Annotated in this window: 53 protein-coding genes, 3 tRNA genes and 1 pseudogene; 39 read left to right on the forward strand and 18 right to left on the reverse strand. The window is 67.6% G+C overall.

The genetic code is table 11. The annotated features are described in order from the left end of the window. Positions 1 to 1,028, reverse strand: a 1,028-nt coding sequence (mgrA, locus tag VHB92_RS08595) for an L-glyceraldehyde 3-phosphate reductase (RefSeq protein WP_325453333.1), incomplete at its 3' end; no start/stop codon positions are given. A gap of 118 nt (positions 1,029 to 1,146) precedes the next feature. Beyond that, positions 1,147 to 1,722: an HhH-GPD-type base excision DNA repair protein gene (locus tag VHB92_RS08600; protein ID WP_325453335.1), complete on the reverse strand. Its 576-nt coding sequence runs from the start codon at positions 1,720 to 1,722 to the stop codon at positions 1,147 to 1,149. Positions 1,723 to 1,985: 263 nt separating this feature from the next. On the opposite strand from VHB92_RS08600, the gene VHB92_RS08605 reads away from it, so the two are divergent. From VHB92_RS08605 to VHB92_RS08640, 8 genes are all read left to right on the forward strand, one after another. Then, complete coding sequence (locus VHB92_RS08605) at positions 1,986 to 2,654, forward strand: VOC family protein (protein ID WP_325453337.1); 669 nt, start codon at positions 1,986 to 1,988, stop codon at positions 2,652 to 2,654. 66 nt (positions 2,655 to 2,720) lie between these two features. Beyond that, on the forward strand, positions 2,721 to 3,173 hold the full coding sequence (locus VHB92_RS08610; RefSeq protein ID WP_325453339.1) for a universal stress protein: 453 nt from the start codon (positions 2,721 to 2,723) through the stop codon (positions 3,171 to 3,173). Between the two features lie 83 nt (positions 3,174 to 3,256). Further along, complete coding sequence (locus VHB92_RS08615) at positions 3,257 to 4,318, forward strand: LacI family DNA-binding transcriptional regulator (protein WP_325453341.1); 1,062 nt, start codon at positions 3,257 to 3,259, stop codon at positions 4,316 to 4,318. Positions 4,319 to 4,536: 218 nt separating this feature from the next. Continuing rightward, positions 4,537 to 5,859 (forward strand): ABC transporter substrate-binding protein, encoded by a 1,323-nt coding sequence (locus VHB92_RS08620; protein WP_325453342.1) that lies wholly within the window; start codon positions 4,537 to 4,539, stop codon positions 5,857 to 5,859. Between the two features lie 18 nt (positions 5,860 to 5,877). Next, positions 5,878 to 7,908 carry a GMC oxidoreductase gene (locus VHB92_RS08625; RefSeq protein WP_325453343.1) on the forward strand — a complete coding sequence of 677 codons (2,031 nt, stop codon included), beginning with the start codon at positions 5,878 to 5,880 and terminating at the stop codon, positions 7,906 to 7,908. Between the two features lie 40 nt (positions 7,909 to 7,948). Then, positions 7,949 to 8,725, forward strand: coding sequence for an MSMEG_4193 family putative phosphomutase (locus VHB92_RS08630; RefSeq protein ID WP_325453344.1), 777 nt, complete (start codon positions 7,949 to 7,951; stop codon positions 8,723 to 8,725). A 10-nt stretch (positions 8,726 to 8,735) separates the two neighbouring features. Continuing rightward, complete coding sequence (locus VHB92_RS08635) at positions 8,736 to 9,275, forward strand: DUF3090 domain-containing protein (protein ID WP_325453345.1); 540 nt, start codon at positions 8,736 to 8,738, stop codon at positions 9,273 to 9,275. A gap of 7 nt (positions 9,276 to 9,282) precedes the next feature. Next, a complete protein-coding gene (locus VHB92_RS08640) occupies positions 9,283 to 10,044 on the forward strand; it encodes an SCO1664 family protein (protein WP_325453346.1) in 762 nt (253 codons plus the stop codon). Between the two features lie 189 nt (positions 10,045 to 10,233). Here VHB92_RS08640 and VHB92_RS08645 read toward each other — a convergent pair whose 3' ends face one another. From VHB92_RS08645 to VHB92_RS08655, 3 genes are read right to left on the reverse strand one after another with little or no spacing between them, the layout of a single operon-like run. Continuing rightward, positions 10,234 to 11,532, reverse strand: a complete 1,299-nt coding sequence (locus VHB92_RS08645) for an MFS transporter (protein WP_325453347.1) — start codon at positions 11,530 to 11,532, stop codon at positions 10,234 to 10,236. Next, positions 11,529 to 12,695: a MalY/PatB family protein gene (locus VHB92_RS08650; protein WP_325453348.1), complete on the reverse strand. Its 1,167-nt coding sequence runs from the start codon at positions 12,693 to 12,695 to the stop codon at positions 11,529 to 11,531. The genes VHB92_RS08645 and VHB92_RS08650 overlap by 4 nt, the downstream gene beginning before the upstream one ends. Next, a complete protein-coding gene (locus VHB92_RS08655; protein ID WP_325453349.1) occupies positions 12,695 to 13,483 on the reverse strand; it encodes a helix-turn-helix transcriptional regulator in 789 nt (262 codons plus the stop codon). Before VHB92_RS08655 ends, VHB92_RS08650 begins: the two co-directional genes overlap by 1 nt. 233 nt (positions 13,484 to 13,716) lie before the next feature. On the opposite strand from VHB92_RS08655, the gene VHB92_RS08660 reads away from it, so the two are divergent. The 3 genes from VHB92_RS08660 (at position 13,717) to VHB92_RS08670 (ending at position 16,351) form a co-directional block, all read left to right on the forward strand. Then, positions 13,717 to 15,303 carry an APC family permease gene (locus VHB92_RS08660; protein WP_325453350.1) on the forward strand — a complete coding sequence of 529 codons (1,587 nt, stop codon included), beginning with the start codon at positions 13,717 to 13,719 and terminating at the stop codon, positions 15,301 to 15,303. A 1-nt stretch (position 15,304) separates the two neighbouring features. Then, a complete protein-coding gene (locus tag VHB92_RS08665) occupies positions 15,305 to 15,664 on the forward strand; it encodes a carboxymuconolactone decarboxylase family protein (RefSeq protein WP_325453351.1) in 360 nt (119 codons plus the stop codon). Between the two features lie 237 nt (positions 15,665 to 15,901). After that, positions 15,902 to 16,351 (forward strand): GNAT family N-acetyltransferase, encoded by a 450-nt coding sequence (locus VHB92_RS08670; protein WP_325453352.1) that lies wholly within the window; start codon positions 15,902 to 15,904, stop codon positions 16,349 to 16,351. A gap of 41 nt (positions 16,352 to 16,392) precedes the next feature. Here VHB92_RS08670 and VHB92_RS08675 read toward each other — a convergent pair whose 3' ends face one another. Then, a complete protein-coding gene (locus VHB92_RS08675; RefSeq protein ID WP_325453353.1) occupies positions 16,393 to 17,433 on the reverse strand; it encodes an NAD-dependent epimerase/dehydratase family protein in 1,041 nt (346 codons plus the stop codon). A gap of 500 nt (positions 17,434 to 17,933) precedes the next feature. Between VHB92_RS08675 and VHB92_RS08680 the strand changes: the two genes are divergently transcribed. Further along, entirely contained in the window at positions 17,934 to 18,653 is a 720-nt protein-coding gene (locus VHB92_RS08680; RefSeq protein ID WP_325453354.1) for a hypothetical protein, read from the forward strand. A 658-nt stretch (positions 18,654 to 19,311) separates the two neighbouring features. Beyond that, positions 19,312 to 19,725: a hypothetical protein gene (locus VHB92_RS08685; protein ID WP_325453355.1), complete on the forward strand. Its 414-nt coding sequence runs from the start codon at positions 19,312 to 19,314 to the stop codon at positions 19,723 to 19,725. A gap of 194 nt (positions 19,726 to 19,919) precedes the next feature. On the opposite strand, the gene VHB92_RS08690 is transcribed toward VHB92_RS08685, so the two are convergent. The 3 genes from VHB92_RS08690 to VHB92_RS08700 all read right to left on the reverse strand — a co-directional run bounded on the left by VHB92_RS08690 (position 19,920) and on the right by VHB92_RS08700 (position 22,574). After that, on the reverse strand, positions 19,920 to 20,657 hold the full coding sequence (locus VHB92_RS08690; protein WP_325453356.1) for an SDR family NAD(P)-dependent oxidoreductase: 738 nt from the start codon (positions 20,655 to 20,657) through the stop codon (positions 19,920 to 19,922). 121 nt (positions 20,658 to 20,778) lie between these two features. After that, positions 20,779 to 21,501 (reverse strand): SDR family oxidoreductase, encoded by a 723-nt coding sequence (locus tag VHB92_RS08695; RefSeq protein WP_325453357.1) that lies wholly within the window; start codon positions 21,499 to 21,501, stop codon positions 20,779 to 20,781. Beyond that, a complete protein-coding gene (locus VHB92_RS08700) occupies positions 21,498 to 22,574 on the reverse strand; it encodes a LacI family DNA-binding transcriptional regulator (protein WP_325453358.1) in 1,077 nt (358 codons plus the stop codon). The genes VHB92_RS08695 and VHB92_RS08700 overlap by 4 nt, the downstream gene beginning before the upstream one ends. A gap of 67 nt (positions 22,575 to 22,641) precedes the next feature. Between VHB92_RS08700 and VHB92_RS08705 the strand changes: the two genes are divergently transcribed. The 8 genes from VHB92_RS08705 to VHB92_RS08740 all read left to right on the forward strand — a co-directional run bounded on the left by VHB92_RS08705 (position 22,642) and on the right by VHB92_RS08740 (position 30,860). Continuing rightward, positions 22,642 to 23,475, forward strand: coding sequence for a sugar phosphate isomerase/epimerase family protein (locus VHB92_RS08705; RefSeq protein WP_325453359.1), 834 nt, complete (start codon positions 22,642 to 22,644; stop codon positions 23,473 to 23,475). Further along, the gene (locus VHB92_RS08710; RefSeq protein WP_325453360.1) at positions 23,472 to 24,449 is read left to right on the forward strand and encodes a Gfo/Idh/MocA family oxidoreductase; all 978 of its coding nucleotides are present in this window, start codon (positions 23,472 to 23,474) and stop codon (positions 24,447 to 24,449) included. Before VHB92_RS08705 ends, VHB92_RS08710 begins: the two co-directional genes overlap by 4 nt. 102 nt (positions 24,450 to 24,551) lie before the next feature. Then, positions 24,552 to 25,826 carry an ABC transporter substrate-binding protein gene (locus VHB92_RS08715; RefSeq protein WP_325453361.1) on the forward strand — a complete coding sequence of 425 codons (1,275 nt, stop codon included), beginning with the start codon at positions 24,552 to 24,554 and terminating at the stop codon, positions 25,824 to 25,826. 143 nt (positions 25,827 to 25,969) lie between these two features. Beyond that, positions 25,970 to 26,806, forward strand: a complete 837-nt coding sequence (locus VHB92_RS08720; protein WP_325453362.1) for a sugar ABC transporter permease — start codon at positions 25,970 to 25,972, stop codon at positions 26,804 to 26,806. After that, positions 26,799 to 27,668 (forward strand): carbohydrate ABC transporter permease, encoded by an 870-nt coding sequence (locus tag VHB92_RS08725; RefSeq protein WP_325453363.1) that lies wholly within the window; start codon positions 26,799 to 26,801, stop codon positions 27,666 to 27,668. The genes VHB92_RS08720 and VHB92_RS08725 overlap by 8 nt, the downstream gene beginning before the upstream one ends. A 21-nt stretch (positions 27,669 to 27,689) precedes the next feature. Then, the gene (locus VHB92_RS08730) at positions 27,690 to 29,240 is read left to right on the forward strand and encodes an alpha-L-fucosidase (protein WP_325453364.1); all 1,551 of its coding nucleotides are present in this window, start codon (positions 27,690 to 27,692) and stop codon (positions 29,238 to 29,240) included. A 133-nt stretch (positions 29,241 to 29,373) separates the two neighbouring features. Next, positions 29,374 to 30,450 carry an aldo/keto reductase gene (locus VHB92_RS08735; RefSeq protein WP_325453365.1) on the forward strand — a complete coding sequence of 359 codons (1,077 nt, stop codon included), beginning with the start codon at positions 29,374 to 29,376 and terminating at the stop codon, positions 30,448 to 30,450. Continuing rightward, positions 30,447 to 30,860, forward strand: a complete 414-nt coding sequence (locus VHB92_RS08740) for an RbsD/FucU family protein (RefSeq protein ID WP_325453366.1) — start codon at positions 30,447 to 30,449, stop codon at positions 30,858 to 30,860. The genes VHB92_RS08735 and VHB92_RS08740 overlap by 4 nt, the downstream gene beginning before the upstream one ends. Positions 30,861 to 30,902: 42 nt before the next feature. Here VHB92_RS08740 and VHB92_RS08745 read toward each other — a convergent pair whose 3' ends face one another. Beyond that, positions 30,903 to 31,898, reverse strand: a complete 996-nt coding sequence (locus VHB92_RS08745) for a LacI family DNA-binding transcriptional regulator (RefSeq protein WP_325453367.1) — start codon at positions 31,896 to 31,898, stop codon at positions 30,903 to 30,905. 126 nt (positions 31,899 to 32,024) lie between these two features. Beyond that, positions 32,025 to 32,804, reverse strand: a complete 780-nt coding sequence (locus tag VHB92_RS08750; protein ID WP_325453368.1) for an enoyl-CoA hydratase-related protein — start codon at positions 32,802 to 32,804, stop codon at positions 32,025 to 32,027. 240 nt (positions 32,805 to 33,044) lie between these two features. Between VHB92_RS08750 and VHB92_RS08755 the strand changes: the two genes are divergently transcribed. Beyond that, positions 33,045 to 34,355, forward strand: coding sequence for a cytochrome P450 (locus VHB92_RS08755; protein WP_325453388.1), 1,311 nt, complete (start codon positions 33,045 to 33,047; stop codon positions 34,353 to 34,355). Between the two features lie 16 nt (positions 34,356 to 34,371). On the opposite strand, the gene VHB92_RS08760 is transcribed toward VHB92_RS08755, so the two are convergent. After that, positions 34,372 to 35,547, reverse strand: a complete 1,176-nt coding sequence (locus VHB92_RS08760; RefSeq protein ID WP_325453369.1) for a low temperature requirement protein A — start codon at positions 35,545 to 35,547, stop codon at positions 34,372 to 34,374. Positions 35,548 to 35,673: 126 nt separating this feature from the next. On the opposite strand from VHB92_RS08760, the pseudogene VHB92_RS08765 reads away from it, so the two are divergent. Beyond that, positions 35,674 to 35,976: pseudogene (locus VHB92_RS08765) on the forward strand (tyrosine-type recombinase/integrase); the annotation flags it as partial. A 66-nt stretch (positions 35,977 to 36,042) separates the two neighbouring features. On the opposite strand, the gene VHB92_RS08770 reads toward VHB92_RS08765, so the two are convergent. From VHB92_RS08770 to VHB92_RS08785, 4 genes are all read right to left on the reverse strand, one after another. Beyond that, positions 36,043 to 36,115, reverse strand: a tRNA-Phe gene (locus VHB92_RS08770). Between the two features lie 69 nt (positions 36,116 to 36,184). Further along, positions 36,185 to 36,258: transfer RNA gene (locus tag VHB92_RS08775), tRNA-Asp, on the reverse strand. Positions 36,259 to 36,363: 105 nt separating this feature from the next. After that, a tRNA-Glu gene (locus VHB92_RS08780) sits at positions 36,364 to 36,436 on the reverse strand. Between the two features lie 279 nt (positions 36,437 to 36,715). Then, positions 36,716 to 37,663, reverse strand: a complete 948-nt coding sequence (locus VHB92_RS08785) for a helix-turn-helix domain-containing protein (RefSeq protein ID WP_325453370.1) — start codon at positions 37,661 to 37,663, stop codon at positions 36,716 to 36,718. Positions 37,664 to 37,752: 89 nt separating this feature from the next. On the opposite strand from VHB92_RS08785, the gene VHB92_RS08790 reads away from it, so the two are divergent. The 6 genes from VHB92_RS08790 (at position 37,753) to VHB92_RS08815 (ending at position 45,481) form a co-directional block, all read left to right on the forward strand. Further along, positions 37,753 to 39,168, forward strand: coding sequence for an alpha-glucosidase/alpha-galactosidase (locus tag VHB92_RS08790; RefSeq protein ID WP_325453371.1), 1,416 nt, complete (start codon positions 37,753 to 37,755; stop codon positions 39,166 to 39,168). A gap of 95 nt (positions 39,169 to 39,263) precedes the next feature. Continuing rightward, positions 39,264 to 40,613 carry a sugar ABC transporter substrate-binding protein gene (locus tag VHB92_RS08795; protein WP_325453372.1) on the forward strand — a complete coding sequence of 450 codons (1,350 nt, stop codon included), beginning with the start codon at positions 39,264 to 39,266 and terminating at the stop codon, positions 40,611 to 40,613. Continuing rightward, complete coding sequence (locus VHB92_RS08800) at positions 40,613 to 41,563, forward strand: sugar ABC transporter permease (RefSeq protein WP_325453373.1); 951 nt, start codon at positions 40,613 to 40,615, stop codon at positions 41,561 to 41,563. The genes VHB92_RS08795 and VHB92_RS08800 overlap by 1 nt, the downstream gene beginning before the upstream one ends. Next, complete coding sequence (locus tag VHB92_RS08805; RefSeq protein ID WP_325453374.1) at positions 41,563 to 42,450, forward strand: carbohydrate ABC transporter permease; 888 nt, start codon at positions 41,563 to 41,565, stop codon at positions 42,448 to 42,450. The genes VHB92_RS08800 and VHB92_RS08805 overlap by 1 nt, the downstream gene beginning before the upstream one ends. A gap of 254 nt (positions 42,451 to 42,704) precedes the next feature. Continuing rightward, complete coding sequence (locus VHB92_RS08810) at positions 42,705 to 43,979, forward strand: M23 family metallopeptidase (RefSeq protein WP_325453375.1); 1,275 nt, start codon at positions 42,705 to 42,707, stop codon at positions 43,977 to 43,979. 17 nt (positions 43,980 to 43,996) lie between these two features. After that, on the forward strand, positions 43,997 to 45,481 hold the full coding sequence (locus VHB92_RS08815; protein ID WP_325453376.1) for a C40 family peptidase: 1,485 nt from the start codon (positions 43,997 to 43,999) through the stop codon (positions 45,479 to 45,481). A gap of 330 nt (positions 45,482 to 45,811) precedes the next feature. On the opposite strand, the gene bla is transcribed toward VHB92_RS08815, so the two are convergent. Together bla and ppa are read right to left on the reverse strand one after the other, a co-directional pair. Beyond that, positions 45,812 to 46,735, reverse strand: a complete 924-nt coding sequence (gene bla / locus VHB92_RS08820; RefSeq protein WP_325453377.1) for a class A beta-lactamase — start codon at positions 46,733 to 46,735, stop codon at positions 45,812 to 45,814. Between the two features lie 122 nt (positions 46,736 to 46,857). After that, positions 46,858 to 47,349 (reverse strand): inorganic diphosphatase, encoded by a 492-nt coding sequence (ppa, locus tag VHB92_RS08825; protein WP_325453378.1) that lies wholly within the window; start codon positions 47,347 to 47,349, stop codon positions 46,858 to 46,860. Positions 47,350 to 47,546: 197 nt separating this feature from the next. Here ppa and tilS point away from each other — a divergent pair, with 197 nt between their 5' ends. The 10 genes from tilS to VHB92_RS08875 all read left to right on the forward strand — a co-directional run bounded on the left by tilS (position 47,547) and on the right by VHB92_RS08875 (position 55,324). After that, entirely contained in the window at positions 47,547 to 48,584 is a 1,038-nt protein-coding gene (gene tilS, locus VHB92_RS08830) for a tRNA lysidine(34) synthetase TilS (protein ID WP_325453379.1), read from the forward strand. 184 nt (positions 48,585 to 48,768) lie between these two features. Then, positions 48,769 to 49,320, forward strand: a complete 552-nt coding sequence (gene hpt, locus VHB92_RS08835) for a hypoxanthine phosphoribosyltransferase (RefSeq protein WP_325453380.1) — start codon at positions 48,769 to 48,771, stop codon at positions 49,318 to 49,320. An 86-nt stretch (positions 49,321 to 49,406) separates the two neighbouring features. Then, complete coding sequence (ftsH, locus tag VHB92_RS08840) at positions 49,407 to 51,419, forward strand: ATP-dependent zinc metalloprotease FtsH (protein ID WP_325453381.1); 2,013 nt, start codon at positions 49,407 to 49,409, stop codon at positions 51,417 to 51,419. A 135-nt stretch (positions 51,420 to 51,554) separates the two neighbouring features. Next, positions 51,555 to 52,127 carry a GTP cyclohydrolase I FolE gene (gene folE, locus VHB92_RS08845; RefSeq protein WP_325453382.1) on the forward strand — a complete coding sequence of 191 codons (573 nt, stop codon included), beginning with the start codon at positions 51,555 to 51,557 and terminating at the stop codon, positions 52,125 to 52,127. Next, complete coding sequence (folP, locus tag VHB92_RS08850; protein WP_325453383.1) at positions 52,124 to 52,942, forward strand: dihydropteroate synthase; 819 nt, start codon at positions 52,124 to 52,126, stop codon at positions 52,940 to 52,942. Before folE ends, folP begins: the two co-directional genes overlap by 4 nt. Next, on the forward strand, positions 52,939 to 53,322 hold the full coding sequence (gene folB, locus VHB92_RS08855; RefSeq protein ID WP_325453384.1) for a dihydroneopterin aldolase: 384 nt from the start codon (positions 52,939 to 52,941) through the stop codon (positions 53,320 to 53,322). The genes folP and folB overlap by 4 nt, the downstream gene beginning before the upstream one ends. 26 nt (positions 53,323 to 53,348) lie before the next feature. Continuing rightward, complete coding sequence (gene folK / locus VHB92_RS08860) at positions 53,349 to 53,855, forward strand: 2-amino-4-hydroxy-6-hydroxymethyldihydropteridine diphosphokinase (RefSeq protein WP_325453389.1); 507 nt, start codon at positions 53,349 to 53,351, stop codon at positions 53,853 to 53,855. Continuing rightward, complete coding sequence (locus tag VHB92_RS08865) at positions 53,852 to 54,331, forward strand: DUF3180 domain-containing protein (protein ID WP_325453385.1); 480 nt, start codon at positions 53,852 to 53,854, stop codon at positions 54,329 to 54,331. The genes folK and VHB92_RS08865 overlap by 4 nt, the downstream gene beginning before the upstream one ends. Before the next feature lie 39 nt (positions 54,332 to 54,370). Next, complete coding sequence (locus VHB92_RS08870; RefSeq protein ID WP_325453386.1) at positions 54,371 to 54,814, forward strand: helix-turn-helix transcriptional regulator; 444 nt, start codon at positions 54,371 to 54,373, stop codon at positions 54,812 to 54,814. 105 nt (positions 54,815 to 54,919) lie between these two features. After that, positions 54,920 to 55,324 (forward strand): VOC family protein, encoded by a 405-nt coding sequence (locus tag VHB92_RS08875; RefSeq protein ID WP_325453387.1) that lies wholly within the window; start codon positions 54,920 to 54,922, stop codon positions 55,322 to 55,324. The last annotated feature ends 386 nt before the right edge of the window (positions 55,325 to 55,710 follow it).

Below are 55,710 nucleotides of genomic sequence, written 5' to 3' on the forward strand. Positions count from 1 at the left end.
CCGAGCCGGGCGCCGGCCCAGAGGTCCACGCCCGAGTCCACGGCGTGCTCGTCGATGGCGGCGAGCTCGTCGTCGGTGAAGTCGAGGTGGTCCAGCGCCGCGAGGTTCTGCTCGAGCTGGTCCAGGCTGCTCGCGCCGATCACGAGCGAGGTCACCCGTGGGTCGCGGAGCGCCCAGGCGAGCGCGAGCTGCGCCAGGGTCTGGCCCCGGTCCTCTGCGATGGCCGCGAGCGAACGGATGCGGTTCAGCGCCGCCTCGGACAGCAACTCGTCGGACAGCGACGACCCTTCGGCCGCGCGTGAGCCGGCCGGGATGCCGTTGAGATACTTGCCGGTCAGCATGCCCTGTGCCAGCGCCGTGAAGCCGATGACGCCGACGCCGAGCTCCTCGGTGGCCTCGAGCAGGCCCTCGGTCTCGATCCAGCGGTTGAGCATCGAGTACGACGGCTGGTGGATGAGAAGCGGGGTGCCGAGGTCGGCGAGGATCGCGGCCGCCTTGCGCGTGTCATCCGCGCTGTACGACGAGATGCCGACATAGAGCGCTTTGCCGCTGCGCACGGCGGTGTCCAGCGCGCCCATGGTCTCTTCGAGCGGCGTCGAGGGGTCGGGACGGTGGGAGTAGAAGATGTCGACGTAGTCGACGCCCATGCGCTTCAGCGACTGGTCGAGGCTCGCGAGCATGTACTTGCGGCTGCCGCCTCCCTGGCCGTACGGTCCCGGCCACATGTCCCAGCCGGCCTTCGTGGACAGCACGAGCTCGTCGCGGTACGGGAGCAGGTCTTCGCGCAGGATCCGGCCGAAGTTCGTCTCGGCAGATCCGTAGGGCGGGCCATAGTTGTTCGCCAGATCGAAGTGCGTGATGCCGAGGTCGAACGCGCGGCGCACTATCGCCCGTTGCGTCTCGAGCGGCCGGTCATCGCCGAAGTTGTGCCACAGGCCGAGGGACAGCGCCGGCAGGTCGAGGCCGCTGTTCCCCGTGCGGCGGTACAGCATCCGGTCGTATCGGTCGTCGCGTGCGACGTAGGTCATGAGGGTGTCTCCCGTCCTCCGCCTCGGTGTGGCAGCCAGCCTGGTGCTGCGGGCCGGGGCATGGTGCTCATCGGCTGTTCGTGTGTCTGTTCTCGTGTCGGCGCCGCACGGCGCGTGCTCAGCGGGTCTTCGCGGCGGCCTTCACGGCCTTCTTGGTCTCGCGCACCCGGGCCAGCGACTCGGCGTCGACGATGTCGGCCACGGAGCAGTGCGAGCCCGGCTCGCCGTACTCGCCTGCAGCCTCTCTCCAGCCTGCGCCGTCGTATCCGTACTGCTTGCCGAGCAGCGCCAAGAAGATGCGCGCCTTCTGATCGCCGAAGCCGGGAAGCGTTCTGAGCCGCTTCAGCACCTCCGGCCCGTCGGGGTCGCCCTCCGTCCAGATCGCGGCGGCGTCGCCACCCCAGTCCGAGACGATCGCGCGGCACACGGCCTGGATGCGAGTGGCCATCGAGCCCGGGAACCGGTGCACGGCAGGCGGCGTCGAACACAGGGCGGCGAAGGCGTCGGGATCCACCTCGGCGATCGCCTCGGCATCCAGCCCGCCCATGCGATCGCGGATCTTGGCGGGACCGCTGAACGCGGTCTCCATGGCGACCTGCTGGTCGAGCAGCATGCCGAGGAGCAGAGCGAGCGGGGTCGTTGAGAGCAGTTCATCGGCGCCATCATCGCCGGTGATGTGCAGCGTGCCGGTCATGCCGCCATCATTCCACGACGGGTCGCTGCTCTTCCTCGTCGAGCCCGCTTCCGTTCGCTGCTCTTCCCTGCGCCTCCGCCCTGCGCGCCTGCTGCCTCGCTCACCAGGCTTCGCCGCTCCCCAGACTCCGCGGCGCGATACTCCAGCCCTGCGGCCCGCGCCGTGCACGAACTGTTGACGGCCGCGCCGGCGCCGGATTGCATGGAAGCTACCGTCGCCGGGCAATGCGGCCCGCGACGCCTCTTCGATCCCAGGAGGTACGGATGGTCGAGCGCATCACCGTGACGGAGTTCCACGAGGCAGTCCCCGGCACCACCTGGCACCTTGTCTACGGCGGGGCCACGGCCTGCTTCGCCACCGGCTCGTTCGCGAACGGGGTTGAGCTCGTGCGCGCGATCGGCGAGCTGGCGGATGCCGCCGGCCACCATCCCGACGTCGACCTGCGTGAGGCGGCCGTCACGGTCCGACTCCAGACTCGCGAGGTGGCGGGGCTCAGCAACCTGGATGCCGCGCTCGCCGTGCAGATCGAGGATGCCGCGCGGCGGCTCGGCATCCTGCCCGATCCGACCAGCGTGCACGCGGTGCAGGTGGCGATCGATGCCATGGACATCCCGGCCGTTCTGCCGTTCTGGCAGGCCGTGCTCGGCTACGACCGGCGGGACGACGTCGTGCTCGTCGATCCCCGCCGCATCGGTCCGACCGTGTGGTTCCAGCAGATGGATGCGCCGCGACCGCAGCGCAATCGCATCCACATCGACCTCGCCCTGCCTCGTGATCAGGCCGAGGCGCGCATCGCGGCAGCGGTGGCGGCGGGCGGTCGGATCGCGAACGACGACAACGCGCCGCACTGGTGGACGCTCGCCGACGCCGAAGGCAACGAGATCGACGTGGCCCCGTGGGTCGACGACACGGTGTGGGACGACGAGGACTAGCACGTTTTTCGCATATCACCCGTCCGGGTGGTGGTGCGTTCGGCCTCGGCGACACATGCTGGAGTCATGAGCGAGACAGGCGAGAACACGTCGCAGACCGAGTCGAGCGGCCCGAAGGTCGTCGTCGGCGTCGACGGATCCGAGCAGTCCATCGCCGCTCTGCGGCAGGGCGATCGGCTGGCGCGGCTGCTCGGTGCGCGCATCGAAGCCGTGACGACGTGGAGCTACCCGGTCTCGCTGTCCCCGTACGCCATGTCCGCCGAGCCGTCGTTCGAGGAGATCGCCAGACAGACGCTGGACGAGGCGGTGAAGGATGCCTATGGCACCGACATCCCGCCGCTCCTGACCACCGTCGTGCAGTACGGGCATCCTGCGCAGGTGCTGGTGGAGCGGAGCACGGGGGCGGAGATGCTCGTGCTCGGATCGCGCGGACGCGGCGGTTTCGCCGGCCTGCTGCTCGGCTCGGTGAGCGCGGAGTGCGCGGCGCACGCGAACAGGCCTGTGCTCATCGTGCGGTGAGGGCCGGCGTGTGGCGCTAGGCGGCGTGCGCGTCGACGGCGTTCCCTGCGAACCGCGCCGCGCCGCCCGATAGAGTTCGGCACATGCCGGGTCGTATCACCATCAGCGACGTGGCGCGAGCCGCCGGCGTGAGCAAGGGTGCGGCATCCAACGCGCTGAACGACCAGCCCGGGGTGTCGGAAGCGACTCGGCAGCGCGTCAAGGAAGCGGCGGTCCGACTCGGCTGGTCACCGAATCGGGTGGCGCGCGCGCTCTCCGGATCGCGGAGCGATTCGATCGGCTGGGCGATCGTCCGCAGTGCCAAGACCCCGGCGATCGACCCGTACTTCACCCAGTTGTTCTCGGGCATCGAGCTCGAGCTCGAAGAGACCGACCTCTCGCTGGTCGCGAAACTGGTGAGCGACCGAGAAGCGGAGGCCGATCTCTACCGGCGGTGGGCAGCCGAACGTCGAGTGGGCGGTGTTCTCGTGACCGACGTGGATGCGACCGAGACGCGCTTCGACGAGTTGCGTGCACTCGAGCTGCCGTTCGCGGCGTTCCGCAGCACGGTCGCGGGCGAGGATGCCATGCGAGCCGAGTTGCGGACCGCAACGCTCCCCGTCGGCCCTCCGACGGCGAGCGTCTGGTTCCGGGAGACCGAGACGGTCTCCGCGCTCCTGGATCACGCGCTCGAGCACGGTCACCGTCGGATCGGCTGGATCAGCGGCGACCCCGGGAAGGCCGCTGTGGTGCTCCGGGAGCGAGCCGTCGAGTCCTGGGCCCGCCGAAATCAGGCCAAGGTGGTCACCCTCTACACGGACTACGGCCCCGGCGCCGGTGCGGAAGCCGCGCTGCGAACGATCGAAGCGGCATCCCCACCGACCTTCATAGTCTTCGACAGCGACATCATGGCCCTCGCCGGCCTGTCGGCCCTCGCGGGTGCCGGGCGCCGCGTTCCCCAGGACATCTCGATCGCGTCGTTCATCGATTCCGAGCTGTGCGAGGCGGCACTGCCCGCGATCACGGCGCTGGCGCATCCGGTCGTGGAGTACGGGCGGGCGCTGACCCGTCGCTTGATCGAGGCCGTCGGCTCGGCGGGAGCGGATGTCTGGCTTCCGGTGCCCACGCTGGTCGAGCGCGCGAGCGTGGGTCCCGCCGCGGCGTAGTGCGCGAGCGCGAACCGCGCGCGGCTGGGCCGCACGCGACGGAGCGAAGCGCTCGGGTGCGGCCTGCGACCGCGGTCGGGTGCGAGCGAACTTCAGAAAAAGAACCGGTTTAGCGATTGACTACTAAACCGGTTCTGTACTACCGTCGCCGTGACCCACCGTGACATCCGCGCCGATGAGGCGCTCACCCGCGAAAGCACCGAACGAAGGAGTTCAAGATGCAGGTGCACGAACCCGGCCGCGTGAGCAGACGCGGATTCCTGACCATGAGCGGTGCGGCCGCCATCACGTTCGGCCTGGCCGCCTGCTCGTCGGCGCCATCCGGTTCCGGTTCCACGACCGGCACGCTGAAGTTCTGGGACATGGTGTGGGGAACGGGCAACACCTACACGTCGGAGGCGAAGAAGATCGCGGGCTCGTATCGACCCTCCGGGTCGAATCTGGGCGTGAAGTATCAGTCGGTACCATGGGCCAACTGGAACCAGGTGTTCACGTCCGCAGCGGCATCCAAGACCACGCCGGCGGTCGCCTCAGGAGCAGCTTTCCTGCCGTTCTACCTTCTCGACCAGGGTTCCGTCGTGCCGGCGGATGGGCTGGTGAAGCGGCTCGACCGCAACGGCACGAACGACTTCCTCCCCGGCGTGCTCGACCAGATGAAGACGTCGAAGGGATACGCCGCCGTTCCGTGGTCGATGGACCTGCGCGTGCTGTGGGTACGCAAGTCGCTGCTGGAGAAGGCCGGCGCAGAGATCCCCACCGACTGGGACTCGTTCATCAAGGCGGGACAGGCGCTGCAGAAGATCGGTGTGGTCGGTCTCGGCCTCGCCGCGGGCAGCACGACGACGGATGCGCAGCACACCGTCTCCGCTCTCATGATCAACAACGGCGGTGGCATGTTCGACGCCGACGGCAACCTGGACTGCGTGACGGACCGCAACATCGAGACGCTGGACTTCCTCGGTGAGTGTGTCGCCAAGGGGATCATCGACCCGCATGCCATCAGCTACACCAACACGAACCTGGCGAACGACTGGACGAACGGGCACGTGGGAATGGGGTTCAACCAGACCGGGCTCGACAAGACGTTCCGCCCCGACGAGCAGTCCGATGTCGAGGTCATCAGCCCGATCAAGGCCGCTCACGGCGACACCGGAACGGTCTACTACATCAACCCGCTGATGATGTTCTCGACCACGCCGTCGCAGGAGTCGTCAGAGGCGTTCCTCGCCTGGTACCTGGACCAGATCCACCAGTACTGGACGAGCGGCGTCGAAACGGATCTACCCGTGAAGAAGAGCATCACCGACCTGCCGATCATCCAGAACAACAAGAACCTGGTCAAGTCGGTGAGCGAGTGGCAGCCGATCGGCAAGACGATCGGCGCGCGGACCGACCACGCGTTCGCTGCGCTGAACACGGTCGACGGCGGCTCGGCGACCGCGACGTTCGTGCAGGAGATCATCCAGGGCGGCCGTTCGTCGAAGCAGCTTCTCGAGACGTTGCAGACGTCGCTCGAGAGCGTCATCAAGAAGAAGAAGTAGTCGGGGCGCGAACGAGTGATGGATGCCGAAACCTTCGTCGCGCGGCGCGCGGCGCGGATCGCCGAGCTCGCCGACCTCGTGCTGCCGGCCGACGACTGGCCTTCGGCATCGCAGGCGGGCGCTGCGCGGTTCCTGGCCGGGATGCTCGCGGACCGGCCGGACTGGATTCCACGACTCGAAGCGCTGATCGAGGCGCAGACGCCGACGTCGCATCCGGAGTGGCCGTGGTTCGCGGATCTGGTGAGCGGCGGCTATTACGCAGAACCCCGCAACGGAGGCAACACGGGCGCCGCCTCGTGGCGGATGATCGGGTGGCGTCCCGAGCCCGTCGGAGGATGGCCGTCCGCCGTGTCGGTGAGCGATCGGCGGGCAGGGCTCATCTCTCCCGGCGAGCTCGCCGATCGATACGACGTGATCGTCGTCGGCTCCGGTGCGGGAGGCGGCATCGCGGCGGCCGAGCTGTCGGCCGCGGGGCGCCGTGTGCTCGTCGTCGAGGGCGGATCGTGGCCGGATACGGCTGAACTCGCCTCTGACCACATCAGGAACCCACGATCGGACTGGGGCGTCGCTCCCCTGAGCGGGCCGGATGCTCACGGGCATCCGCGCGTTCTGCGGAACGCAACCGGCGACCACGTCGTGCAGCCGACGGATGCCGGATGGGGCAACAACGCGTTCACCGTGGGCGGTGGAACCCGGGTGTACGGCGCGCAGGCCTGGCGGTTCTCGCCGACCGACTTCCGGATGGCCAGCACGTACGGCGTTCCGGAGGGCAGCGCGCTCGCCGACTGGCCGTTCGGCTATGACGAGCTGGAGCCGTACTACCTCAGAGCCGAATGGGACGTGGGGGTGAGTGGATCAGACGTGCCGATGCCGAACGCCGGCCCTCGATCCGGCCCGTACCCGATGCCGCCGTTGCCGGGAGGCGTCTCGAACACGGTGCTCGCCCGCGGCGCCGCCGCGCTCGGTCTTCCCACCGTCGCGCCGCCGCTGCTCATCAATTCCCAGCCGTATCTCGGTCGTGCCGCGTGCGTGCAGTGCGCCATGTGCGTCGGATTCGCCTGTCCCGTCGACGCCAAGAACGGGAGTCAGAACACCACACTGGCCCGTGCGGTCGGCACCGGGAACTGCTCGATCGTCATCCGGACGAGGGCGCAGCGACTGCTCACCGACACGGCGGGCAGGGTCGTCGGCGTTCGGGTGGCCGGACGTGGGGATACCGGTGTGTGGACCAGGGACCTCCATGCCGAGCAGATCGTCGTCGCGGCCGGCGCCATCGAGAGCGCCCGCCTGTTGCTGAACAGCACGTCCGAGAAGGAGCCGATGGGGGTCGGCAACAACAGCGACCAGGTCGGCAGACACCTCCAGGGACACACCTATGGCGGCGCGACCGGGGTGTTCGACGACGACGTCGTCGACCTGCTCGGACCCGGACCCTCGATCGCCACGACCGCGTACCAGCACGGCAACGACGGCATCATCGGCGGCGGGATGATCGCCAACGAGTTCGTGCCGACGCCGTCGAACACGTACCGCTACCTCGTCTCCGGCGGATTCATCCCGCCGTTCGGCGCCGAGTCGAAGGCGGGGATGCGACGGCTCGCCAACCGGATGATGCGCATCATGGGCCCGGTGCAGGAGCTGACCAGCCGCGAGTCCCGCGTGACGGTCGACGCGTCGGTCACCGACGACCTCGGTACGCCCGTCGCCCGCCTGAGCGGCCATGTGCACGAGGAGGACTACCGGGCGCGCGACTTCCTGGCCGCCCGGGCCGCCGACTGGCTAACGGCATCCGGAGCCTCCGCCGTCGCCGTGATCGGACGCGGACGCAACGACCGGGCGCCCAGTTCCGGGCAGCACCAGGCCGGCACGTGCCGCATGGGTTCCGACCCGGCGACGAGTGTCGTGGATCCCTATGGGCGCGTGTGGGGGCATCCGAATGTGCATGTGGTCGACGCCTCCGTGCACGTGACGAACGGCGGCGTGAACCCCGTGCTGACGGTCATGGCCAACGCGTACCGCACGATGGATGCGATGCTCCGGGAGGCCTGACGAACCCGCGGAGGCGAGGCGGCCGCCCTAGGCTCTAAGCATGGCCACGGTGATCCTCATCCGTCACGGACGCACCGCGGCCAACGCGGCAGGCGTGCTGGTCGGACGGGCCGCTGGCGTCGGGCTCGACGACGTGGGACGCGCGCAGGCCGAGCGCACGGCCGACCGACTGGCGGCGGTTCGCCTGGTGGGCGTCGTGTCCAGCCCGCTGGAGCGGTGCCGCGAGACCTCCCGCATGGTGCTGGAGCGCCAGTCCGGTTCGCCGTCGTTCTCCGTCGAGCACGGCCTCACCGAGTGCGACTACGGGCAGTGGCAGGGCCGCAAGCTGCAGGAGCTGGCGCGCGAGAAGCTGTGGGCGCACGTACAGGCGAACCCGGCATCCGTGGTCTTCCCGGGCGGCGAGTCCATGGCGGCGATGCAGGCCAGGGCGGTCGCGGCCGTGCGGCGGCACGACGCGGCGATCACCGCAGAGCACGGCGCCAAGGCGGTGTGGGCGGCCGTGAGTCACGGCGACGTGATCAAGTCGGTGCTCGCCGACGCGTTCGGCATGCACCTCGACCTGTTCCAGCGCATCAGCGTCGGCCCGGCATCCGTCTCGATCGTGCACTACGGAGCAGGCAACCCGCGCGTGATCGCGACCAATACGGATGCCGGCGACCTGTCGTGGTTGCGCGACGGCGTGGTCGACTCGGATGCACCCCTCGGGGGAGGAGCAGGCACGGGCGGCACCGAGGCTCACGGCCGCTCCGAGGCTGACGGCGGCGCTGAGGTTTACGGCGGCTCGGATCGCCCGACGAGCCAGAGGACGCCCTCTTAAGCTTGACGGCATGCCCACCGTCGTCCACGACTTCGATTGGCCGGACCGTGTGCTCGTCGGCACGATAGGCGAGCCGGGTTCCCGCGCGTTCTATCTTCAGGTCAGGCAGGGCAGACGCGTGGTGAGCGTGCTCCTCGAGAAAGAGCAGTCCGCTCTGCTCGCCATGCACATGGACCGCATGCTCGACGAGCTCATGCAGGAGGGCAACCCGTACCGCATCCCGTCCGACGCGCCTGCCGAGCTCATCGACACCGAGCCGCTCGAACCGGTCGACGAGCAGTTCCGCACCGGCACGATCGGGCTCGGCTGGGATCCGACGACGTCGCAGCTGGTCGTGCAGGCGTACTCCGATGTCGAGCTCGACGAGGACCCGGATTCCGAGGAGGAGCAGCCGGAGGAGGCGCTCGTCATCAGGATGCCCGTCGGCACCGCCCGCGCATTCGTGCGCTCGACCCGTGACATCGTGGCCTCAGGGCGGCCGTTGTGTCCGGTCTGCGGCCAGCCCATCGATCCCGGCGGCCACGTGTGCTCGATGCCCGGCGGTCTGTGAGCCGCCCGTGACCGCGCAGCCGATCGGCGAGGTGGAGGTCGTCGCGCGCATCCCTGCCGCGTCGAACGAGACGTTCCTGGCATCCATCGACGGCCTGCCCGTGGTGTACAAGCCGCGTGAGGGCGAGAAGCCACTATGGGACTTCCCGGACTGCGATCTCGCGGATCGCGAGGTCGCCGCCTACGTCGTCTCCGAGCACCTGGGCTGGAACATCGTGCCGCCCACCTGGCTGGGCGAGGGCCCGTTCGGCCCCGGGATGCTGCAGCTGTGGCAGCAGGTCGACACCACGCACGACGCGGTCGACGTGGTGCCGCTTGACGCCGTGCCGGACAGCGGGTGGTGCACGGTGTTCGAGGGACCCGGCGAGGATGACCGCCCCGTCGCGCTCGTGCACGAGGACTCGGCGGCGCTGCGCAAGATGGCCGTCTTCGACGCGATGGTGAACAACGCGGACCGCAAGGGCGGCCACGTGCTGGCGATGCCGGACGGACACAGGTTCGGAGTGGACCACGGCCTCACGTTCCACACCGAGCACAAGCTGCGCACGGTGCTCTGGGGCTGGATCGGCGAGCCGCTGAGCACGGAGGAGGCCGACGGCGTTGGGCGGGTGCTCGCATCCCTCGACGGCGAGCTCGGCCGACGGCTCGACCCGCTGCTCACTCCGGACGAGCTCGAAGCGTTCGGCGAACGGTGCAGGCGCCTGCTGGCCACGCGGAGGTTCCCTGAGCCGAGCGGATGGATGCCGGCCACCCCGTGGCCCCTGTTCTGACGCCGTTCCGTTCGCCAGCCACCTCGGCACGCCGCGACACACCGTAGGCGATCGCCCACCTCTGGTGAGGACGGGTCGCTGCTCAGGCTCGACTGATGTCTATCCCGCGTCCTTGTGCGCAGGGTAGAAGGGGAGACCGGCCGGGTGTCAGGCACGCGGCACGCCACGGCAGCGCGCGTGCCCGCGTCCTCAGTCCTCTCGCGCGGCGGCGGCCTCGATCGTTCCCGCCGCACCGGCGGAGCGTCGCACGGCGGCACGGATGCCGGCACCGACGAGCGCCGCCAGCACGACCGCGGCCATGACGTTGACGGCGAAGAACCCGCCGAGGGCGAGCACGGGCCCCGCCAGTGCGCCGAGCGCGGCAGCACCGAAGTTCATGGACGCATCGACGCCGCCCTGGAGCGGAACCCGGATGTGCGCCGGCACCGATTCGACCAGCATCGCCGACCCGCCGATGAGGCACGCCGACCAGCCGAGGCCGAGGAGCAGCAGGGCGACCATGAGGCGCGGCATCGCGGAATGCCCGCTCGCGCCATCCCAGGCGCCGAGCGCGAACGAGCAGACGAAGAGGGCGGCGCCGAGCCACGCGACGGTCTGCGGGCTCGTCTTGTCGGTCAGCCAGCCGAACACGGGGCTCGCCGCGTACATCCCGACGATGTGCACGCTGATGACGATGCCCACGATCTCCAGCGACATCCCGTCGTTGTTCATGCTCACGGGCGTCATGACCATCACGGCCGTCATCATCATCTGGCCGGCGACGATGCAGGCGATGGCGAAGACCGCCTGCGGTGCTCTGAGGGCGAGATGCAGCGCGGAGAGCGCGCCGACTGACGGCGCGTCGGCGGGAGCGGGGTCGTTGCCGGGACGGTGACCGGCAAGGGGGCGGATGCCGAGGGTCACCACGGCAGCGAGCACGAAGCCGACCAGCGAGAACAGGTAGGGGCCGCTCAGCGGCATCAGACCGAACGCTGTGCCGACGGCGGCGCCGGGAGCCGAGAGGTTCGGTCCGGCGATGGATCCGACGGTGGTCGCCCACAGCACGATGGACATCGATCGTGCTTCCGCGCCGGGGCGCGAGAACTCCATGGCGGCATACCGGGACTGCAGGTTGGTCGCTGTGCCGGAGCCGAAGAGCACCATGGCGACCAGGTAGAGCCAGAACTGGTCCGTCGCTGCCGCGATGAGAATGAGCACCGCTCCGACGGCGGCCGTCGTGAAGCCGAGCGTCAGCGACCAGCGGCGTCCGTGCCGAACCGCGAGCCGCGCCAGAGGGATGGCCATGAGCCCCGCGCCCACGATGCTCGCGGTCTGCGCGAACCCGGCGACGCCCATCACCCCGGAGAGCTTCTCGGCGAGCACGCCGCCGACCGCGACGCCCGAGGCGATGCCCACGCCGCACAGCAGCTGCGCGGCCACCAGCCGCATCCGGTTCGCGAACGTCGGGTCGTGCACGGCCCTCGACGGTGTCGTCGCGGGCTGCGTCACCGGCGTCTCACGGCGTCGGCCATCTGCACGACCGCCTGTTCGATGATGGGCCGCGGCGTCGCGAAGATGAACCGCATGAACCCCACGCCTGCGTCACCGCAGGCGGATCCGTCCGTCATCACCACGCCGGCGCGCTCGCGGAAGAAGTCTGCGGGCGCGACTTCGAGTTCGAGTGCGCGGGCATCCAACCATCCGATGTACGTGCCTTCGGGAGCGGTATAGCCGATCTCGGGCAGGTGCTCGGCGAGCAGCTCGCCCAGAAGTCTCCGGTTGCCGTCGAGGTAGTCGAGCGTCTCGGCCAGCCATTCGCCGCCGTGCGAGTACGCGGCAGTGTTCGCGATGACGCCGGGGTTGCTGGCGCCGTGGCTCGCCATGAACCCGACGCGCTCCCAGACCGCGGCATCCTGGTCGTTGCTGATGATGATCTGCGCGCACTTCAGCCCAGGCAGGTTCCACGCCTTCGACGCGCTGGTCGACGTGACGGTGTGAGAAGCGGCGACCGCCGACACGCTCGCATACGGGATGTGCTTGCCGCCCGGGTACACGAGCGGCGCGTGGATCTCGTCGGAGAAGACCCGGCCCCCGTTGCGCTCGACGACCTCGCACACGGCGAGGAGCTCGTCTCTGGTGAACACGCGGCCGAGCGGGTTGTACGGGTTGCACAGGATCAGCAGGCCGCCGCCGTCACGGAACGCCCTGTCGATGCCGTCGAGGTCGAACTCGTACCGATCGTCGCGCACGAGCATCGGCACCTGGATGACCTCGCGGCCGAGCGTCGGCGGCACGGAGAGGAACGGCATGTACGCGGGCGTGGGCAGCACGATCTTCGACCCGGGGGCGGAGAAGTGCTCGATGGTGACCTCGAGCCCCTTGATCACGTCGGGGATCGGATGCACGCGATCGGCGGGCACCTTCCAGCCGTAGTGCGACTCCTGCCATGCCGCACACGCCTCTGACATCGCATCCGATGCCGCCGTTGGCAGGTAGCCGAAGAGGCCGTCGTCCACCGTGTCGTGGAGCGCCTTTGTGATCGCGGGTGCACATCCGAAGTCCGCCTCGGCCACGAACGCGCCGATCTTGCCGGGGAACATCGACCACTTCAGGCTGCCGATCTCGCGCAGCCGCTCCTGGGCGATCGTGTCGTAGGGGTGGGTGTCGGTCATCACGCTTCCTTTCCGATCGGCAGGGGCTCGTCGTCGGACTCGTCCTCGTCGGCGATCTCGTTCAAGTAGTTGTAGATGGTGAATCGGGTGACTCCGAGCGTGGTCGCGATCATGTCGATCGCGTCGCGCAGATGGAACATGCCGCGGTCCTTGAGGTCGCGCACCACGGCAACCTTGTGCCGCTTCTGCATCAGTTCGACGGGCACATCCACGTTCGACACGGCCTGCCGGATGAGGTGCGCGGCCAGCTGATCGACGTCGGTCACGAACACCTCGGGGTCCGCGCTCTCGGCAGCGGGTGCAGCATCGATCCTCGACTCGCCCTTCGGCTTCGCCGGGTGGCGGACGCCGGTGACCTCGAGCATGGACGCCGCGATGTCCTGCACCGACTCCCAGACCGACAGGTCGGAGTTCAGGCAGAGCGCGGCGACCGGCTGACCGGTCACATCCCGGATGATCATGGTCGACGACCGGATGCGCCTCCCGTCCGCCAAGTGGGTCTCGTACCCCACGTTGTAGTCCTCCGAGAGCTCATTGAGCTTCTTCAGCAGCAGATCGGTCGCGGGGTCGCCGACTCTGCGCCCGGTCACCTCGCCGTGGATCGCCACGATCGAGTTCGGCAGCTTGCTCAGGTCGTGCAGCACGACCTCGGTCGACGGCGGCAGCGATCTGCCCAGCGGTTCGACGAGCGCGGAGAACACCGCGATCAGGCGCTCTCCGTCGACCGTCGGACGGATGTCCGGAGCGATGCCGGCGGGCGCCGTCACCTTGGGACGCTTATCGGCCATGTGACTGGTCTCTTTCTGTCGGGGACCGTGACGCATCGTGTGCGCGATCCACCACGAGCATGGGGCAAACACCCGACGAAGTCAACGAAGCGTGGACGGCATCAACAAATCATTGACAAAACCGAAGGAATGTGTGGAGATTGCACAAGATGTTGAAGCACTCGATGGGCCGTTGACATCGTCGTCGGCCCGATCCCGCAGAGTCGCGGGCTGATCGCGAAACGGAGAGTGACATGAATGCCCCCTCAGCCGGAACGCTGAACAAGGAGACCCTGAACCAGGAGAACCTGAAGAGAACGATCACGACGCCGCAGGCGCTGGGTATCTCTTTCCACCAGATAGTCGGCGGCGGAGTCGTCTCGCTGACCGGCGTGGCCATCGCGATGACCGGGGGCGGCGTGCCGATCGCCTTCATCGTCGCGGCCATCGCCATCCTGATCGTGTCGGTGCCGATCGCCACGCTCGGGGCTTCGATGCCCGTGGTCGGCGGCACCTACACGTACGCGACGAAGCTCGTGCATCCCATCATGGGCTTCGTCAATCTGTGGTTCTTCATCATCCAGATGGCGAGCCTCAGCCTGTACGGACTGGCCGCAGGCAGCTACCTGAACAGTCTCAATCCGTGGTTCGACCCGACGGTCGTGTGCGTCGCGCTGATCTCGATCTTCTTCGTCGCGAACCTGATGGGCGCGTCGTTCTCGGCCCGGATCGGCATCGTGCTCGCGGGCATCATGCTTCTCGCGTTCGGATGCTTCATCGTGATGGGCCTGCTCAACGTGCACTGGACAGCGTATCCGCCGGTGATCCCGAACGGAACGCTCAAGCTGCTGCAGGCCGCCGCGCTGCTCACCTTCGCGACCGGCGGCGGCACGGTCGTGGCCGAGCTCGGCCGTGAGATGAAGAAGCCCGGCCGCACGATCCCGACGGCCGTCATCGGGGGCACCGTCTTCGCCGCCGTGATGTACGTGCTCATAGCGCTACCCGCTGCCGGCGTCCTCCCCATCGCGAAGGTGGCGGGAGAGCCGCTGTCGGTGGTCGCCAAGACGTTCATGCCGCCGTGGATGTGGTACTTCTTCATCCTCGGCGGCGCCGTGGTCGCCGTCATCGGCACCATGAACGCGCAGATGCTCTGGGGATCCAAGAGCGCGCTCGCCGCCGTGGACGACGGCTGGTTCCCGAAGCGAGTGGGAGCGGTGAACAAGCGGTTCGGCACCCCGCACTGGCTGCTGTGCATGATGTTCGTGATCGGCATCGTTCCCGCCGTCGCCCACATCGACATCAGCGTGATCGGAAGCGTCGGCAGCCTGATCGGACAGATCACGTTCGTGATCGTGATCCTCGCCTCGATCCGCATGCGGTATCTCTTCCCGGAGCGGTACGCGCAGTCGCCGTTCAAACTGCCGCTCTGGCTGCACTGGGTGTTCACGATCGTCGGCATCGCCGTCTGCGGCTACCAGTTCTACCTCCTCACCGACGGCGTCACCGTGGTGGTGTGGGCGGCTCTCGGGGTGTGGGTTCTGCTCGGGGTGGTGGTGTTCGCGTTCCGGTACCGGCATGCGCGAGCGGTCCAGCTCGACCGCCTGGCGCGCGGTGACACGGTGACCGGCAGCACACGCACCATCGACGGCGTCGTCGGCGCGGAGCGCGAGGTCATCAGCCTGGATGCCACGGGGCTGCCCAAGGTGGGCTTCGGCGAGAACGGCGAGCTTCCGACTCTCAGCAGGGAGGGCGAATGGTCCACCCGCGCAGACGAATCCAGCCGGATGAACGAGGCAGGCCGCATGAACCGGTCGAGCCGGATGAACGAAAGGGAGGTCTGAGATGACCGAGCCGTACGCCGAGCACTACCACGACCCGCGCGACAAGCAGTTCGCCCGTCAGCTGCGGCGGAGCGCGCCGGGCACGTTCGCGGCGCTGACCGCGTTCGACGATGCCGCGCTCCGTCGGGACGACATGGCGATCCCGCGCAAATACACGGAGTTGATGGCGCTGGCCGTCGCGCTGACCACGCAGTGCGTCTACTGCATCGAGGCGCACACGAAGGCAGCTGCCGCACAGGGTGCGAGTGAGGAGGAGATCTCCGAGACGGTGTTCATCGCGGCCGCGCTGCGAGCAGGCGGTGCCATCGCGCACGGCTTCCAGGCGATGAAGCACTACCTGCGAGAGACGGGCGAGCACTAGGGCGAGCGGCGCGGTGTCTGCCGGCTCGCCGGAGCGCGCCTCAGAGATTGGACGACATAGTCCAGTTCGCCTAGACTGGGATCGTACGGCGAGCGGTGTCGCCCTGGAGCCGGCGGTCTGACCGCGCTCGGCACACGGCACACGGCACACGGCAGAGGGTCAGTGGGCTCGGGATCCGGCGGCAGCCGCGGACCGCTCGGCCGTCGATCCCGTGTTCGTCTCTCGAAAGGGCACCGCATGACATCCGCGAACTCGTCGAACGACTACCGGTTCGAGTACCCGGATGAAGCCGGTTACCCGGATGGGGTGGGAACCCTCACCGAGGATCAGGTCACGCTCATCGGGCAGGTGGCGGAGGCGGACGACGACGCGGACCTGAACCTCACCATCGTCAACGAAGAGAAGAACCAGGTCTACACGGCGATCATCGGTGACACCGCCGTCGGCGGGATCACGTACAACCGCACGGCCGATCGCCTCGTGCTGCTGGCCGCGGCGGTGTATCCAGAGTTCCGAGGGCACGGAGTCGCCACGGAGATGATCCGCCAGGTGCTCGACGACATCCGGCACCAGGGCAAGAAGGTGACCAATCTCTGCCCGATCGTGCGCACCTTCATCGACAAGCATCCGCAGTACGAGGACCTCATCGATCCGGAGAGTCCCGGTGTCGTCACCGCGCGTCACTGAGGATGCGCACGTCGGCGGAGGACGCTCAGGTCGCGGGGCGACTAGATCGCGCCGTGCGGCCCTGACGTCGACGTCGATGGCGTCCGCGTCGTCGGTGCGGACGGCGACCCCGTCCGTGCCAGGTACTGCCGCACGATAACGGGCAGCTCGTCGGCATCCGGGATGCCGAGCTGTTCCGCGCGGCGCGATTCGAGCACAGCGGGCCAGGACTCCACGATCCGCCTGATCGCGGCGTCGGGCTCGACGGTGATGCGACCCAGCCGGCGACCGTCGGACTCGGCCCGCAGCGTCGCGATCATGTCCGCGAACGAGACGGATCTGCTCGGCAGCGTGACGATCCGGTTCAGCCCGAGCCGCTCCGACGGCAGATCGTGCAGGGCGAGGATGCCGGCGATCACCGAATCCACGCCGGCGACCGCGATCGTCGTCGTCTCAGGCAGCGGAAGCACGTAGTCCCGCCCCGCCAGCGGCTCGCGAAAGACGGCGCTCGCCGCGGACGAGGCAGCCGCATTGGCCGCTCCCGGGCGGATGATCACGGTGGGCAGGCGCGCGATGCGTCCGTCGAGGTAGCCCTTTCGCGAGTACTCGCTGGTGAGCAGCTCGAGCACGGCCTTCGTCATCCCGTACGTGGACTCCGGGCGCAGCGGCGCATCCTCTCGCCCGATCTCGCCGATGTCGGAGCCGAAGACCGCGACAGAGCTGGTCGACACGAAGCGCGCGGGGCCGGCGCGGTGTCGCAGCGCCTCCAGGATGCCGCGAACCGATTCGAGATTGACGCGCAGGGCGAGGTCGAAGTCCTGCTCCGCCTGTGCGCTGACCACCGCCGCCAGATGGAACACGGTGAGCGCGTCCGACCCGCCGAACAGGTCGGCGACGAACCGGTCGTCGCTCAGGTCGCCCTGCACGAAGGAGACGGTCGGGTCGGCGGGGCTGCCCTCCCTCGGTTGTGACGCGTCGGCGAGCACGATCTCGTCGATGGGCTCCGGGCTCTCACCCCCGCCGGCGAGCCGCCCGCGCCGAAGCAGTTCCTCGGCGAGGGCGGTGCCCAGGAATCCCGTTCCACCGGTGATGACGACTCGCATGGTTCTCCGACCTCAGGTGTTAGGCGATGCGGCCGGACTGTTCGCTTCGCGCGTCGCACGGCCGACCGGGTGCCGAATGTCATCCGGCCTCGGCTCGTGAAGCGAACGGGCGGACGCCGCGCCTCACGGCTTCGGTGTCCGCCCGCTCGCGTGTGCAGCTTCGGTGACGCGCGCTGGCGTTCCGCGTGCGTCACTCTAGCCGCGAGTGCACGGGATGGTGTCGCCAGCGATGCGGCAACCTGCCACCCGAATGCGTACAAGGCCCCGATATAGTGCAAGGGCTCCATACTTCGGCGCACAGTCGAATCAGAGGGGACATGAGCGAAAGCGACTCCCACTTAACTCCTCGGTTCCCTGTCCCACAACGCTGTCCCGTTCCTCATTCCGCCTCATCAACGGGACTATGAATGGTCGACGACACGTGCAAGGTCCTATTGGTCGACGTCAGGCGAGTGTTTCATCCAGGGCGAACTGCTGGAGGACGAAGAGTGAATAGCTCGGTGTGGAATTGGGTCTGCTGGCTTCTGCTACTCGCGGGCATCGCGGTGTACGCAGTGTTCGCAACTCGGCGCTATCTCGCCTACCTGAGCACCTCACTGCCAGAGGAGGTGCGCGATGATCTGGCGGATAGGCTGCTTACGGCTCTTCGAGACAACTGCGGTGGCCCAGATCGGTCTATTACCCTCGCCTCAACGTTCTGGCCGTCAACAGAATTGTCGTTCGCTGAAGTTCTCCGCCTGCTTGAGTACCTGAGACGGCGGGGCTGGCTGAACGTGCTCAACAACAACTACGTTCGAGACGCAATCTTTCTCTTTACTCTGCCCAAGAGTGTCGCGTTGACCCCTGACTCGTACGAACGTTGGACTCCGCGCGCACCGGAGGAACCGAAGTCAATCACCTTCAACGGGCCGACGCATCTCGGCGACGGCCATCTTGTCAACAACGGGGCGATCACGTACGAGTGGACCGTGATCGAACGAGACGTCAGCAAGCTGGCTCTCAGTCTTCACCGCGAATCAATGCGCCAGGCTGGAGAACTTGCCCAACAACTTGAAGAGGCAGCCGAGATGTTGTCAATGGCCGTTGATGCTAGGAACCTCGATGATCCGTGGGTGAAGCGAACTGTTAGGTGGGTCGCCGATCTTGCGAATAATACGGCGGCGGGAGTCATCAGCGGTGGACTGATCGCCGCGGCAACTGCACTCCTCGGGAAGCTCTAATCAGAATTGTGAGCGTTGCACGCCGATGGAGCCCGGGTCTCGAAGACGGCCGCGAGCACATTGGATACGGCAACGATAAGGTGGGCAATCGCAATAATGCCCGGCTTCATTAGGACGACGGCTGCCAGATCCGTTCGACATCGTCCGCTGGTCTGGCCCTACCCTGTCCTGGATCTGGTTCGATCTGTGCCGGTGTTTCTGTTCGGCTTTGTGGCCGCACGGGAACGGATTCCTCTTCGGCTGCCCCTGCCGACGGCAGAGATACCGAACCTCGCGAGCCACCTCACGATCGCTTAAGGGCAGTAGCCGAAATATCGCTTTCCGGCGCGATCAACCGATATATCCGAGAAGCGAAGGGCGACGTTCCGATCGGTGGCAGGATGACCCTCGCAAGACTTGGGGGTACGGATATGCGTCGAACCGTTGTTCTCGGCTTCTCATTCGTTCTGGCGGGGCGCTGCTATTTGGCTGCTCGGGGACCGGCCAATTGGCGCATGTGGGGCGGAATTCCCCGTCCCATTCGGCCCGGGCTGGCGCAAGTGCTCCAACGACGGCGCCGCCCGCCGCTCCAGATATTTCGCCTGCAGACCTGCAGTCGATTATGGCGCCGGCAATGTGCACGCGACCGGCCGGGAAGCTAGTGAACGGATCGCTCCCGGTGGACGACCCCGACCTGAATGGTCAAACGGTCCTCGCTGGGACTCCGAGTAGCCCCCTATATGCTTCCGGGGCGACTACAGATGATGCGAAAGGGATCGTCGCTGTGGTTTTCCTATGTACCGCGGGTGGTGCCGGCTGGCCAGATGTTATCGGCCTTTACAACTCGCAACTAGGTCTCATCGGCTCTATCGATCTCGGTTCGATCGACCAGCAGGAGCACTCGGTGGTCCAGCGTCTGTCTTTCATTGATGGCGTTCTCCACGTCGAGTGGCTGACCAACAATGAGGCCTGTCCTATCGGCGCCGAATTGTCCATCCCGCGCAGTGCCGACTTCTCAATCAATGCAACCGGGAGCTTCTCTGTGAACGACTCCGTGAGCGGTGCGCCTACGATACCTTGCCCGGGAGATTGAAGCCCACACTACAAGGCGAACGCACTTCGGAATGCCTGCCCTCTCAGGCGCAGCCGGCGCTGCCTTTCACGACTCTAGTTTGGGTCAGGCTGGATTTCGAGCCGGACTGGATGGCGGGCTCTACTGCGCCCGGTTGCCAGATAAGACGGTTGAATCGCCGTCTTGATGGAGTCATGCTGCGCCGGTACGCCGCCTCAGTGGAACGCTGCCGCCCCATTGACCGCGACGACGGTGCCCGAGGCGAACCCGCCGGCATCCGATGCGAGGTACAGCGTCGTCGCGGCGACGTCCGCCGGCGTGCCGGCCCGCCTGAGCGGTGTGGCGGCGATGGTCGCCTGCTGATCGGCCTGCGGGGTGAAGCGCTCGTGGAACGGTGTTTCGAGAATGAGGCCCGGCGCGACCGCTGAGACCGCGATGCCTCGCGGTCCGAGCTCTTTCGCGAGCGCTCGCGTGAAGCCCTCGACGCCCGCCTTCGCGGCGGCGTAGGCCGCTGCTCCCGCTCCGCCGCCGTTGTGGGCGGCGAGTGAGGAGATGTTGACGATCCGGCCGCCTTCGGCCATGAACGGCAAGGCGGCGCGCACGACGTAGAACACGCTGGAGAGATTGAGATCGATGACGTGGTGCCAGTGCTCGTCATCCATGCCGTCGGTCGCGCGACGGGCGACGAGGCCTCCCGCGTTGTTGACCAAAACGTCTATGCGACCGCCGAGCGCGTGTGCGAGCCGTGCGACCGTCTCGGTCACCTCGGCGCTGTCGGTGGCATCCATGCGTTCCGCGACCACCCGATCGGCGAGCGCATCCGGCACGGGAGAGGCGTTCCTCGTGATCGCCACGCGCGTACCCTCCCGCAGGAACGCTTCGGCGATGCCCAGCCCGATGCCTGTGGCGCCGCCCGTGACGAGAGCTGTGCGGTCGGTCGATGGCGTGGTCATGGTGTCTCCGTTTCGGTGGGCGCAGTGGTCAGTGGGCGCAGTGGTCCAGTCGGCGCTGTGGTTCAGTCGGCGCAGTGGTTCGGTGGGCACAGCATCGGGCGATGACGACGGGCGATCGAGCTCACTGGCTGGTCGGTCGCATGACGATTTCGGTCACGGTCGCCCGCGCGGGCAGTCGCATGACCGCCACGCACATCTCTGCGACGTCTTCCGCCTGCAGCGCGTTCGCCAACTCTTCTGGCGATGGAGCGACGGGTCGGTGCCGCATGAAGGCGGTGTCGATGAGCCCCGGTGAGATCGTCGTCACGCGGATGCCGTCGCCTCGGGTCTCGAGGGCCGTCGCGCGAGCGAGTGCCTCTAGTCCCGCCTTGCTCGCCTGGTACGCGGCGCCAGAGAGGTCGGCGACGAAGGCGGACACCGAGGAGATGTGGATCAGCAGGCCCGCACGCCGTTCGCGGAACCCGGGGAGCACGGCCTGGGTGAGGTGGAATGCCGACGTGAGGTTGCCGTCCACGACGGAGCGCCATCCCTCCGCATCGAGTTGGTCCAGCCGGCGGCCCTTGAGATTGACCCCGACGGAGTTCACGAGAACGTCGATGCCGCCCGCCTGGCGATGCAAAGACGCCACGGCGTCGTGAACCTGCTGCGCGGACGTCGCATCCGCCACCGCCGCATAGGCGCTCGCGCCCGTTGCCGCGATCTCGGCCCGCAGCGCTTCGAGCCGGCCCTCGTCGCGGCCGATGAGCTGCACCGTCGCGCCGTCCGCTGCGGCACGCAGTGCGACGGCCCGGCCCACGCCGCCCGTGGCGCCGGCCACGAGCACTTTGAGATCGGCAAGGGTCATGTGGTTCTCCTCGGAGTGGATGCGCGCACCACCAGGGTGGGTGGGAAGACGAGCGGGTAGCGTTGTTCGGCGTCGCTCGGCTCGGTCGCGAGGGCGACGATCGCTTCCGCCATCTCGCGCAGCGGTTGCCGCACGGTCGTCAGTGCTGGCGAGACCAGGCTGCCGATCGGGATGTCGTCGAAGCCGATGATCGCGATGTCAGGGCGTCCCGCCTCTCGGAGTGCGGCGCCCGCGCCGAGGGCGAACATGTCGTTGACGGCCACCAGCGCGGTGGGCGGATCGTCGAGAGCGAGAAGCGCGTCGACCGCCCGGCGTGCCAGAGTCCCGCTGTCGGCATCGCCGAGGTCGGGGGACGCGGGCACGAGATCGTCATCGAGAGGGATGCCGTTTTCGGCCAGCGCTCTTTGATAGCCGGCGAGCCGACGACGACGGCTGACCGTGCGGATCGCACCGGAGACGAAGGCGATGCGCCGGTGCCCCCGTTCGAGGAGGTGACGGGTGGCCAGCCACGTGCCGCCCTCGTTGTCGACGCTGACGTTCAGCAGCTCAGGAGGGTCGGTCTCCTGCTGCTCGCGGTCGAACGCGATGATCTGCACCCCGGCATCCATCGCGGGCCTCAGGTGATCGAGCGACGGCAGCGACGTGGAGAGCACGATGTGCTCGACGCCGTCGGCCCAGAGCTGCTCGACATACGTGCGCTCCCGTTCGGGGTCGCGCTGGCTGTTGCAGAGATAGATCTGCCGCCCGCGCGCGTGACTGGCGGTCTCGAGCTCGGCAGCCCACGACCCCCAGAACGGGTTGGCCACCGACGGCACGATGAGCCCCAGGGTGGGATTCGGTGCGCCGCGCAGCTGTTGCGCGATCCGGCTCGGTTTGTAGGAGAGCGCCTCCATCGCCTCGAGAACACGGCGCCTGGTGTCGGGATGCATGAGGTGCTCGCGCGCATTGAGCAGGTTGGACACGGTCGATGGGGAGACCCCGGCCGCCTTGGCGACATCCTTGATGGTCGCGATGGTGCACCCCTGTTCCTGATCGATCCGGACTCGCTGCGCGTATCCCGCTGCTCGGACCACTGTATCGTTGCACGAACTACTGTATCGTTGCACGAGTTTTCAACGATAGAACGAGGAGTCGCACTCTATGGCGCACGATCATCCGACGACAACGTGGAGTGTCTTCACCAAGCCATGGCGGGAGCCGTCGATCGGTACTCTCGGCGAACTGGTGTCTGGCATGGGGTTCAACGCGGTCGAGCTGCCCGTGCGGCCCGGCTATCAGGTGACGCCGGACGAGGTGGCAACCGCTCTGCCGGATGCCGTGCGCCGGCTCGCCCACGCGGGCATCGGCGTCACGAGCATCGCGTCGGGCACCGACGAGGCGACGTTCGCGGCCTGCGCGGAGGCCGGCGTGCCGTTCATCCGCATCATGGTGCCGGTCGGGCCTTCCGGATACACGGCCACCGGCGACGAGATCCGCCGAACGCTCGACGGACTGACGGCGCGCGCCGAGCGGTTCGGCGTGCGGGTCGCGGTTCAGCCTCACTACGACGACTACATCGCCGACTCCTCCGAGCTCTACGCGCTGCTGCGCGACTACGATCCGCGGGCCATCGCGGCGATTTGGGACGCGGCGCATGACGCGCTCGCCCACAAGTGGCCGGAGAACGGCCTCGAGCTGCTCTGGCCGTGGCTCGGCATCGTCAATCTCAAGAGCGCGTACCTGGAGCGCGTCGGCGACGCGGCATCCGATCACGGCGATCCGGTGTGGGAGCCGGTGTTCACGGATGCCCGCAACGGCCTCGCGCAGTGGGGGCGCGCCCTCGACTACCTTGCTGCGCACCACTACGACGGCCCGATCTGTCTGACGGCGGAGTACACCGATGAGCGCGACCTCGTGGCGAAGGTAAGCACGGACCTCGACTACGCGCAGGGTCTGTACGAGAGCGCCCAGCACCGTGCAGGAGCCACGCGATGAGCGGGATGGAGCCGTCGCCCGTGCGCGTCGCCGTGATCGGCGCCGGTCAGATGGCGAACCTCGTGCACTACCCGTCGCTGACGGCGCTGCCGGATGTCGAGATCGTCGGTATCTGCGACCTCTCCGAGGAGCGCCGGCGTGAGACGGGAGAACGATGGGGCGTCTCCGCCCTGTTCGACGACTGGACGCAGATGGTGAACGAGACCCACCCCGACGCGGTCTACGTGATCGGTCCGCCGGAGCTGATGTACGGCATCTGGTGCGACTGCCTGCGGCGGGGGCTCGACCTCTTCGTCGAGAAGCCGCTCGGGCTTACCCTGCATCAGGCACGCACGCTGGCCCGGCTGGCCGAGGAGAACGGCTGCATCACGCAGGTCGGATTCCAGCGTCGTTCCTCTCCGCTGCTGGAGCGCATGCTCGACCGCGTCCGCGAACGCGGCGACGTCGTGCACGCCGTGTGCAGGTTCTACAAGAACGACCCCACGCCCATGGAGTCGGCGCGCGACCGCATGATGGATGACGGCGTGCACGTCATCGACACGCTCCGCCACCTCTGCGGCGGCGAGGTGGTCTCGGTCGCCGAGGTGACGCGGCGGGTGCTCGTGGACGATCTCAACTTCATCACCGCGACGCTCGAGTTCGACACCGGGGCCGTCGGCGTCATGATCACCAGCTGGACGAGCGGTCGCCGCACGTTCGGTGTCGAGATCCATGCGCCGGGGATCATGGCGGAAGGCGACCTGGAGGTCGGCGGTGTCATCTGGGGTCCGGACGGCGTCCAGGAGCTCGATGCCGCCGAGGTGGCCGGCGCGCCGGAGCTGCATGTGCGGGGCGGCTTCCTGGCCAAGAGCGCCGAATTCATCGCGGCGGTGCGATCGCGCCGGCTGCCGTCGTCGCACTTCGGCGACGCGCTCAAGACCATGACGGTCGCCGAGACCATCCTCGCGAAGTCGCTCCTCGACGAGCAGAGATAACAAAACGTTTAGCTCTGCCTCGCTGATATTGACTCATTCGATCTGGTTTCCCTACTATCTACCAAGCACGTAACGTTTCGCTTAGCGCTCAAGGAGGAGTTCATGAAGGCACGATGGACGAAGTCAAGGGTGCGGGGCCGCATCGCCCTGTCCATCCTCACGGCCGGCGCACTGGCGCTCGGTCTCACGGCGTGTTCCGGAGGCGGCGGTAGCTCGACGTCCGGCCTCTCCGGCAACACGCTCAAGATGTACACGTGGATCGGCGGCAAGGCCGACAAGCAGCAGTGGACCGACTACATCGCCGGGGGAAAGCACGCAGACCCGAAGATGTCGGTGAGCTTCTCCGGCCCGCCGATCAACGACTACTACACCAAGCTCCCGACCGTGATGAAGAGTAGTAGCGCGCCCTGCCTGGTCACGTTTCAGAATGGCCGAGTCGGCCAATACGTGCAGGGGTTGGAGCCGCTGGACGATCTAGCGCAGAAGAACAAGGTCGACCTGAAGGCCTACAGCTCGGCGATGCTCGAGCAGCTGAGCGTCGACGGCAAGCTGTACTCCATTCCGTTCAACGCCGGGCCGACCGTGATTCTCTACAACAAGAAGATGTTCAAGGATGCCGGCGTCGCCGACCCCGGCCTCAACTGGACGATCGACGACTTCATCGCGGCAGCGAAGGCGACCACACGGAACGGTGTGTACGGGTTCGCGATCCCCCAGGCGTCGAACCCCATCAGCACCCTCATGGCGGCCGATGGCCACCCTTGGGCGGATAAGAACGGTGCGAAGCTCGACGACCCGAACTTCCGCAACGCGCTGCAGTTCCTCGTCGACCTTTCAAACAAGTACAAGGTCGCGAAGCCGCTCGAGGCGGCCGCGGGTGGCTCGTTCCCCGACATCGATGCGTTCAGCACCGGCCAGGCGGCCATGGAGATGCAGGGCTTGTGGGACCTGCAGCATGAACAGCAGACGCTCGGCAAGGACAACGTCGGCATCGCCGTGATCCCAAGCCAGAACGGCAAATCCAAGGGCTTCATCGGCGGCTCGGGCTTCGGTATCACGAAGACGTGCGGCGACAAGCAGAAGGCGTTCGAGGCGATCGAGGCCATGACCAGCAAGAGCGGACTGGAGTACGTGACGAAGTCACAGGCATCCGTTCCGGCTCGGCTGGATGCGCTGGACGCGTGGTCGAAGAATGTCGGATCTCCGGCGTTCGCTTCAGTCATCAAGCAGATGACCGGCGACGCGACGCCGTCTCCTGTGCCGGCGAACCAGGCTCAACTCGACACTCTCCTCACGCAGTACGAGGTGAACGCGTTCTCCGGCAAGAGCACCGTCGCCGAGGTTCTGCAGCAGGTGAAGGCTGGCCTCGGGCAATGACGTCAGCCGGTCTCGACCGCGCGAAGGCCGGACTTCCCGGCCGGCCCCTGAGCCAGTCGGGGAGTCGGCCGGGGGGCCGCCCGGGGACCCCGAGGGGCTGGCTTCGCCGCCGGCCCTTCGGGGGTCCCCGCTGGGTGGGATGGGTGTTCGTGCTCCCCGGGCTGATCGGGCTGGCGGTGTTCATCGTCATCCCTCAGGTCGCTTCGCTCATCCTGGGGTTCTCCAACTCGACGCTGCTCGGCGGAACGCAGTTCACGGGCACCGAGAACTTCGTGCGGCTCTTCCGCGATCCTCAGTTCCTCAACAGCGTGCTCGTCACGGCGATCTTCGTGCTGGTGTACGTGCCCGCGAACATCGCGATCTCGATGGCCATGGCCTTGTGGCTGAAGACGCGCATCGCGGGACGCAACTGGCTTCGCGTGATCTTCCTGATTCCGGCGCTCTCACCCATGGTCGCCAACGCTGCGGTCTTCCGGCTGCTCTTCCAGAAGGACGGCGCCGTCAACGAGGGACTCGCTGCCATCGGCATCGGTCCAGTCCCATGGCTGAGCGACGGCAACTGGGCCCTGGCGACGGTGATCGGCGTCTCGCTCTGGCAGTCGTTCGGCTACAACATGATCGTGCTCGGTGCCGGAATCGACTCGATCAGCCCCGACGTCATCGCCGCCTCGCGCATCGACGGGGCCGGCCGGTTCCGCCGCTTCTTCTCGATCACACTGCCCCTGGTCAGCCCCGCCCTGTTCTTCACGACCGTCCTGACCGTGATCGGGGCCTGGCAGACGTTCGCGCAGGCCTACGTGATCACCGGAGGCGGCCCTGGCAACAGCACGATGACGATCATGCTGTACCTGTACCAGACCGCCTTCACCAACAACCAGCTCGGGTACGCGTCGGCCATCGCCACCGTGCTCTTCGTGATCATCGCGATCTTCACCCTGTTCCAGCTCTGGGGACAGAGGAAGTGGGTGCACTATGACTGACGACCAGCGCGCGGCCTCCGGGTCCGGATGGCGGCGACGGATGCGTCCGGTCGGCATCGCCGCCAACAGTACGGTCGCCTGGGCCTTCGCCGTCGTGTTCTCGTTCCCGCTGATCTGGACGTTCTTCACCGCGCTGAAACCAGCGGACGAGGTGTTCGGCACCCACATCAGCTTCATCGGCTCGAAGGTGCTCTGGTCCAACTTCGTGGATGCCTGGACCCAGGTCGACTTCGGCCGCCTGCTCCTGAACAGCCTGCTGGTGGCCGCGATCTCCACGGTGCTCACGCTCGTCGTGGCATCCCTCACGGCGTTCGCCTTCGCGCGACTGCGGTTCCCGGGGCGCAACGCCGTGTTCCTGCTGTTCGTCATCACGCTGACGCTGCCGAGCGAGGTCGCGGTCGTGCCGCTGTTCCTCGGCTTCGACCAGGTACGGCTCACCGACACCTGGGTCGCGCTCATCCTGCCCGGCCTGTTCGGTGCCTTCGGAGCGTTCCTGCTCCGGCAGTTCATGCTCCAGATCCCGGGCGAGCTGGAGGAGGCCGCCCGGCTCGACGGGGCATCCACCTGGCGCATCTTCACCGGCGTGATCATCCCGCTGGTTCGGCCCGCTCTGTCGGTGCTGGCGATCTTCGCGTTCCTGGGCAGCTGGAACAGCTTCCTGTGGCCGCTGATCATCCTCAACAGCTCCGACAAGTGGACCATCCCGATCGGAATCGCCGGATTCACCACCCAGACCGGAACGCAGTGGCAGCTGCTCATGGCCGCGTGTGTGATGACGATCGCCCCCGTGGTGATCGTGATCGCGTTCGCCCAGAGGCAGTTGGTCGCCGCGATCGGCGCCGGCGCCTTCGGCGGCCGTTGACCTTCGAGCAGACGGAGCAGTATGACCCTCGAACCGCTTGACCCCTCGACGCTGCCGGCGCCCGTCGACGTGTCCGACAACCGTGAAGCGCTGGCCATGGTCGACAGCGTCATCGCGGACGGCCCGTACGACGCCACGTGGGAATCGCTGTCCCGGTACCGCGTTCCGCAGTGGTACCGCGACGCCAAGTTCGGCATCTTCCTGCACTGGGGAGCGTTCTCGGTTCCCGCGTTCGGCAACGAGTGGTACCCGCGCACCATGTACCGGCGCGGCACGCCCACCTTCGAGCACCACGTGCAGACGTACGGGCCGCACGACCGCTTCGGGTACAAGGACTTCCTCCCGCACTTCCGCATGGAGCGCTTCGACCCGCAGGAGTGGGTCGCGTTGTTCAAGCGCGCGGGAGCGCAGTTCGTCGTCCCGGTCGCCGAGCATCACGACGGCTACACCATGTACGACACCGCGCGCTCCCGCTGGAAGGTCACCGAGATCGGCCCGCAACGCGACGTGATGGGCGATCTGCTCGCGGAGGTCGACCGGTCATGGCTGGTCGCAGGCGCGTCGACGCACCGGGCCGAGCACTGGTTCTTCATGAACCGCGGCCTCGAATTCGACTCGGATGTGCGCGACCCGGCGTACGCCGATCTCTACGGGCCGGCGCTGCGCAAGGAGATGACGCCGACGGAGCGGTTCCTGGAGGACTGGCTCCTGCGCACGGTGGAGATCATCGACTCCTATCGCCCGCAGATCCTGTACTTCGACACCGGCATCGAGGAGCCGTCGTTCGAGCCCTACATCCGACGTCTCGCGGCGTACTACTACAACCGGGCCGCCGAGTGGGGACGCGAGGTCGTCATCAACTACAAGTGGGAGTCGTTCGCGCCGGGGTCTGCGGTGCTCGACGTGGAGCGCGGCACGATGAGCGGCATCCGCTCGGATGTGTGGCAGAACGACACGTCGGTGTCACGCACCTCGTGGAGCTGGGTCGAGGGACACGACTACAAGGATGCGACGGAGCTCGTGCAGGAGCTCGTCGACGTCGTGTCGAAGAACGGCAACCTGCTCCTGAACATCGGGCCTCGACCCGACGGGACGATCCCTGAGGAAGAGGTCGCTCTGCTGGAGGCGGTCGGCGAGTGGCTCGCCGTTCACGGCGAGGCGATCTACGGGTCGACGCCCTGGGCCGTGTTCGGCGAGGGCCCGACGTCGCCGAGCGGCGGATCATTCACCGACGCGGTCGCGCCGGTGTACACGGAGGAGGACATCCGCTTCACGACCATGCTCGAGGTCGGGCACCGGTACGTGTACGCGATCGGGTTGGTGCGCCCGGAAGACGGACGCATGCGCATCCGCAGCTTCGGTTCCGGGAGCCGGCTCCTCGACCGGCCGATCGTGGATGTCCGTGTGCTCGGCTCGAGCGAGACCCCCGAGTGGGAGCGCACCGAGTCGCACCTCGAGGTCGTGCTCCCCGAGCAGGAGACCCGAGGAACCGCGGGCGCCGTCGTGCGGATCGAGCTGGAGCCTGCGGCCCCCGAGAAGCGCATCGACTTCTTCCACGGCCTGGGCATCTAGCGCGGAACCGCACGCTGACCGCACCGGCGCGGGCACCGGCACCGCCGCCGACGTCGTCGAGGAGACGGCCCCGGCGCGAGGCCACGCGTCTGTCCGACGCATCCGCTCGCTTCCGAATGAAACGGAGAACCACATGAACAAGATCGACAACGTACCGACCCGTCGCCTGGCGAGCGGCGCCGTGATGCCCGGCATCGGCATGGGGACCTTCGGCTCCGATCACTACGCGGCCGACGAGGTGGCCGCTGCGGTTCGCGGCGCGATCCGTGCCGGATACCGGCTCATCGACTGCGCGTCGGTGTACGGGAACGAGGCCGAGGTCGGTGTGGTGCTCGAGGAGGCGATCACGGGCGGCGTACCTCGCGACGAACTGTTCGTCATGACGAAGGTGTGGAACAACGCGCACGAGCCGCGCGCGGCACGGGAGTCGGTTCTCCGGTCGCTTCGCGATCTGCGCCTCGACGTGCTCGACGCCGTCTTCGTGCACTGGCCGTTCCCGAACCACCACGCGCCGTTCGCCGATGCGGCCGACCGCGATCCGGCGGCGAGGCCGTACATCCACGAGGAGTACATGGCCCTGTGGCGCGAGCTGGAGAGCCTCGTCGACGAGGGCATCATCCGCCACCTCGGAACGTCCAACGTGACCATCCCCAAGCTGACCGCCATCCTTTCGGATGCCCGCATCGCCCCCGCGCTGAACGAGATGGAGCTGCATCCGTGCTTCCAGCAGCCGGAGCTGTTCCGGTTCTGCCTCGACCACGGCATCCAGCCGGTCGGGTACTCGCCGCTCGGGTCGCCGTCTCGTCCAGAGCGCGACCGCACGTCGGACGACGTCTCCGACATGGAGCATCCGGTCGTCGTCTCGATCGCTGAGGCGCACGGAGTGCATCCCGCGCTGATCTGCCTGAAGTGGGCGGTTCAGCGCGGTCAAATCCCGATTCCGTTCTCGGTCAAGGAGAGCCAGTACGTCGCCAATCTGCGCGCCGTCGTGGAGGATCCGCTGACCCCGGCGGAGCTCGAGGAACTGCGGTCGACCGAGCGGAACAACCGGCTCGTGAAAGGCCAGGTGTTCCTGTGGCCGGGCGCGGCGAGCTGGCTGGAGCTGTGGGATGTCGACGGCACGATCCCGGGCTGGGACGGCTACCTGGCCGACCGCGCAGCAGCCGACCGCGCAGCAGCCGACCGCACGGCAGTGGAGGTGAGCGCGTGATCACCGGACCCCTCGTCCACCCCGAGCTCCTCGAGGCCCTCGCCTCGTCCGGGCACGGCTCCGGCATCCTCATCGCCGACGGCAACTACCCGTACCTGACCGCGACTGCACCGGGGGCGCGCGTCATCCACCTCAACCTGCGCCCCGGCCTGCTCGATGTCACGACCGTGCTCGAGGCCGTGCTGACGACCGTGAACATCGAGGCGGCGACGCTCATGCAGACGCCGCCTGGCGTGCACGCGCCGGCGCAGGAGGAGTACGCGCGCATGCTCGGCCCGGATGTTCCGATCGAGCGCGTCGAGCGGTTCGCCTTCTACGACCGGGTGCGTTCGCCCGACACCGGGGTGGTCGTGGCCACCGGAGACGAACGGCTCTACGGCAACCTGCTGCTCACCATCGGACTGCGCTGAGCGCGGTCTACGTTGAGGTCGGTCTGCACTGGAGCGCGGCGGCTACTCGTCGAGCCGCACCACGGATGCGCCGGGGATGAGCTGCGCCGGCAGGTACTCGATCGTCGGTTCCGGTCGTTCCGGATGCGTCTCGATGTGGTCGGCAATGAGCCGGGCCGCGTGCGTGGCGATCCTCCTGGTCGGCTGAACGATGACGGTGAGCTTGGGCGCCAGCGCGTGGGCGAGCTCGCGGCCGTCGAATCCGACGACGGAGATGTCCTTTCCGATGCGCAGACCGGAGTCGTTCAGGGCGATCACGGTGCCGAGCGTCAGCTCGTAGTTCGTGGTGAAGATCGCGGTCGGCCGGGGGCGGAGCGCAAGCAGCTCCTGAGCGGCCTGGTGCCCCGCGTCGACGGTCAGCGGCACCAGCCGCTGCAGCGTCGGATCGACGTCCACGCCATCCGCTGACAGCGCCTGCTCGAAACCCTGATGGCGCAGCCGCATCGAGGAGATCGTGGGGTCGCCGCCGACCAGGCCGATGCGGCGGTGGCCGTGGTCGAGGAGGTGCTGCGCGCCCATCGCCCCGGCGGCCGCGTTGTCCAGGAAGACGCCGTCGGCCTGGATGTCGTCGACGTACCAGTCGACCATCACTACGGGAACCTGCTTGGCCGCCTCGCGCAGCGCGGGAACGTCGTGGGGTGCGGTGACCGCGACGATGCCGTCCACCATCCTGCTCATCAGCAGGTCGACGGTCTCATCGCGAGGATCAGGGCTGGCCGCCACGATGACGCTGATGCCGCGAGGCCGCAGCGCCTCCTCCACACCGGCGATGATCGTGAGGTGGAAGTCGTTGTCGAGCGCAGGCAGCAGCACCCCGACCGTGCGGGAGCGCCGCGAGCGCAGCGTGCGGGCGAACTGGTTCGGCCGGAAGTCCAGCTCACGAGCCGCTGACTCGATGGCCTCGCGATTCGCGTCGAGAACGTTGCGCCCATTGAAGTACTTCGAGATCGTGGCCAACGAGAGTCCGGTGGCCCGCTGGATGTCCTTGTAGGTCGCCATCGCCTCGTCTTTCCGCACTCCTGAGACCCGCACACCACGACGGCTACGATTCGTTCGGCCAGCATACCGAGGATCGGCTGAGAGCGAATCGTTTCGTGCGGGATGCCGCGGAGCCGGCGACGGCCGCTACCTGCCGACGTAGACGGGCGGGCGGCCCTCTGCCTCGGCCGCGCGTCCCTCGAGGAAGTCCTCCGTGCGGTACAGCGCGGCGTACTGCTCATCGAGCCTGGCGAACGCCGCAGCCTCGGAGTCGTCGATCGCGAGGTGCGCCGATTCGAGGGCCGTGCGGATGCCGAGCGGCCCGCAGGCCGCGATCCGCTCAGCCACCTCGATCCCTCGCGCGATGGCGGACTCGCGGTCGGCTTCGACGTACTGCACGAGGCCCATCGCCTTCGCGTCGTCGGCACCCCAGTGCTCGCCCGTCAGGATGTAGCGCATCGCCCGTGCCCACCCGGCCTCGCGCGGGAATCGGATGGTGCCGCCGCCGCCCGGAAAGCGCGCGTGAGTGGTCTCATCCTGCCCGAACTCCACGTCGCGACTGGCAACGCGGATGTCCGCGGTGAGGAACAGCTCGTGGCCCATGTTCCAGGTGTCGCCGTGTGCCACGAACACGAGGGGCTTGGTGAGGTGGCCGGTCTTGAAGAACGGGTCCTCCATCTTCTCTGTCAGCTCGAAGTTCTTGCCGGACTGCGCGAGCGCGTTGAAGGCATCCACATCGATGCCGCGCGACAGCGAACGGCCGTGGCCGTACACGACGGCTGCTCGCAGCTCCGGGTCGTTGTCGTAGTCGTAGTACGCCGAGGCCAGGCCGTAGTAGGCATCCGGATCGAAACGGTTGTCCCGCTCAGGCCTGTTGATGCCGATCAGCACCACGTTTCCGCGCCGCTCCACCGTGATCTTGTCCATCGCGCGCCTCCTCGCTCGTTGGTGTCAGTGTGACACGCGCGCTGAGGGGCCGACGTGGGCTCTCGACCAGGGCTCGTGGGGGTGATCGCGAGCGTCGCTCTGGCGCCCGAAAGCCCGCTCCAGCGCCATCGTTATGTTCGTCGCGCCGAGAAGGCGCCCCGAGCGCCTGGACACTGCGGCAGACTGGCGTCACCGCTGAACGCCCGCGAAGCGGCGAATCGAGAGCCGGCCGTGACACAGATGTCCTACTTCAGAACCCCGCATTCGTTCACCACGGATGTCGACATCTCTTCGATCGACTTCTGGCAGCAGGGTTTCCGCGCCCGTGACGAAGCATTCCACCGGCTCCGTCGGCAGGCGCCGATCAGTTGGCATCCACCGCTGCAGACGCCGGGGCTTCCCAAGCGCTTTCGAGAGGCCGGCTTCTGGGCGGCGGCCACGGCGGAGACGATCTCCTTCATCAGTCGGCATCCCCAGCTGTTCAGTTCCGAGATCGGCCAGGTGAGCGTGCGGCCCGCTCCCTTCCGGCTCGCCGCGAACATGCTCGTGACGGATCCGCCGCGCCACTCGGACTATCGGCACCTCGTCGGCAGCGCGTTCACTCCCCGCACCATCGCTCGTCTTCAGCGGGCCATCGACCATCGTGCGGTACAGATCGTGGGCCGGGCGGCCATGCAGGAGGAGTTCGACTTCGTCGACGCGATCGCCTCGAAGATGCCGCTGCACACGATCGCCGACCTGATCGGCGTCCCCGATTCCGAACACGAGCGATTCGTCGAGCTCGCGGGAAGCTACGTCCGCACCCGCATCTCCGCCGATCCGTCCGGCATATCCGTCACCGAATTCGTCGCCGCCCAGGGCGAATACCTACGAGACCTCTGCGATCGGCTCTGCCGGGAGCGCAGGCTCGAGTCGCACGACGACCTCATCACGGCGCTCGTTTATGGGCACATCGATGAGCGGCCGTTGAGCGACGACGAGATCTACTCCACGATGATCCTGCTCATCACGGCGGGGGATGACACGACAGTGCAGGCCACCACGCTGTCGTTCCTCGCGTTGCAGGGCTTTCCCGAACAGCGCGCGTGGCTGTCGGCCGACTTCGATGCCCGTTTCGACGTGGCGTTCGACGAGCTCATCCGTTATGGATCCCCGGTGCTCAGCTTTGCGAGAACGGCGACGGACGACATCGAACTCGACGGACAGCGGCTCGCGGCGGGCGACAAGGTCGCCCTCTTCTACTGCTCCGGCAACCGCGACGAGACGCTCTTCCCCGAACCTCACGACCTCGATCTCACGCGTCAGCCGAATCACCACATCGCCTTCGGCGGGGGTGGAGTGCACTACTGCCTCGGAGCCGCGCTCGCCCGGGCTCAGATCAAGGCTCTCCTTCAACAGCTGCTGCGCCGACTTCCCAACGTGGAGCTGAGCGAGCCGCAATTCGGATTCAACGAGGCGATCCATACCGTCGACAGCCTCGTGGTGCGCCCCATGCGCCGAACGGATGGCAGTTTCGCGCGTACCACCTGTCCGGGTGGCCTTTCGGCGTGACCGCCTGGGCGTCGCCTCAGGCGGCAGACTTCTTGGTTCGCGCCGTCGTTCGCGCCCGTGTCTCGGTGAGCAGCACGATGACGATCAGCACCAGCGTCATCCCCGCCGCCGCGTAGATCGCAGGAGCGGTCAGCGCGAGCGGGATGACGGCGGCCGGCAGGATGATCGCGGGAGCCGCCCACCGTACGACGTTGCGAGCATCCGTGCCGTACCGCGCCGAGATGATCGCGTTCGCCGTGTAGACGAGCGCTACGCCGGCGCCGAGGGATACGGCCGACGCGGGAGGCAGGGTCAGCATCGGCTCGCGGATGGCGACCGACAGCGCTCCTGCGAGCGCCATGATGCCGGCAACCAGCAGGAACGGCAGAAACGCGAAGGTATCGACGATGCCGCGCGAATCCTTCTCGGTAACGAGCTTCTCCAGGCCCGACCGCATCGCGTCGACCCCGTAGATGAAGAGGATCCACGCCAGCCCCGCCGTGATCACCAGACCCATTCCCGCAACCACCGCGGACAGCGGGTTGGGTTCATCGGACAGCGTCGTCACGATGGACAGCACGCACTCACCCAGGGTGATGATCACCAGCGTGCCGAACCGCTCGGCCAGATGGTCGACGTTGACGCTCCGGAACCGCTCGAGCATGCTCGGCGCCGTCACGACGAGCAGCACGATCTCGATGAGGATGGCCACCGCCCACAGCACGTAGTCGACGGGGGAGGGCAGGAACGCGGAGACCAGCCAGAGGATGGCGGTGCCGCCGTTGTAGGTGAGCAGCCGGATGCGCGCTGCCAGGCCGGTCGCCCAGCTGCGGCGCACCCACAGCGCCAGGAGCACGGCACGTACGGCGGCATTGCCGATGGCGAACAGCCACGCGAGCTCCCCGACCGCCTCGGGCGCGGCCACTGCGAGCACCCCGACGCCGGCCATCGCCGCCAGCACGAAGCCGGCCATCGCCCGCCGGGAGAGTCCCGTCTGGATGTTGGACGTGAACGTCAGGTTCACCCACGTCCACCACACCGAGGCGAACAGCGCCACGAAGATGCCGAGCTCGGTGAACGTGGCGTGCGTGCGCAGCCCCTCGGCGAGCTGCCCGATCAGCGCGACGAAGAGGAGATCGAAGAACAGCTCCATCCAGTTCGCCTGCGACGCCTCAGGGTCGTGGCGGTGGGGCTTCGGGTCGTGGGTCTCCACGGGGCCATCATGCCGGTAACAGCGGCCCGCCACTCCGTCACGATGATGATCCTTCCCGCCGACTTGAACATGTCCCAGGCGGGATAGCAGCTGTGATTCGGTGACCTTTCGATTTTCTGGCCGGACGGCGGCGTGCTGCGCAGCGGGAACTTCCGGCGCCGTCAGTTCGCGGTCGCTGCTGAGGCCTGTCGTGAGCGGGATCCGGAGTTTCCTCAGCTCACCATTCACGACCTTCGGCACACCGCCGCGAGCTTGGCGATCTCGGCCGGCGCGAACGTGAAAGCCGTGCAGCGGATGCTGGGACACGCGTCGGCGGCGATGACTCTTGATGTCCACCCTGACCTGTTCGATGACGACCTGGAATCAGTGGCTACCGCACTCGATGCCGGAGCAGCCGCTGCAGATGTGGGCAAAGTGTGGGCAAAGTAGTCATTCCCAGGATCGAAAGTGTCCTTGGAAACGAGAAAACCCCCGGTTGACCGGGGGCTTTTCTAGTGGCTCCGACCGGCATCGATCCGGTGACCTTTCGATTTTCAGTCGAACGCTCTACCAACTGAGCTACAGAGCCGAGGCATCCGGCACAAGGAAGGATGCCCACTGGAAAAGAAGCCCTCCATAAAGAAGGGCTTCTCCACCGCGACCCTGACGGGACTTGAACCCGCGACCTCCGCCGTGACAGGGCGGCACGCTAACCAACTGCGCTACAGGGCCTTGTGATTTTCAGTTATCAGTGTAGTCGAGCTCCGGACCGCGTTGCTCACCAGACTCAATCGGTCAGCCGGAAAGCAAGCCTTCCGTCCTCACCTCAATCGCCTGTGACCCCAACGGGATTCGAACCCGTGCTACCGCCGTGAAAGGGCGGCGTCCTAGGCCACTAAACGATGGGGCCGTCCGCGCTCACGGCGTTGACTACCGAGGGACAAGCTTAGAGGAGGCCTCCGCGATTGCCAAACCGAGAGGTACGGCGGGGACGCGATCGTGCGCCGGCGAGTCGTGCTTCGGCGCATAAGAATAGGAGATCTGCCGTGGCGCGCCGACTGTGGCCCATGAGCGCGGGCGTGTCGGCGCGATCCTCCGATTTTCGGATGTCCCGACCGCTGAGGAAGCGACTGGTCCAGGCAAGTAGAGACGTACCGAGGATGCGACTGCTGCGGAGCATCCGATCGGCTCAGGATGCGACGGGCTCGGACGACGGCAGGCAAACGGTCCTGTGCCCGTCGGTGTACGCGTCCTGAAGGTGGTTCTCGCCGCGCGCCCCGTGCCGGTAGGCGCTCGGGGACACCTGGCACGAGCGCGTGAAGTGGGCGTAGAAGCTGCTCTGCGAACCGAATCCGGCTGCGTGCGCGATCTCGCTCGTCGTCATACCTGTGGTGAGCAGCAGGCGTTGCGCTTCGGCCATGCGGCAACGGGTCAGGTACGCGCCGAGGGTCGTTCCGACGGTCTCGCGGAACAGCGTCATCGCGTAGTTCGGGTTGAGGTGAGTGGCCTTCGCGATGTCGGCCGGCGTGATGTCGGATCGGAAGTTCGCCACGGTGTACTGGGCCATCTCGACGATGTGCTGCATCCCGTCGTTGTTGGGATGGCTGGCGCGGGCTTCGGGCTGCGGCTCGTGGCCGTGCTCCAAGAAGTAGAACAAGAGGCGCTGCACGAGAGCTTGGATCTCGAGAAGCGCGCACTGCTCCGTCGCGCCGCCGGTCAGGTCCGTGACCCACGACGAGAACATGGGTTCGACTTCACGTCCGGTCGCCTCAACGGGCAGCACGATCGGCCTGCTCTTCAGCAGCTCCCGAAGGTGCTCGGCCGGCAAGCCCCAGCTGAACACCGTCGACAGCGGGATGTGCACCCAGTAGTTCTTGCCGGCTGGCGCCGTCTCGTCATCGATCAGGCGATGCGGCGTGGATGCCCAGAACAGCGCGATCTCGCCCGCCTCGACGAGCAGGCGGTCGCCGCCGAAGAGGTATTTCAGCCGACCTTGAACGACGTAGTTCAACTCGAGGTCGTCGTGGCGGTGCGACTGCGGCATCTGAGGGGCAGGTCCGCGGCGCGCCCAGATCGCGGGGTCTTCCACCACGACCTGTGAAGCGGGGGTAATCGGGCTGGGTCGTCTTTGGCGCATGTGCTCACGATAAGCGCACCTGAAGATCCTGGAAATGCTGCCTTGCGATCGAGAAGCCTCGTGCACTTGCGGCTTCCTACCGTACTGATATGCCTGAGAACGCAGCCAAGCCCAAGATCACCATCATCGGAGCCGGGGGCTTCGTCTTTCCGTTCCGCCTCATCGGCGACCTGATGAGCTTTCCCGCCCTGCGCGACGGCCGCCTCTGTCTCATGGACATCAACGCGGACCGCGTCTCGCGAGTGGCGGCTGCCGCACGTGAACTGGCGTCCCACCACGGGTTCGACATCCAGATCGATGAGACGACGGATCGACGCGAAGCACTGTCCGACGCCGACGTGGTCATCATCACGTTTCAGGTGGGCGGAATCGAGTCCTACCGGCACGACGTCGAGATCCCACGGCGATACGGCGTGGACCAGACCGTCGGCGACACGGTCGGCCCCGGCGGCGTGTTCCGGTTCCTCAGGTCCGTGGGTGCCTATGAGGCCATCGCGCGGGACGCGCTCGAGCTTTGCCCCAACGCCCAGTTCATCAACTATGCGAACCCGATGGCGATGGCGACTGCCTTCCTCAACGCCAAAGGCCTTCGCACGGTCGGACTGTGCCACAGCGTGCAGGGCACGACGCGGATGCTCGCCCGAACGCTCGGTGTTCCGTATGACGAAGTGAACTACGTCTCGGCAGGGATCAACCATCAGGCATGGATCCTCAAGTTCGAGCGCAACGGCGAGGATCTCTACCCCCGGCTGCGCGAGACCATGACCAGGCTCCACCTGCGAGGACGTGGAGCACAGGGATTGCTCACGGACGACGGAGACCACAGCGAGGCCGCCGAGGTGGCGAGCAATTACGAGGGCGGAAACGAACAGGTCCGCACCTCGATCATGGACACCTTCGGCTACTTCCAAACGGAGTCCAGCCATCACGCATCCGAGTACCTGCCCTACTTCCGCAAGAACCCGGATCTCGTCACCGACTTCATCCCTCAGCGATGGGACTACTTCGAGATCTGCTCCTCCCATGACGAGCAGGGCGACATCGACCAGCAGCTGCAGAAGCTGAAGGACGAGCTCGCGCCTTCGGTGGAGTACGGGGCGACCATCGTGAACTCGCTCGTCACGGGTGTGCCGAGCGTGATCTACGGGAACGTGCCCAACTCATCCCTCATCACCAATCTTCCGGATGACGCGTGCGTCGAGGTGCCCTGCCTTGTCGACAAGAACGGTGTGCAGCCCACATCGGTCGGGGATCTGCCTCCTCAGCTCGCCGCCGTCAACCGCACGAACATCGGCGTGCAGACGCTTGCGGTGCGGGCTGCGCTCGTGGGCGACCGCGAGAACGTGTACCACGCCGTCGCCCTCGACCCTCTGACAGCGGCCCTCCTCACGCTCGACGAGATCCACGCCATGACGGACGAGTTGCTCCTCGCTCACGCCGACCTGCTCCCCGAGGCGCTGCGACTGTCGGCGGAGGACGCGCGACGCGTCGAGACTGCGGCCTGACAGCCGAGCGATCCCCAGCCCGGCGTCAACGCAGCAGCACCCCCAGGGCGGATCGCACCCCCCCAATGTGTCATCGATGAACAAAGGAGTTTGCTATGCCATCACCATTCGCGCCCAACGACGACAGGATGATCTCACGGCGCACAGCGCTGCGGTACGCCGCAACGGCTATCGGCGGGATGGCTCTCGTCCCCGCGTTGGCCTCATGCTCCTCGACCGGCACCTCGTCGGGTTCGAGCAGTGTCGGTCCTGACACGAAGGCCGACCTCGTGATGACGACCTGGAACATCCCGGCCGACCTCGTGGCGTACAAGAAGTTCGCGGCCGCGTACAAGAAGACGCACCCGGGCGTGAACATCAAGGTGCAGGTCACACCCAACGGCGACTTCAACCAGTACCTGAGCACGCAACTCGCGGGTGGCAACGCGCCCGACATCATCCGCAACACCTGGCAGCAGATCGGACGATGGGCGAAGAACGGCGGATTCATCCCGCTCGACGACTACCTGAAGAAGGACTACGGCAAGGGCTTCGGCGAGACGTTCTGGAGCGCTGCGCAGCTGAACGGGAAAGTGCACGGCATCCCTCAGCACACCGACACGTTCGGCACGTACTACCGCACCGAGATCATGCAGACGGTCGGGGCGAAGATCCCGGACAGCCTGGATGCGGCGTGGAGCTGGGACGAGTTCCTCGACGTCGCTCGAGAGGTCAAGAAGGCGACGGGAAAGGCCGCTGTCGCGTACGGCTTCGAGGGCGTCAACACCGCGTATCGCTGGCTCCCGTTCCTCTACATGCACGGCGGAAAGCTGATGGAGGACGATGGCAAGACTCCCGCGATCGACTCCACTGAGGGCATCGAGGCGATCGCCTGGTTCCAGCAGCTGTATACAGAGGGCCTGATCCCGAAGTCGAACACGATCAAAGGGTCCACGACAGCCGCGGTCGAGAACACCTTCACCAGCGGACAGGTCGGACTGATGCTCTTCGGCGACTGGATCATGGCCGAGATCGGCAAGGGGCTTCCGCAGGAGAAGTGGAACATCACCTACATGCCGAAGGATGTCTCGGCCGCTTCCGACCTCGGCGGAAACCTGCTGTCGGTCTCTCGCAACTCCAAGAATCCCGCCGTCGCGGCTGACTTCATCCAGTTCGTCTGCGACCAGGCGAACATGAAGTACTTCTGTGAGACCGACCTCTTCCTCCCGGTGAGAACGTCGCTCATGGACGAGCAGCTCGAGTTCGCCTCCAACTCGGAGCAGATGTCGCTGTTCAGCAAGCAGGCGAAGACCGTTCCCTCTGCGATGGCCAAGGTGGAGACGTCACCGAACTTCGCATCCATCAACCAGGTGCTCGCCGACCAGCTCGACCTGTGCTTCATCGGCAGCCAGACGCCGAAGGAGACGGCGAAGAACATCTCAGACGGAATCAAGAGCGCGGCGTGATGACGAGCGCACTCACGCCTCAGGCGGGTGAGGCTCGAGCGGGCCGCAGCAAGGCGGTCGCACCGCTGAGCGGTCGCAGTCGCAGGAGACGCCAGGCTCGGTTCGCGCCCTGGGCGTTCATCAGCCCGAGCCTCATCCTGTTCGCGTTGTTCGCCTTCGCGCCGATCATTGCCGCAGTGATCCTGAGTTTTCAGGACGTGCAGCTCTTCGGCGACGGAACGTGGGTCGGCACCCAGAACTACCAGACGATGTTCACCACGCCGTTGTTCTGGACGAGCGTGTGGAACACGGTCATCTTCACCGTCGGCACAGTGCCCACCAGCACCGCCATCGGTCTGCTGCTCGCCGTGATGCTGAACCGGAAGCTGCCGGGAAGAGGCATCATCCGGAGCCTGTACTTCCTGCCCATGGTCGTCTCCGGCGTGGCCGTCTCGCTCGTCATGGTCTGGATGTTCAACAGCGACAACGGCATCGTGGACGCCTTCCTCCAGGTGGTCGGCCTTCCGCGGATCGACTGGCTGAGCTCGCCCAGCTGGGCCATGCTGACCGTGATCCTCGCCGTGGTGTGGGGACGCATCGGCTTCTGCATGGTCACGTACCTGGCCGCGCTTCAGGGGATCAACCCGTCGCTACTGGAGGCCGCGCAGATCGACGGCGCCGGCACGTGGCGACGCTTCACCTCGATCACCTGGCCTCTTCTGAACCCGACCACGTACATGCTCGTCGTGCTCAACATCGTGTTCTCGCTGCAGGCCTTCGACGTGATCTACGTCATGACCGGCGGAGGCCCAGGCTTCTCGACTACGGTGCTCATCCAGTACATCTTCCGATCCGCATTCACCGACGGACGGATGGGATACGCCTCGGCCGTCGGCGTGTTCCTCGTGGTCGCGCTTCTCGTGCTCACGCTGTTGCGCAATCGGCTGTCGAGGCGAACGGAGGAACTGTGATGACCGCGTACACAGCGCAGAAGACGATCCCGACGAGGGGCGGCACGCGGCCGGCACGCCCAGGCAACACGCGCCGTGCCGTCGGGAAGTGGGTGGTCTGGGCGCTGCTCGTGATCGGGGCCCTCGTGATGTTCTTCCCGGTCTACTGGGTGTTCGTCACGGCCATCAGCCCCGGAGGACTGGCAGAGGGATCGGGTTTCGCGCTCTGGCCGTCCCGCGTCGACCTCAGCGTCTTCGCCCGTGTCTTCCAGAGTCAGCCCATCGGACTCTGGATGCTGAACTCCACCATCACGTCGGTAGCGAGCGTCGTCCTGTCGGTGGCAATCAGCCTCCTCGCCGGATACGCGTTCGCGAAGTACCGGTTCCGTGGCAGGAACGCCATCTTCGCGCTCATGCTCCTGACGATCATGGTGCCGATCCAGGTGATCGTCGTTCCGGAATTCGTGATCATCTCGAAGCTCGGGCTCGTCAACTCCTACTGGTCCGTGATCCTGCCGAGTGCTGCGCAGGGCATCTGCATCTTCATCGCCCGCCAGTTCCTCATCGCCGTCCCCGACGAGCTGATCGAGGCGGCCAGGGTGGACGGGGCGAGCGAGTTCCGCATCTTCCTCCGCGTCGTTCTGCCGATGAGCGGACCGCTCATCGCGGTGCTCACGATCCTCACGTTCGTCTGGCGCTGGAATGACTTCATCTGGCCTCTTGTCGCTCTGCAGACGCCGGATAAGTTCACGATGTCCGTCGGATTGAACTCCCTGAATGGCGCGTACTCGCATCCGTGGGATCAGATCATGGCCGTCACACTGCTCTCGATGATCCCGGTCATCATCGTGTTCCTGATCTTCCAGCGGCAGTTCGTGCAGGGGATCGCGGAGTCCGGGCTGAAGTAGCTCGCGCATTCCGGGACCGGACGCGACGGGTGCACCGGCTCGAAAATCGGAGATCCGCTGCGCCGCGCCGGATGCCTCCCGCACGGCTCGGCGCGTCGGCACGGTTCTCCGATCTTCGAGCCGGCCGCCCCACGCGGCCCCAGCCGAATCCCGCAACCCTCGCGGAATGACCCGGGCGGCGGCCCCGGCCCGGGTTACAGTCGCACCGAGTACCCGCCGGCGGCGACCCCGCGCCCGCATACGAGGACGAGAGCATGACGCGAGACGAACGTACGCCACGACGCGTGCGCATCCGGCGAGCGGCGGGGCGAATCAACGTTCCGATCGCGGTCCGCGCCCTCGTCGCGATCGTGGGTCTCGTGCTGGTCGGCGGCATCGCGGCTCCCGCGTACGCCGATGACTACCCGAGCTGGCAGGACGTGCAGAACGCCAAGGCCAACCAGGCGGCGGCGCAGGCCGAGGTGACGAAGATCCAGGGCCTCATCGCGAACCTGCAGACGCAGGTGCAGCAGACGCAGGCCGCCTCGGTGAAGGCCGGCGACGAGCTCAGCGAGGCGCAGCAGAAGTTCGACCTCGCCGACGTGAAGGCGCAGGGGCTGCAGGCGCAGGCATCCGGTCTGCAGAAGAAGGCGGATGACGCCACCACCCAGGCCGGCCGGCTCGCGGCCGAGCTGTACCGCTCCGGCGGCGGCAACCTCACGGCCAACCTCTTCCTCGGCGGAAGCAAGAGCGCCAAGGATGCCGACAAGCTGCTCGACCACCTCGGATCCGCTTCGAAGCTGGTCGAAAACACGAGCGGCATCTACCAGCAGGCGGAGCAGGCGCGCAACACGGCCAAGTCCATGAGCGACCAGGCGAACGCCGCCCGCACGGAACGCGAGCAGCTGCGCGCCGACGCGGATGCCGCCCTGAAGAAGGCGGTCGCGGCGGCGCAGGCTGCGCAGGATGCGTTGGCGGCTCAGCAGGCGCAGTCCGTCGTCTTGGAGGCACAGCTCGCCGCGCTGCAGGACACCACGGCGAAGACGGTCGCCGGGTACGAACAGGGCGTCGCGGCCCGTGCCGCGGCAGCCGCGGCTGCCCACACCGGCGCGGGCCTCCCGGGTGGATACGTCGGCCCGCAGGGCTGGGCGGTGCCCGCCTATGGACCCATCACCGACGGTTTCGGCTCGCGTGTGGCGCCCTGCTCCGGGTGCAGCAGCTACCACGAAGGCGCCGACATCGGGGCCGGATGCCGCTCCACCATCTACGCCGCGCACGACGGAACCGTGACGTTCACCGGCCCGTATGGGGGGTACGGAAACCTGGTGATGCTCGACAACGGGGGTGGCATTTCGACGCGATACGGACATATCGTGAGTGGTGGCATCCTGGTCGGCATCGGCCAGCATGTGGGTGCAGGGGAGCCGATTGCCTTGGTCGGCTCGACCGGAGAATCCACGGGATGCCACTTGCACTTCGAGGTGCGGACCGGTGGAAGCGCCATCGATCCCATCTCATTCATGGCCGCTCGGGGAGCACCGCTCGGCTGAAGATCGCGGGGGGCGATATGGCAACCGAATCGCCGAACGAGTCTGCGCGCGCAGACAGGCTGAGACACGAGAACGACATCCTGCAGGCCGAACGGCGGCAGCGTGAGCGGGCGTCCGTGTGGGGTCCGGCCGGACATCCGGTGACGGATGCCGAGCGCGACGGCAAGCGCAAGCGCACCACGAACCGCACGTCATCCCTCGTGCCGCTGTCGATGAGTGCCGCGGTCGTCGGCGTGATGACGGGTGCGATCGGCATCGCCGTGCCGCCGGCGCACGCGGATGACTACCCCAGCGCCAACGACGTGCAGCAGGCGAAGCAGAACGTCGCCGACCAGCAGGCGCTCGTCGACAAGATCACCGGTCTCATCGGCGACCTGCAGAAGCAGGCGGATGGCGCGCGCATCGCCGCGGACAAGGCCGCAGAGGCCTACCTCATCACCAAGGGCAAGCTCGACGACGCGACGGCCAAGGCCGAGCAGCTTCAGGCCAAAGCGAAGGCCGCCGCGAAGACGGCGAAGACGTCCGCGATGCGCGCAGGTCTGCTCGCATCCCACCTGGCCAAGACCGGTGGAGACTCGTCGGTGAACCTGCTGCTCAGCGGCGGCGACGCCGACGCGTCGAGTCAGTTGCTCTACCAGCTGGGAACCATGAGCCAGCTCACCGAGCAGACCAGCACCATCTACCGGCAGGCCGTGACCGACAAGAACACGGCGTCATCGCTGGCCGACCAGGCCACCGCCGCCGAGAAGACCAGGAAAGACCTGGCGGATGCCGCCGAGGCCGCCCTGCAGAAGGCGAAGGATGCCGCATCCGCCGCGCAGGCCGCGCTCGCCGACCAGCAGACGAAGCAGACGGAACTCGTGTCGCAGCTCGCGACGCTGCAGAACACGTCGGTGCAGGTGGCGCAGCAGTATGCCGAAGGTGTGCGAGTGAAGGCCGCGCAGACCGTTACCGCCCCGCCTTCGCAGGGAAGCTCGGGCGGATCGGGCGGAACCTCCGGCGGCGGTCAGGCCGGTGGGTCGCCGGGTGGCGGCTCGCCCGGCGGCGGGTCGCAGGGCGGCGGGTCGCCGTCCGGTGGGGGCTCGACCGCGCCCTCCGGTGGGGGTGGCGGTGGTGTCGGCGCTCCGAACAGCAGCGCTGTCGAAACGGCGATCTCATATGCGTACGCCCACATCGGTGCGCCGTACGACCTCGGTGCTGCCGGACCCGTGTACTACGACTGCTCGGGACTCGTCATGGCCGCCTACGGCGCCGCGGGGATCTACGTCGGTACGCACAGCGTGTCGAGCCAGTTCTACACAGCCCAGGCCCGGGGCCAGGTGGTGCCGCTCAGCCAGCGCCAGCGCGGCGACATCATCTTCTGGTACGACGACGGCTTCTACCACGACGCCATCTACCTCGGGAACAACCAGATCATCGCGGCACGCGACTACGGCGAGCCGCTCGCCGTGCAGTCGCTGTGGGGGTCTCCATACCCCTACGTCGCGCGTCCCACCGCCTGAGTGCTCGCGTCGTGGGGCGAGCCGCTGCGCCGGACTTTTGTGGAATCGCCGTACGGAAATCGCGATTTCCGTACGGCATATCGTCGAAGTTGCGGTCTGCGGTGAACGGGGCCGCGGCGACCTCAGCTGATGGTGTGCGGCGAGCGGGCGGCAGGGCCGCGCCGTATTCAGGATGAGAGTCCTCTCGGCTGCGATATGCGGGTGAGAACCGCGTGATCCTGAAAACCGCGGCAAGTGTGCGGCTAGTGGGCGCAGCAGATACCGGGGTAGCGGGTGCGGCAGGTGCCGGGGGAGCGGGTGCGCCAGGTGCCGGGGGAGCGGGCGCAGCAGCTATCGCGGCAGAGCGGCGACGACGGACCGGGTCACCGCGGCGATGAGGTCGTCGTCGGAGGCGGCATCCGGAGCGTTTCTCGTCGTATAGATCGCGAGCACGATCGGCTTGCCGCCCGGCGGATACAGGACCGCGACATCGTTGCGTGAGCCGTAGCCTCCGTTCCCCGTCTTGTCGGCAACGCGCCACGTCGACGGCACGCCCGCGGGGATGTACGACGCTCCCGTCGTGTTGCCGAGCATGGTCTGCAACAGGAACTGCCGTCGCTGCGCGGGGAGCGTCCGGCCGAGTAGGAGCGCTTTCAGGTCCGTGGCCACCTGCTGCGGGGTGGACGTATCGCGCGGGTCGCCGGGAACCGCGGAGTTCAGGTCGGGCTCCGTGCGGTCGAGGTTCGTGACCTCGTCACCCCATGAGCGCACTGCCGCCTGCGCTCCGGACGGACCGCCGAGTCTCTCGTACAGCAGGTTCGCGGCTGTGTTGTCGCTGTACTGCAGCGCCGCCCCGATCAGGTCGCTCAGCGACATGCCGCTCTCGACGTGCTGCGATGTGATCGGAGAGTACGACTGCAGATCGGCGGATGTGTACCGCACGATCCCGGCAAGCTCCGCGTCGGTCGCATGCTGAAGCACAGCCGAGGCGGTGAGCATCTTGCTCGTCGAATCCAGGGCGAACCGCTCGCGCTGCCGGTACCCGTACGTCGCTCCGGTGCTGGTGTCGATCACCTGCACACCCACGCGCGCGGCGTACTGCGTCTCCAGCGCCGCAAGGGCCGCGTTCACGGCGTCATCGTCGACGTGCGCCGTCGAGCTGTGCGGGGCGGATGCCGACGCCGTGGCCGACCCGGATGCCGACGCGACGTGTGCAGGCTGCGCTGCCGCGCATCCGGTCAGCAACGCGAGCAGCGCAATGCCGGTCGCGGCCATCGCCGCCGACCGCCGACGGCGCGACGGCGACGGAGCGGACGGTCCCGCACCATGTGGGACGCGCGCCAAGGGCCGGCCCAAACCGAGGCGACGGTGCAGACCGAGCCGGAAGCCCAGGTCGATCAGTGGCCCTGCTCGGCGAGCCGGGCGACGGCCTCCTGCACCAGCTTGTCGGCGTCGGCGGCGGAGCCCCAGGCATCCACCTTCACCCACTTGCCGGGCTCGAGGTCCTTGTAGTGCTCGAAGAAGTGCTGGATCTCCTTCTTCGTGTACTCCGGAATGTCGTCCACGTCCTGGATGTGCGTCCAGCGCGGGTCCTTGTACTGCACCGCGATGACCTTGTCGTCGCCGCCGGCCTCGTCGCTCATGTGGAGCACTCCGACCGGACGCACCTTCACGCCCACGCCGGGGAACAGCGGGTAGTCGAGCAGCACGAGCACGTCGAGCGGGTCGCCATCCTCACCGAGCGTGTTCTCGAAGAAGCCGTAGTCGGTGGGGTATCCGAAGCCGGTGAACAGAACCCGGTCGAGGTAGACGCGACCGCTCTCGTGGTCGACCTCGTACTTGTTCCGGCTGCCGCGCGGGATCTCGATGATGGCGTCGTAGTCGGCCATGGTGCTCCATTCGTGGGGATGCCTATGGATGCCCGCCGCGGCCGTCCGCATGCGTCGCCGCCGCTGACGAGCGCCTTCCAATCTACCGTCGGCCCGATCGTGCTCCACCGCCGAGATCCACCACCACCGGACTCCTCCGTCGTCGCGATCCTCGGCCGACCCTCCACCTGCACGCGCGCACGGCCTAGCGTTGACCCGTGACCGATGCCGAGCGCCGCCCGCGCCTCACCCCGCCGATCGCCGACGTGCGCCGAGCCGTGCGCGACACGCTCGCCGCGGCCGGCCTCGGCGAGGGCGACCGCGTGCTCGTGGGGCTCTCGGGTGGGGCGGACTCGCTCGCGCTCGCGGCCGCAGCGGCGTTCGAGGGGCCGAGGGCCGGCATCCAGGTCGGTGCCGTCATCGTCGACCACGGGCTGCAGGATGCCTCCGCCGAGATCGCGGACCGCGCACGCGAGCAGGCGGTCGCGCTCGGCCTGGACCCGGTCGTGGTGAAGCGCGTCGAGGTGGCGACGGCCGACGCGGGCGGCCCAGAGAACGCTGCACGCGAGGCACGCAGGACCGCGTTCGTGGAGGCGCTGGTCGAGGCTAAGGCGTCGCATGTGCTGCTCGCGCACACCCTCGACGACCAGGCCGAGACCGTGCTGCTCGGACTTGCGCGGGGATCGGGCGCGGCGAGCCTGCAGGGCATGGCGCAGGCATCCGGAAGCACGCTGCGGCCGCTGCTGGGCATCCGTAGGGCGACGACGAGGCAGGCGTGTCTCGACGCGGGCCTGACGCCATGGGACGATCCGCACAATCTCGACCCCTCTTATACGCGCGTGCGTGTGAGGCTCGAGGTGCTGCCCGTGCTCGAACGAGAACTGGGCCCGGGCGTCGCCGAGGCACTCGCGCGCACGGCCGAGCAGCTGCGTGAGGACGCCCAGGCGTTCGACGAGATGATCGAGGAGGTCATCGAGGACATCTGCGAGCCCGCCGAGGCGGGCATCGCCGTGTCGGTCGGCGCGCTCGAGGCGAACCCGCCCGCGCTGCGCAACCGCATCATCCGGTTCGTCGTCTTCAGCGAGTTCGGGGTCGCGCTCGAGCGCGTGCACGTCGTCGCCGTCGCGCGCCTCGTCACCGACTGGCACGGGCAGAAGCCGCTCGACCTGCCCTGCGGCATCCGCGCGGCGCGTGCCGGCGGACGCATCGTGTTCTCCACGACGGGATCCACCACGGTGCTCCCGCACGACCACTGAAGTGGAGCGCGGCGACGGGGAAGAGTCGGCGAGGAGGCACTGGGGCGGAAAAACCGACGCGCAGGCACCGACGCAAGAGCCGACGAGGAGGCACTCCGGACGATGCACTAGTGCGGAAAAACTGACCCGGCGGCACCAACCCCCGCCGGGATGCGTCGCTCCCGACCGCCATAGGATTGAAGGCATGCTGCCAGAAGACATCGAGGGCGACCTCACGAGGGTTCTCGTCACCGAGGAGCAGATCCACCAGCGGCTCGACGAGATGGCCGCCCAGATCGATGCCGACTACGCGGGCAAGGACGTGCTGCTCGTCGGCGTGCTCAAGGGCGCCGTGATGGTGATGGCCGATCTGGCTCGCGCGTTGACGATCCCGATCAACATGGACTGGATGGCGGTGAGCTCGTATGGCGCGAGCACGAAGTCCAGCGGTGTGGTGCGCATCCTGAAAGACCTCGACTCGGCGCTCGCCGACCGTCACGTGCTCATCGTCGAGGACATCATCGACTCCGGCGTCACGCTGTCGTGGCTGCGGGAGAACCTCATCTCCAGGGGACCGGCATCCGTGGAGATCTGCGCGCTGCTGCGCAAGCCGGATGCCGCCAAGGTCGCCGTCGACGTCAAGTACGTAGGCTTCGACATCCCGAACGACTTCGTGGTGGGGTACGGGCTCGACTTCGCCGAGCGCTATCGCAACCTGCGCTCGGTGGGAATCCTCGCTCCGCACGTGTACGAATAGGCGCTCGAACGGGGGGCGCGTTGACAGCACGCCGTCGGCGAACATGCAGATGCCCCTCAGTGCCGTGGCGGTAGCCTGACAGCACCATGAACCTCAAAAAGATCTTCCGTGGCCCCATCCTGTGGATCGTGCTTGCGGTCGTCATCGTGTGGATCGGCTCCAGCCTGATCACGATGTCGGGCTTCAAGGAGGTCAGCACCGAGCACGGTCTTGAGCTCCTCAAGGACGGCAAGGCCACTCAGGCGACGATCGTCGACAACGACCAGCGGGTCGACCTGACCCTGGCCAAGGCCGACGGCAACAACGGCACCTCGGTGCAGTTCTACTACGTCGAGCCGCGTGGGGCCGACGTGGTGAAGGCGGTGACGGATGCCGACCTGTCGAAGGGCTACAACGACCAGGTTCCGCAGCCCAGCTGGTGGCTGTCCGCGCTGAGCATCCTGCTCCCCGTCGTGCTGATCGGCGCGTTCTTCTGGCTGATGCTCTCCGGTATGCAGGGCGGCGGCAACAAGGTCATGCAGTTCGGCAAGTCGCGAGCGAAACTGGTCTCGAAGGAGAGCCCGAAGGTCACGTTCGACGACGTCGCAGGCAGCGACGAGGCCATCGAAGAGCTGCAGGAGATCAAGGACTTCCTCAAGGAGCCGGCGAAGTTCCAGGCGGTCGGCGCTCGCATCCCGAAGGGCGTGCTGCTGTACGGCCCTCCCGGCACGGGCAAGACCCTGCTGGCGCGAGCCGTCGCCGGCGAGGCGGGCGTTCCGTTCTACTCGATCTCGGGTTCCGACTTCGTCGAGATGTTCGTGGGTGTCGGCGCCAGCCGCGTGCGCGACCTGTTCGACCAGGCCAAGCAGAACGCGCCGGCCATCATCTTCGTCGACGAGATCGACGCCGTCGGCCGCCACCGCGGTGCCGGTCTCGGCGGCGGTCACGACGAGCGCGAGCAGACCCTGAACCAGCTCCTGGTGGAGATGGACGGCTTCGACGTCAAGACCAACGTCATCCTCATCGCGGCGACGAACCGTCCCGACATCCTCGACCCCGCGCTGCTGCGCCCCGGACGCTTCGATCGTCAGATCGGCGTGGATGCGCCCGACCTGCAGGGCCGCAAGAAGATCCTCGAGGTGCACGGACGCGGCAAGCCGCTGGCGGCAGGCGTCGACCTCGAGGTCGTCGCCCGCAAGACGCCCGGCTTCACGGGTGCCGACCTGGCGAACGTGCTCAACGAGGCCGCGCTGCTCACCGCACGCTCGAACGCCCAGCTGATCGACAACCGCGCGCTCGACGAGGCCATCGACCGCGTGATCGCCGGCCCGCAGCGCCGCACGCGCGTGATGAAGGACCAGGAGAAGCTCATCACGGCCTACCACGAGGGCGGCCACGCCCTCGCGGCCGCCGCGATGCGCCACACCGACCCCGTGACGAAGATCACGATCCTGCCGCGCGGTCGCGCCCTCGGTTACACGATGGTGCTGCCCCTGGAGGACAAGTACTCCGTGACGCGCAACGAGCTGCTCGACCAGCTCGCGTACGCCATGGGCGGCCGCGTCGCCGAGGAGGTCGTCTTCAAGGACCCGACAACGGGCGCCTCGAACGACATCGAGAAGGCCACCGGCATCGCCCGCAAGATGGTCACCGAGTACGGCATGAGCTCCGACATCGGTTCGGTCAAGCTCGGCCAGTCCTCCGGCGAGATGTTCCTCGGTCGCGACATGGGTCACCAGCGCGACTACTCGGAGCGCATCGCGGAGCGCGTGGATGCCGAGGTGCGGGCGCTGATCGAGAAGGCGCACGACGAGGCGTGGCAGGTCGTCAACGACAACCGCGACATCCTCGACCGCCTGGCGCGCGAGCTGCTCGAGAAGGAGACGCTCGACCACAACCAGATCGCGGAGATCTTCAAGGACGTCAAGAAGCTGCCGGAGCGCCCCGAGTGGGTGTCGGCCGAGAACCGGGTGTCTCCCGGCATCCCGCCGATCGCGTTCCCGGAGCCGGAGACCGCGCCGATCGACCCGGGCATCGTGGACGGCGACGTCGACTCCGACCCCAATCCCAGCAAGCCGAAGCGCTCGCGACAGATCAAGCCGCGTCCCGCGACGGCGTAGCCTCGGAGAGCCGCGGATGCAGGCGGACGAGTCCCTGCATCCGCGGCCTTCGTCCCCATCGCATCGTGAGATTCCCGGCGTCGTGCTGAGCAGGCGATGGGGCGGAGCCAGGCACGAACGGAGAGGCGCGAACTGATGGCCATCGACCGCGGACGCATCGAAGCGGCGGTCGCCGAACTGCTGGCGGCTATCGGCGAAGACGTCACGCGGTCGGGCCTGCAACAGACGCCGGCTCGTGTCGCCGAGTCGTACGAGGAGTTCTTCGGCGGACTCGCCCTCGACGCAGCTGAGCCTCTCCGCGAGAGCGTGCCGCTCGGCGAGAGCGAGGCCGAGACGGTGCTGCTGCGCGATGTGCACTTCCGCTCCATGTGCGAGCACCACCTGCTGCCGTTCCTGGGCGTCGCACATCTGGCGTACCTGCCGCGCGATCGCGTCGTCGGACTCGGACGCCTCGCCAAGGTCGTGGAGATCCTGGCCGCGCGGCCCCAGCTGCAGGAACGCCTCACGGAGGAGATCGCCGACACGATCGTCGACGCCCTCGATCCCCGAGGCGTGCTCGTCGTGCTGGATGCGCAGCACGCGTGCGTGACGACACGCGGCGCGCACCAGACGGATGCCTCCACCGTCACGATCGCGAGTCGCGGCGAGCTAGGCGACCCGGTGGCGCGCGCCGAGCTGATCACGCTGATCGGCCGGGGAGTCGCGTGACGCGCATCATGGGCGTGCTCAACGTCACGCCGGACTCGTTCAGCGACGGCGGTCGCTGGGCGTCGACGGATGCCGCCATCGCGCACGGCCTCGAGCTGGCGCAGCAGGGCGCAGACATCGTCGACGTCGGCGGGGAGTCGACGCGCCCGGGCGCCGAGCGGGTTCCCGTACCGGCCGAGCTGGGGCGCGTGCTGCCGGTCGTGCGCGAGCTCGCTGCCGCAGGCATCCGGGTGAGCATCGACACGATGAACAGCGAGACGGCCGCGGCGGCCCTCGACGCGGGCGCGCAGATCGTGAACGACGTGTCTGGCGGCCTGGCCGACCCCGCCATGGGGCCTCTCGTCGCCGAGCGCGACGTGGACTACGTGGCGATGCACTGGCGCGGGCACAGCCGCACGATGAACGACCTCGCCCGCTACACGGACGCCGCCCGCGAGATCCGCGAAGAGCTGTTCCGGAGAGTCGACGAGCTGGAACGTCAGGGCGTCGCACGGCGGCGCATCATCGTCGACCCCGGCCTCGGATTCGCCAAGAACTCGGAGCACAACTGGGACGTGCTGCGGCACCTGCGCGAGTTCGAGTCGGCCGGACTGCCTATGCTGCTCGGCGCATCCCGCAAGCGGTTCCTCGCCGACCTGATGTGGGTCGGCGCCACGCCGCAGGACCGCGACCTGCCCAGCGCCGTGATCGCGGCGCTCGCGGCCAGGGACGGGGTCTGGGGCGTTCGCGTGCACGACGTCGTCTCCACGAGGATCGCGCTCGATGTGGTCCGTTCCTGGAGCGGCTCCGGCGATGACGACAGGATGGAACCATGAGCGGCGACCGCATCACCCTGACCGGCATCCGGGTGCGCGCGCACCACGGCGTCTTCGACTTCGAGCGCGAGGACGGGCAGGACTTCGTGATCGACGTGGTGGCGTGGCTCGACCTGGCGCCGGCGGCGAACGGTGACGAGCTGGGCGCGACCGTGCACTACGGGGAGCTCGCGGAGGCGGTGGCACAGGCCGTGGCGTCCGATCCGGTCGACCTCATCGAGACGGTCGCCGAGCGCGTGGCACGCGTGGTGCTGGCGTTCCCCGTCGAGCGCACCGAGGTGACCGTGCACAAGCCGCAGGCGCCCATCGCGGTGCCGTTCGGTGACGTCGCGGTCACCGTCGTGCGCGATCGGGCGTGGGCAGCGGAGGTGGTGTCGTGATCGTGAAGCCGCAGCGACTGCGACCCATGAAGCCTGCCGTGGTGGCGTTCGGCAGCAACCTCGGCGACCGGGAGGCGACCATCAGGGCTGCACTCGACGACCTCGCGAGCACACCCGAGGTGCGAGTGGATGCCGTCTCGCCCCTCATCGAGACGGCGGCGCTCCGGCTGGACGGCGTCGACGAGGATGCCCCTCGCTACCTCAACGGTGTCGCCCTCGTCTCGACGGCGCTCGACCCGCACGCGCTCCTGGACGAGCTGCAGCGCATCGAGGATGCCAACGGCCGCGTGCGCCTCGAGCGCTGGGGCGATCGCACACTCGACCTCGACCTCATCGCCATGGGCGACCGGCGCATCGAGGATGACCGGCTGACACTGCCGCATCCGCGAGCAGCGGAGCGGGGGTTCGTGCTCGCGCCGTGGCTGGACGTCGACCCGGATGCGGAGCTGCCGGGGCTGGGACGCGTGGATGCGCTGCTGGCGGGCTTGCGGGCATCCGATGCGGCGGCGACCGGCGAGGGAGGACGCTCGTGAGGCGCACCGGACCCGCCGTGCTGATCTCGCTCGGCGTCGTGGGCGTCGTGATCGGATACCTGCTCGAGCTCGCCCTCGTCGCGGCCGGATCGCCCATGCTCATCCCGCCGATCTCGCTGTCGATCACGCTCGTCGCGATCGGCATCATCGTGGTGCTGCTGGCGATCCCGATCAGGCGGGCCGTGCGCAGCAAGGTGAAGGTGCACGTCGATCCGTTCCGCGCCATGCGCATCGCGGTGCTCGCCAAGGCGTGCAGCCTGGCGGGCGGGCTGCTCACCGGAACCGGCATCGGGGTGGTCATCTACGTGCTGACGCGGCCGGTGCCCGCGCCCTCCGCGTCGGTGTGGCTGAGCGTCGCGGCGGCCGTGAGCGCCGTCATCCTGCTCGTCGGCGGCCTCATCGCCGAGTACTTCTGCACGCTCCCGCCGCCCAAGGACGAGGAGACCGAGCGTTCCGAGCACGCGCCGGCGCACTGAGCCGGACGTCGAGCGCCAGCGGTGAGGCAGACTGGAGTCATGGCTGTCGATCTGCAGGAGCTGCGCCGGCTGCGCATGGCCCGCGACCGGATGGATCGCGAGTACGCGCAGCCGCTGGATGTGCCCGCGCTCGCCGCGACGGCCCTCATGTCCGCCGCGCACTTCAGCAGGCGGTTCCGCGAGGAGTACTCCGAGACGCCGTACTCCTACCTCATGACGCGGCGCATCGAGCGCGCGAAGGCGCTGCTGCGGCGCGGCGACCTGAGCGTGACGGATGTCTGCTTCGCGGTCGGATGTACCAGCCTCGGCTCGTTCTCTTCCCGCTTCACCGAACTCGTGGGCGTGACGCCGTCCGCCTACCGCGCCAACAGCCACGAGGTGCTCGACTCGTTCGCCTCCTGCCAGGCCATGCTGCTCACCCGGCCTCGCCGCAGCGAGGGGCGAGCGCATCTGGAGGAGCGGCTCGTCACGTCATCCTCGTGACCGCGTCGCGGGCTCGGGCACGACGAACCGCGGCGCGGCGGCAGCCGCCGGAAGCGAGCAGTTTCGGAGAAGCCCGGGCTCCGGTGCCCGCCTAGCGTTGAGGTCATGACAGTAGCCATCAGCGGCGTGCACGTGCTGGTCGACGACCCGCAGGCAGCCCTTTCCTTCTACCGCGACATCCTCGGCCTCACCGTGAAGAACGAGGTCTCCAACGGCGGATTCACCTGGATCACGCTCACCACTCCCAGCCAGCCCGAGATCGAGATCGTGCTGGAGCAGCCGCACGCCGGCCGGTCGCAGGAGAACGGCGACGCGGTCGCCGCGCTCCTGGCCAAGGGCGAGCTGCAGATGCTGCAGCTGCGCACGGACGACCTCGGTGCGACGTTCGAGAAGCTGGCTGCGGCATCCGGTGTCGAGGTGGTGCAGGAGCCGACCGACCAGTTCTGGGGTGTTCGGGATGCCGCGGTGCGCGACCCCAGCGGCAACCTGATCAGGATCGCGCAGGCCTGACGCCTTCGGGCACGCTCGGCGAGTTCGTTGCGCGAGCTCGGCGCGTGCTTCGTGCGCGGGCACCCTGCGCCGCCCCTGTGCCAGCGTCCTGAGCGAGCTCCCCGTGCGAGCCGACGAGTCGATGTGCGCCCGACACCGGGCTGTTCGGCTCACTCGGTCCCCCGGGGAGCTCGGTCGCGTTCCAGGGAGCCGAGCGGTGCTGGGCGGACGACCGCGGCGGGCGAGGGATGCCGGACTGTGAGCACGACGTCTCGCCGTGTGCCTTTCCATGCAGGCAGCGTCAGTACCATGGAGGGCACGATCCGCCGGTCAAGCGGTCGAACCGAGGAGCACAGTGTCGCAACGACTGGACGTCGCCGCGCTCGACGACACGACGCCATGGCGCC

The organism is Humibacter sp. (assembly GCF_035547335.1).
Classification (GTDB): Bacteria; Actinomycetota; Actinomycetes; order Actinomycetales; family Microbacteriaceae; genus Humibacter.

What these genes read in the sequence shown, in the direction of transcription:
- VHB92_RS08600 (WP_325453335.1), bottom strand. Translation starts at nt 1,722, where the DNA reads ATGACCGGCACGCTGCACATCACCGGCGATGATGGCGCCGATGAACTG.
- VHB92_RS08605 (WP_325453337.1), top strand. Translation starts at nt 1,986, where the DNA reads ATGGTCGAGCGCATCACCGTGACGGAGTTCCACGAGGCAGTCCCCGGC.
- VHB92_RS08610 (WP_325453339.1), top strand. Translation starts at nt 2,721, where the DNA reads ATGAGCGAGACAGGCGAGAACACGTCGCAGACCGAGTCGAGCGGCCCG.
- VHB92_RS08615 (WP_325453341.1), top strand. Translation starts at nt 3,257, where the DNA reads ATGCCGGGTCGTATCACCATCAGCGACGTGGCGCGAGCCGCCGGCGTG.
- VHB92_RS08620 (WP_325453342.1), top strand. Translation starts at nt 4,537, where the DNA reads ATGCAGGTGCACGAACCCGGCCGCGTGAGCAGACGCGGATTCCTGACC.
- VHB92_RS08625 (WP_325453343.1), top strand. Translation starts at nt 5,878, where the DNA reads ATGGATGCCGAAACCTTCGTCGCGCGGCGCGCGGCGCGGATCGCCGAG.
- VHB92_RS08630 (WP_325453344.1), top strand. Translation starts at nt 7,949, where the DNA reads ATGGCCACGGTGATCCTCATCCGTCACGGACGCACCGCGGCCAACGCG.
- VHB92_RS08635 (WP_325453345.1), top strand. Translation starts at nt 8,736, where the DNA reads ATGCCCACCGTCGTCCACGACTTCGATTGGCCGGACCGTGTGCTCGTC.
- VHB92_RS08650 (WP_325453348.1), bottom strand. Translation starts at nt 12,695, where the DNA reads ATGACCGACACCCACCCCTACGACACGATCGCCCAGGAGCGGCTGCGC.
- VHB92_RS08655 (WP_325453349.1), bottom strand. Translation starts at nt 13,483, where the DNA reads ATGGCCGATAAGCGTCCCAAGGTGACGGCGCCCGCCGGCATCGCTCCG.
- VHB92_RS08660 (WP_325453350.1), top strand. Translation starts at nt 13,717, where the DNA reads ATGAATGCCCCCTCAGCCGGAACGCTGAACAAGGAGACCCTGAACCAG.
- VHB92_RS08665 (WP_325453351.1), top strand. Translation starts at nt 15,305, where the DNA reads ATGACCGAGCCGTACGCCGAGCACTACCACGACCCGCGCGACAAGCAG.
- VHB92_RS08670 (WP_325453352.1), top strand. Translation starts at nt 15,902, where the DNA reads ATGACATCCGCGAACTCGTCGAACGACTACCGGTTCGAGTACCCGGAT.
- VHB92_RS08675 (WP_325453353.1), bottom strand. Translation starts at nt 17,433, where the DNA reads ATGCGAGTCGTCATCACCGGTGGAACGGGATTCCTGGGCACCGCCCTC.
- VHB92_RS08690 (WP_325453356.1), bottom strand. Translation starts at nt 20,657, where the DNA reads ATGACCACGCCATCGACCGACCGCACAGCTCTCGTCACGGGCGGCGCC.
- VHB92_RS08695 (WP_325453357.1), bottom strand. Translation starts at nt 21,501, where the DNA reads ATGACCCTTGCCGATCTCAAAGTGCTCGTGGCCGGCGCCACGGGCGGC.
- VHB92_RS08705 (WP_325453359.1), top strand. Translation starts at nt 22,642, where the DNA reads ATGGCGCACGATCATCCGACGACAACGTGGAGTGTCTTCACCAAGCCA.
- VHB92_RS08710 (WP_325453360.1), top strand. Translation starts at nt 23,472, where the DNA reads ATGAGCGGGATGGAGCCGTCGCCCGTGCGCGTCGCCGTGATCGGCGCC.
- VHB92_RS08715 (WP_325453361.1), top strand. Translation starts at nt 24,552, where the DNA reads ATGAAGGCACGATGGACGAAGTCAAGGGTGCGGGGCCGCATCGCCCTG.
- VHB92_RS08725 (WP_325453363.1), top strand. Translation starts at nt 26,799, where the DNA reads ATGACTGACGACCAGCGCGCGGCCTCCGGGTCCGGATGGCGGCGACGG.
- VHB92_RS08730 (WP_325453364.1), top strand. Translation starts at nt 27,690, where the DNA reads ATGACCCTCGAACCGCTTGACCCCTCGACGCTGCCGGCGCCCGTCGAC.
- VHB92_RS08735 (WP_325453365.1), top strand. Translation starts at nt 29,374, where the DNA reads ATGAACAAGATCGACAACGTACCGACCCGTCGCCTGGCGAGCGGCGCC.
- VHB92_RS08745 (WP_325453367.1), bottom strand. Translation starts at nt 31,898, where the DNA reads ATGGCGACCTACAAGGACATCCAGCGGGCCACCGGACTCTCGTTGGCC.
- VHB92_RS08750 (WP_325453368.1), bottom strand. Translation starts at nt 32,804, where the DNA reads ATGGACAAGATCACGGTGGAGCGGCGCGGAAACGTGGTGCTGATCGGC.
- VHB92_RS08755 (WP_325453388.1), top strand. Translation starts at nt 33,045, where the DNA reads ATGTCCTACTTCAGAACCCCGCATTCGTTCACCACGGATGTCGACATC.
- VHB92_RS08785 (WP_325453370.1), bottom strand. Translation starts at nt 37,663, where the DNA reads ATGCGCCAAAGACGACCCAGCCCGATTACCCCCGCTTCACAGGTCGTG.
- VHB92_RS08790 (WP_325453371.1), top strand. Translation starts at nt 37,753, where the DNA reads ATGCCTGAGAACGCAGCCAAGCCCAAGATCACCATCATCGGAGCCGGG.
- VHB92_RS08795 (WP_325453372.1), top strand. Translation starts at nt 39,264, where the DNA reads ATGCCATCACCATTCGCGCCCAACGACGACAGGATGATCTCACGGCGC.
- VHB92_RS08800 (WP_325453373.1), top strand. Translation starts at nt 40,613, where the DNA reads ATGACGAGCGCACTCACGCCTCAGGCGGGTGAGGCTCGAGCGGGCCGC.
- VHB92_RS08805 (WP_325453374.1), top strand. Translation starts at nt 41,563, where the DNA reads ATGACCGCGTACACAGCGCAGAAGACGATCCCGACGAGGGGCGGCACG.
- VHB92_RS08810 (WP_325453375.1), top strand. Translation starts at nt 42,705, where the DNA reads ATGACGCGAGACGAACGTACGCCACGACGCGTGCGCATCCGGCGAGCG.
- VHB92_RS08815 (WP_325453376.1), top strand. Translation starts at nt 43,997, where the DNA reads ATGGCAACCGAATCGCCGAACGAGTCTGCGCGCGCAGACAGGCTGAGA.
- bla (WP_325453377.1), bottom strand. Translation starts at nt 46,735, where the DNA reads ATGGCCGCGACCGGCATTGCGCTGCTCGCGTTGCTGACCGGATGCGCG.
- ppa (WP_325453378.1), bottom strand. Translation starts at nt 47,349, where the DNA reads ATGGCCGACTACGACGCCATCATCGAGATCCCGCGCGGCAGCCGGAAC.
- hpt (WP_325453380.1), top strand. Translation starts at nt 48,769, where the DNA reads ATGCTGCCAGAAGACATCGAGGGCGACCTCACGAGGGTTCTCGTCACC.
- ftsH (WP_325453381.1), top strand. Translation starts at nt 49,407, where the DNA reads ATGAACCTCAAAAAGATCTTCCGTGGCCCCATCCTGTGGATCGTGCTT.
- folE (WP_325453382.1), top strand. Translation starts at nt 51,555, where the DNA reads ATGGCCATCGACCGCGGACGCATCGAAGCGGCGGTCGCCGAACTGCTG.
- folB (WP_325453384.1), top strand. Translation starts at nt 52,939, where the DNA reads ATGAGCGGCGACCGCATCACCCTGACCGGCATCCGGGTGCGCGCGCAC.
- folK (WP_325453389.1), top strand. Translation starts at nt 53,349, where the DNA reads ATGAAGCCTGCCGTGGTGGCGTTCGGCAGCAACCTCGGCGACCGGGAG.
- VHB92_RS08870 (WP_325453386.1), top strand. Translation starts at nt 54,371, where the DNA reads ATGGCTGTCGATCTGCAGGAGCTGCGCCGGCTGCGCATGGCCCGCGAC.
- VHB92_RS08875 (WP_325453387.1), top strand. Translation starts at nt 54,920, where the DNA reads ATGACAGTAGCCATCAGCGGCGTGCACGTGCTGGTCGACGACCCGCAG.